General features: G+C 60.0%; 54 protein-coding genes and 1 tRNA gene (1 of these 55 running past the window's edge). 19 read left to right on the top strand and 36 right to left on the bottom strand.

The annotated features are described in order from the left end of the window. Positions 1 to 209 precede the first annotated feature (209 nt). Positions 210 to 1,880, top strand: coding sequence for a 2-isopropylmalate synthase (gene leuA / locus AACX99_RS06550; RefSeq protein ID WP_339410390.1), 1,671 nt, complete (start codon positions 210 to 212; stop codon positions 1,878 to 1,880). A gap of 84 nt (positions 1,881 to 1,964) precedes the next feature. Here leuA and AACX99_RS06555 read toward each other — a convergent pair whose 3' ends face one another. Continuing rightward, a complete protein-coding gene (locus tag AACX99_RS06555; protein WP_339410391.1) occupies positions 1,965 to 3,032 on the bottom strand; it encodes an SDR family oxidoreductase in 1,068 nt (355 codons plus the stop codon). 76 nt (positions 3,033 to 3,108) lie between these two features. Between AACX99_RS06555 and AACX99_RS06560 the strand changes: the two genes are divergently transcribed. Then, positions 3,109 to 3,495 carry a MerR family transcriptional regulator gene (locus AACX99_RS06560; RefSeq protein ID WP_339410392.1) on the top strand — a complete coding sequence of 129 codons (387 nt, stop codon included), beginning with the start codon at positions 3,109 to 3,111 and terminating at the stop codon, positions 3,493 to 3,495. 85 nt (positions 3,496 to 3,580) lie between these two features. Further along, complete coding sequence (locus AACX99_RS06565) at positions 3,581 to 4,336, top strand: substrate-binding periplasmic protein (RefSeq protein ID WP_339410393.1); 756 nt, start codon at positions 3,581 to 3,583, stop codon at positions 4,334 to 4,336. Between the two features lie 10 nt (positions 4,337 to 4,346). On the opposite strand, the gene AACX99_RS06570 is transcribed toward AACX99_RS06565, so the two are convergent. From AACX99_RS06570 to trmJ, 21 genes are all read right to left on the bottom strand, one after another. Next, positions 4,347 to 5,141, bottom strand: a complete 795-nt coding sequence (locus AACX99_RS06570) for an amidohydrolase (protein WP_339410395.1) — start codon at positions 5,139 to 5,141, stop codon at positions 4,347 to 4,349. Next, positions 5,129 to 6,277, bottom strand: a complete 1,149-nt coding sequence (locus AACX99_RS06575) for a pyridoxal phosphate-dependent aminotransferase (RefSeq protein ID WP_339410397.1) — start codon at positions 6,275 to 6,277, stop codon at positions 5,129 to 5,131. The genes AACX99_RS06570 and AACX99_RS06575 overlap by 13 nt, the downstream gene beginning before the upstream one ends. 117 nt (positions 6,278 to 6,394) lie before the next feature. Further along, complete coding sequence (gene der / locus AACX99_RS06580) at positions 6,395 to 7,867, bottom strand: ribosome biogenesis GTPase Der (RefSeq protein ID WP_339410398.1); 1,473 nt, start codon at positions 7,865 to 7,867, stop codon at positions 6,395 to 6,397. Positions 7,868 to 7,996: 129 nt separating this feature from the next. Continuing rightward, positions 7,997 to 9,148, bottom strand: coding sequence for an outer membrane protein assembly factor BamB (gene bamB, locus AACX99_RS06585; protein ID WP_339410585.1), 1,152 nt, complete (start codon positions 9,146 to 9,148; stop codon positions 7,997 to 7,999). Continuing rightward, positions 9,141 to 9,722, bottom strand: a complete 582-nt coding sequence (locus AACX99_RS06590) for a tetratricopeptide repeat protein (RefSeq protein ID WP_339410586.1) — start codon at positions 9,720 to 9,722, stop codon at positions 9,141 to 9,143. The genes bamB and AACX99_RS06590 overlap by 8 nt, the downstream gene beginning before the upstream one ends. 100 nt (positions 9,723 to 9,822) lie before the next feature. Then, positions 9,823 to 11,112: a histidine--tRNA ligase gene (gene hisS / locus AACX99_RS06595; RefSeq protein ID WP_339410400.1), complete on the bottom strand. Its 1,290-nt coding sequence runs from the start codon at positions 11,110 to 11,112 to the stop codon at positions 9,823 to 9,825. Between the two features lie 18 nt (positions 11,113 to 11,130). After that, entirely contained in the window at positions 11,131 to 12,240 is a 1,110-nt protein-coding gene (gene ispG / locus AACX99_RS06600) for a flavodoxin-dependent (E)-4-hydroxy-3-methylbut-2-enyl-diphosphate synthase (RefSeq protein WP_339410402.1), read from the bottom strand. A 1-nt stretch (position 12,241) separates the two neighbouring features. After that, positions 12,242 to 13,252: a RodZ family helix-turn-helix domain-containing protein gene (locus AACX99_RS06605; RefSeq protein ID WP_339410404.1), complete on the bottom strand. Its 1,011-nt coding sequence runs from the start codon at positions 13,250 to 13,252 to the stop codon at positions 12,242 to 12,244. After that, a complete protein-coding gene (gene pilW, locus AACX99_RS06610) occupies positions 13,252 to 14,010 on the bottom strand; it encodes a type IV pilus biogenesis/stability protein PilW (protein WP_339410406.1) in 759 nt (252 codons plus the stop codon). Before pilW ends, AACX99_RS06605 begins: the two co-directional genes overlap by 1 nt. Before the next feature lie 13 nt (positions 14,011 to 14,023). Then, positions 14,024 to 15,172: a 23S rRNA (adenine(2503)-C(2))-methyltransferase RlmN gene (gene rlmN, locus AACX99_RS06615; RefSeq protein ID WP_339410407.1), complete on the bottom strand. Its 1,149-nt coding sequence runs from the start codon at positions 15,170 to 15,172 to the stop codon at positions 14,024 to 14,026. 23 nt (positions 15,173 to 15,195) lie between these two features. Beyond that, positions 15,196 to 15,627 (bottom strand): nucleoside-diphosphate kinase, encoded by a 432-nt coding sequence (gene ndk, locus AACX99_RS06620; RefSeq protein WP_296130150.1) that lies wholly within the window; start codon positions 15,625 to 15,627, stop codon positions 15,196 to 15,198. A gap of 94 nt (positions 15,628 to 15,721) precedes the next feature. Next, positions 15,722 to 15,922, bottom strand: a complete 201-nt coding sequence (gene iscX, locus AACX99_RS06625; protein WP_160015854.1) for a Fe-S cluster assembly protein IscX — start codon at positions 15,920 to 15,922, stop codon at positions 15,722 to 15,724. A 14-nt stretch (positions 15,923 to 15,936) separates the two neighbouring features. Further along, positions 15,937 to 16,278 (bottom strand): ISC system 2Fe-2S type ferredoxin, encoded by a 342-nt coding sequence (gene fdx / locus AACX99_RS06630; protein ID WP_160085290.1) that lies wholly within the window; start codon positions 16,276 to 16,278, stop codon positions 15,937 to 15,939. A gap of 2 nt (positions 16,279 to 16,280) precedes the next feature. Beyond that, positions 16,281 to 18,146: a Fe-S protein assembly chaperone HscA gene (gene hscA / locus AACX99_RS06635; protein WP_339410416.1), complete on the bottom strand. Its 1,866-nt coding sequence runs from the start codon at positions 18,144 to 18,146 to the stop codon at positions 16,281 to 16,283. Positions 18,147 to 18,194: 48 nt separating this feature from the next. Continuing rightward, positions 18,195 to 18,716 (bottom strand): co-chaperone HscB, encoded by a 522-nt coding sequence (hscB, locus tag AACX99_RS06640; RefSeq protein ID WP_339410417.1) that lies wholly within the window; start codon positions 18,714 to 18,716, stop codon positions 18,195 to 18,197. A gap of 7 nt (positions 18,717 to 18,723) precedes the next feature. Next, positions 18,724 to 19,047 (bottom strand): iron-sulfur cluster assembly protein IscA, encoded by a 324-nt coding sequence (iscA, locus tag AACX99_RS06645; protein WP_090248639.1) that lies wholly within the window; start codon positions 19,045 to 19,047, stop codon positions 18,724 to 18,726. A gap of 10 nt (positions 19,048 to 19,057) precedes the next feature. Continuing rightward, positions 19,058 to 19,444: a Fe-S cluster assembly scaffold IscU gene (gene iscU / locus AACX99_RS06650; protein ID WP_339410421.1), complete on the bottom strand. Its 387-nt coding sequence runs from the start codon at positions 19,442 to 19,444 to the stop codon at positions 19,058 to 19,060. Between the two features lie 47 nt (positions 19,445 to 19,491). After that, a complete protein-coding gene (locus AACX99_RS06655) occupies positions 19,492 to 20,706 on the bottom strand; it encodes an IscS subfamily cysteine desulfurase (RefSeq protein WP_339410422.1) in 1,215 nt (404 codons plus the stop codon). Positions 20,707 to 20,754: 48 nt separating this feature from the next. Next, the gene (iscR, locus tag AACX99_RS06660; protein WP_090248642.1) at positions 20,755 to 21,246 is read right to left on the bottom strand and encodes a Fe-S cluster assembly transcriptional regulator IscR; all 492 of its coding nucleotides are present in this window, start codon (positions 21,244 to 21,246) and stop codon (positions 20,755 to 20,757) included. Positions 21,247 to 21,385: 139 nt separating this feature from the next. Continuing rightward, positions 21,386 to 22,162, bottom strand: a complete 777-nt coding sequence (cysE, locus tag AACX99_RS06665; RefSeq protein WP_339410424.1) for a serine O-acetyltransferase — start codon at positions 22,160 to 22,162, stop codon at positions 21,386 to 21,388. Next, positions 22,155 to 22,925 carry a tRNA (cytosine(32)/uridine(32)-2'-O)-methyltransferase TrmJ gene (gene trmJ / locus AACX99_RS06670; protein WP_339410426.1) on the bottom strand — a complete coding sequence of 257 codons (771 nt, stop codon included), beginning with the start codon at positions 22,923 to 22,925 and terminating at the stop codon, positions 22,155 to 22,157. Before trmJ ends, cysE begins: the two co-directional genes overlap by 8 nt. Positions 22,926 to 23,069: 144 nt before the next feature. Here trmJ and suhB point away from each other — a divergent pair, with 144 nt between their 5' ends. Beyond that, the gene (gene suhB, locus AACX99_RS06675) at positions 23,070 to 23,885 is read left to right on the top strand and encodes a type III secretion system regulator SuhB (protein WP_090375523.1); all 816 of its coding nucleotides are present in this window, start codon (positions 23,070 to 23,072) and stop codon (positions 23,883 to 23,885) included. 73 nt (positions 23,886 to 23,958) lie between these two features. Here suhB and AACX99_RS06680 read toward each other — a convergent pair whose 3' ends face one another. From AACX99_RS06680 to queA, 6 genes are all read right to left on the bottom strand, one after another. Continuing rightward, positions 23,959 to 24,486 (bottom strand): glycine zipper 2TM domain-containing protein, encoded by a 528-nt coding sequence (locus tag AACX99_RS06680; RefSeq protein ID WP_339410429.1) that lies wholly within the window; start codon positions 24,484 to 24,486, stop codon positions 23,959 to 23,961. 127 nt (positions 24,487 to 24,613) lie between these two features. Next, positions 24,614 to 25,519 (bottom strand): protein translocase subunit SecF, encoded by a 906-nt coding sequence (gene secF / locus AACX99_RS06685; protein ID WP_339410431.1) that lies wholly within the window; start codon positions 25,517 to 25,519, stop codon positions 24,614 to 24,616. 9 nt (positions 25,520 to 25,528) lie between these two features. Next, positions 25,529 to 27,397, bottom strand: coding sequence for a protein translocase subunit SecD (gene secD, locus AACX99_RS06690; RefSeq protein WP_339410432.1), 1,869 nt, complete (start codon positions 27,395 to 27,397; stop codon positions 25,529 to 25,531). A 62-nt stretch (positions 27,398 to 27,459) separates the two neighbouring features. Next, positions 27,460 to 27,795 carry a preprotein translocase subunit YajC gene (yajC, locus tag AACX99_RS06695; RefSeq protein ID WP_339410434.1) on the bottom strand — a complete coding sequence of 112 codons (336 nt, stop codon included), beginning with the start codon at positions 27,793 to 27,795 and terminating at the stop codon, positions 27,460 to 27,462. A gap of 39 nt (positions 27,796 to 27,834) precedes the next feature. Continuing rightward, the gene (gene tgt / locus AACX99_RS06700; protein WP_339410587.1) at positions 27,835 to 28,950 is read right to left on the bottom strand and encodes a tRNA guanosine(34) transglycosylase Tgt; all 1,116 of its coding nucleotides are present in this window, start codon (positions 28,948 to 28,950) and stop codon (positions 27,835 to 27,837) included. Positions 28,951 to 28,964: 14 nt separating this feature from the next. Continuing rightward, a complete protein-coding gene (gene queA, locus AACX99_RS06705; protein WP_339410436.1) occupies positions 28,965 to 30,014 on the bottom strand; it encodes a tRNA preQ1(34) S-adenosylmethionine ribosyltransferase-isomerase QueA in 1,050 nt (349 codons plus the stop codon). A 113-nt stretch (positions 30,015 to 30,127) separates the two neighbouring features. On the opposite strand from queA, the gene AACX99_RS06710 reads away from it, so the two are divergent. The 3 genes from AACX99_RS06710 to AACX99_RS06720 all read left to right on the top strand — a co-directional run bounded on the left by AACX99_RS06710 (position 30,128) and on the right by AACX99_RS06720 (position 31,559). Then, positions 30,128 to 30,212 (top strand) — tRNA-Leu (locus AACX99_RS06710). A gap of 372 nt (positions 30,213 to 30,584) precedes the next feature. After that, entirely contained in the window at positions 30,585 to 30,797 is a 213-nt protein-coding gene (locus tag AACX99_RS06715; protein ID WP_339410437.1) for a cold-shock protein, read from the top strand. Between the two features lie 267 nt (positions 30,798 to 31,064). Continuing rightward, positions 31,065 to 31,559 (top strand): RDD family protein, encoded by a 495-nt coding sequence (locus AACX99_RS06720; protein ID WP_339410439.1) that lies wholly within the window; start codon positions 31,065 to 31,067, stop codon positions 31,557 to 31,559. A gap of 61 nt (positions 31,560 to 31,620) precedes the next feature. Here AACX99_RS06720 and lptG read toward each other — a convergent pair whose 3' ends face one another. Further along, complete coding sequence (gene lptG, locus AACX99_RS06725; RefSeq protein ID WP_339410441.1) at positions 31,621 to 32,682, bottom strand: LPS export ABC transporter permease LptG; 1,062 nt, start codon at positions 32,680 to 32,682, stop codon at positions 31,621 to 31,623. Continuing rightward, entirely contained in the window at positions 32,675 to 33,790 is a 1,116-nt protein-coding gene (gene lptF, locus AACX99_RS06730; RefSeq protein WP_339410443.1) for an LPS export ABC transporter permease LptF, read from the bottom strand. The genes lptG and lptF overlap by 8 nt, the downstream gene beginning before the upstream one ends. Positions 33,791 to 33,933: 143 nt before the next feature. Between lptF and AACX99_RS06735 the strand changes: the two genes are divergently transcribed. The 9 genes from AACX99_RS06735 to rlmF all read left to right on the top strand — a co-directional run bounded on the left by AACX99_RS06735 (position 33,934) and on the right by rlmF (position 44,538). Continuing rightward, a complete protein-coding gene (locus AACX99_RS06735) occupies positions 33,934 to 35,424 on the top strand; it encodes a leucyl aminopeptidase (protein WP_339410444.1) in 1,491 nt (496 codons plus the stop codon). Between the two features lie 154 nt (positions 35,425 to 35,578). After that, on the top strand, positions 35,579 to 35,998 hold the full coding sequence (locus tag AACX99_RS06740) for a DNA polymerase III subunit chi (RefSeq protein WP_339410446.1): 420 nt from the start codon (positions 35,579 to 35,581) through the stop codon (positions 35,996 to 35,998). Positions 35,999 to 36,007: 9 nt separating this feature from the next. Further along, positions 36,008 to 36,406 carry a DNA polymerase III subunit chi gene (locus AACX99_RS06745; protein WP_339410448.1) on the top strand — a complete coding sequence of 133 codons (399 nt, stop codon included), beginning with the start codon at positions 36,008 to 36,010 and terminating at the stop codon, positions 36,404 to 36,406. A gap of 118 nt (positions 36,407 to 36,524) precedes the next feature. Continuing rightward, a complete protein-coding gene (locus AACX99_RS06750) occupies positions 36,525 to 39,371 on the top strand; it encodes a valine--tRNA ligase (RefSeq protein WP_339410449.1) in 2,847 nt (948 codons plus the stop codon). Positions 39,372 to 39,472: 101 nt separating this feature from the next. Beyond that, positions 39,473 to 40,936: a Na+/H+ antiporter NhaC gene (gene nhaC, locus AACX99_RS06755; RefSeq protein WP_339410450.1), complete on the top strand. Its 1,464-nt coding sequence runs from the start codon at positions 39,473 to 39,475 to the stop codon at positions 40,934 to 40,936. 214 nt (positions 40,937 to 41,150) lie between these two features. Then, on the top strand, positions 41,151 to 42,527 hold the full coding sequence (gene nhaD / locus AACX99_RS06760) for a sodium:proton antiporter NhaD (RefSeq protein WP_339410452.1): 1,377 nt from the start codon (positions 41,151 to 41,153) through the stop codon (positions 42,525 to 42,527). A gap of 46 nt (positions 42,528 to 42,573) precedes the next feature. After that, a complete protein-coding gene (locus tag AACX99_RS06765; protein ID WP_339410454.1) occupies positions 42,574 to 42,870 on the top strand; it encodes a winged helix-turn-helix domain-containing protein in 297 nt (98 codons plus the stop codon). A 15-nt stretch (positions 42,871 to 42,885) separates the two neighbouring features. Continuing rightward, the gene (locus AACX99_RS06770) at positions 42,886 to 43,446 is read left to right on the top strand and encodes a VTT domain-containing protein (RefSeq protein WP_339410455.1); all 561 of its coding nucleotides are present in this window, start codon (positions 42,886 to 42,888) and stop codon (positions 43,444 to 43,446) included. 63 nt (positions 43,447 to 43,509) lie between these two features. Next, positions 43,510 to 44,538: a 23S rRNA (adenine(1618)-N(6))-methyltransferase RlmF gene (rlmF, locus tag AACX99_RS06775; RefSeq protein WP_339410456.1), complete on the top strand. Its 1,029-nt coding sequence runs from the start codon at positions 43,510 to 43,512 to the stop codon at positions 44,536 to 44,538. Positions 44,539 to 44,676: 138 nt separating this feature from the next. On the opposite strand, the gene AACX99_RS06780 is transcribed toward rlmF, so the two are convergent. After that, positions 44,677 to 45,915: an SLC13 family permease gene (locus AACX99_RS06780; RefSeq protein ID WP_339410458.1), complete on the bottom strand. Its 1,239-nt coding sequence runs from the start codon at positions 45,913 to 45,915 to the stop codon at positions 44,677 to 44,679. A gap of 328 nt (positions 45,916 to 46,243) precedes the next feature. Here AACX99_RS06780 and AACX99_RS06785 point away from each other — a divergent pair, with 328 nt between their 5' ends. Beyond that, the gene (locus AACX99_RS06785; protein WP_339410460.1) at positions 46,244 to 47,038 is read left to right on the top strand and encodes a substrate-binding periplasmic protein; all 795 of its coding nucleotides are present in this window, start codon (positions 46,244 to 46,246) and stop codon (positions 47,036 to 47,038) included. Between the two features lie 122 nt (positions 47,039 to 47,160). Beyond that, a complete protein-coding gene (locus AACX99_RS06790) occupies positions 47,161 to 48,303 on the top strand; it encodes an ABC transporter substrate-binding protein (protein ID WP_339410462.1) in 1,143 nt (380 codons plus the stop codon). A gap of 20 nt (positions 48,304 to 48,323) precedes the next feature. Here the strand turns inward: AACX99_RS06790 and AACX99_RS06795 are convergent, their stop codons facing one another. From AACX99_RS06795 to AACX99_RS06815, 5 genes are all read right to left on the bottom strand, one after another. Further along, positions 48,324 to 49,610, bottom strand: a complete 1,287-nt coding sequence (locus AACX99_RS06795) for an ABC1 kinase family protein (RefSeq protein WP_339410464.1) — start codon at positions 49,608 to 49,610, stop codon at positions 48,324 to 48,326. Positions 49,611 to 49,679: 69 nt separating this feature from the next. Next, entirely contained in the window at positions 49,680 to 50,471 is a 792-nt protein-coding gene (locus AACX99_RS06800; protein ID WP_339410465.1) for a substrate-binding periplasmic protein, read from the bottom strand. A 110-nt stretch (positions 50,472 to 50,581) separates the two neighbouring features. Continuing rightward, positions 50,582 to 54,016, bottom strand: a complete 3,435-nt coding sequence (locus tag AACX99_RS06805) for an SbcC/MukB-like Walker B domain-containing protein (RefSeq protein ID WP_339410467.1) — start codon at positions 54,014 to 54,016, stop codon at positions 50,582 to 50,584. Further along, the gene (gene sbcD, locus AACX99_RS06810; RefSeq protein ID WP_339410588.1) at positions 54,013 to 55,233 is read right to left on the bottom strand and encodes an exonuclease subunit SbcD; all 1,221 of its coding nucleotides are present in this window, start codon (positions 55,231 to 55,233) and stop codon (positions 54,013 to 54,015) included. The genes AACX99_RS06805 and sbcD overlap by 4 nt, the downstream gene beginning before the upstream one ends. Positions 55,234 to 55,241: 8 nt before the next feature. Further along, a complete protein-coding gene (locus AACX99_RS06815) occupies positions 55,242 to 55,661 on the bottom strand; it encodes an Lrp/AsnC family transcriptional regulator (RefSeq protein WP_339410469.1) in 420 nt (139 codons plus the stop codon). 129 nt (positions 55,662 to 55,790) lie between these two features. Here AACX99_RS06815 and yjeH point away from each other — a divergent pair, with 129 nt between their 5' ends. Continuing rightward, on the top strand, positions 55,791 to 56,643 hold the 5' portion of the coding sequence (yjeH, locus tag AACX99_RS06820) for an L-methionine/branched-chain amino acid transporter (RefSeq protein ID WP_339410471.1). The gene runs 416 nt beyond the window's last position; only the first 853 of its 1,269 coding nucleotides appear in the window; the start codon lies at positions 55,791 to 55,793; its stop codon lies off the right edge, out of view.

Below are 56,643 nucleotides of genomic sequence, written 5' to 3' on the forward strand. Positions count from 1 at the left end.
CAATTTTTTAGCATTGCTTGCCAGCTTTGACCTCAAGGATTAGGGTTGACGCCATGCACACCCATCACACCCTTATCCTGCTGCGCCAACACGCCAACCTCTGCTTGGTCAGCCAGCGACTGCGCGGCTAATTCTTTTCGCCAGCGCCACCCCTATTTCAGATTCAGCCCGGCCCGCCGCTTGCAGCCGCCGCTAACAAGGACACTCCCATGAGCATGCTTAAAGACCCGTCCAGCAAATACCGCCCCTTTACCCAGATTGTCATCCCGGACCGCACCTGGCCGGACCAGATCATCGACAAGGCGCCGATCTGGCTGTCCACCGACCTGCGCGACGGCAACCAGTCGTTGATCGAGCCGATGGATGCCGAGAAGAAGATGCGCTTCTTCAAATGCCTGCTGGCCGTGGGTTTGAAGGAAATCGAAGTGGGCTTTCCATCCGCCTCGCAGACCGACTTCGATTTCGTTCGCGAACTGATCGAAGGCGGCCACATCCCGGACGACGTCACCATCCAGGTACTGACCCAGGCCCGCGACGACCTTATCGAGCGCACCTTCGAGTCGCTCAAGGGCGCGAAGAAAGCCATCGTTCACTACTACAACGCCTGCGCGCCGAGCTTTCGCAAGATCGTCTTCAACCAGGACAAGGCCGGCGTCAAAGCCATCGCCGTGGCCGCCGGCAAGACCATTAAGCGCCTGGCCGATGCCGCTCCCGAAACCCAATGGGGCTTCGAGTATTCGCCGGAAGTGTTCAGCAGCACCGAAATCGATTTCGCTGTCGAGGTGTGCAACGCGGTAATCGGCGTGTTCCAGTCGACCCCGGCGAACAAACTGATCCTCAATCTTCCCGCCACCATCGAGTGCGCCACGCCGAACAACTACGCCGACCAGATCGAGTGGTTCGGCCGTCATATCGACCGTCGCGACAGCGTGCTGCTCAGCGTGCACACCCACAACGACCGTGGCACCGGCGTGGCTGCCTCGGAGCTGGCGGTAATGGCCGGCGCGGATCGTGTCGAAGGCTGCCTATTCGGTAATGGCGAGCGCACCGGCAACGTCTGCCTGGTGACCCTGGCGCTGAACCTCTACACCCAGGGCGTCGACCCGCAGCTGGACTTCTCCGATATCGACACCGTGCGCAAGGTGGTCGAGGACTGCAACCAGATCCCGGTGCATCCGCGCCATCCGTACGTCGGCGACCTGGTGCATACCGCTTTCTCCGGCTCGCACCAGGATGCGATCCGCAAGGGCTTCGCCCAGCGCCAAGACGGCACCCTCTGGGAAGTGCCCTACCTGCCGATCGACCCGGCCGATATCGGCCGCGACTACGAGGCGGTAATCCGCGTCAATAGCCAGTCCGGCAAGGGCGGCATCACCTTCCTGCTCGAGCAGGAGTACGGCATCAACCTGCCGCGGCGCATGCAGATCGAGTTCAGCCAGGTGGTGCAGAAGGAAACCGATCGCCTTGGCCTGGAAATGAGCGCCGTGCAGATCTACCAGCTGCTGGAGCGCGAGTACCTGCAAGCCACCGTGCCCTATGCACTGAAAGGCCATCGCCTACAGGAAGAAAATGGCACCAGCGCGGTCGACGTGGAAGTCGTCAATGCCGGGGAAACCCAGCACTGGCGCGGTATCGGCAAAGGCCCGCTGGAAGCCCTGGTTGCCGGCCTGCCGGTGGCCGTGGAGATCATGGACTACAGCGAGCACGCCATTGGCGCCGGCACCAATGCCAAGGCAGCGGCCTATATCGAGCTGCGCGTTAACGGCGGCCGTGCCCTGCATGGTGTTGGTATCGATGAAAACCTGACTACCGCGAGCTTCCGTGCGCTATTCAGTGCGCTGAACCGGGCCATTGGCCAGGCAGCCGAACAAGCAGCCTAGCAGTGCGTTGAAAGCTACCTGCGTTGGCAAGTAGCCTCGCCTACGCCTTCAACGCACTGCTGATCGCTCCAGCCGCCGTCAGCGCTATACGGCTGACGGCTCGTTCGCCAGATAACCCGCGGTGGCCTGCAAGGCCTGATCGATATCCGGCCACTGCAGTTGATAGCGCTGCGCCAATGCCTGGGTCGCGGCAGTATCGAAACGCGTGGTCTGGATAAAGTCCAGCGACTCGGCATCGGTACGCAGCAAACGCGGCATCCCGGGAATTTTCAACAACACCCGCAGCAAAGGAATCGGGACATGCCGATTTGGCGCTCGCACATTTAGCGTGTTGGCCAATTGCTGAAGCATGCCATGCAGGTTTGGCGTCGCAGCATCCAGGGCGAGAATCTCCTGCCCGGCCTGCTGCTCATCGAACGCGGCGGCCACTATCAATTCAGCGAGAAAATCGACACTGACCAGCGGCAGCCAATGCGCAGTGGAACCCGGTATCGCCCCGAGCCGACCGCTGGCCAGATTGCCGATCAGCCCAGCCAACGGCTGCGCCGGCAGAATATGGCCGCTGCGGCTATGGCCGCACACAGTGGCCGGATGCACCACCGTCAGTGGCGCCTGCATCTCAGCCATACGCGCGCGCACGCGGAAATGCGCCTCCAGCTTACTGCCCTCGTACGCCCCGCTACGTTGATAGACCTTGTCCCAATCAGTGCGCTCGGGCTGCTGCAGATCAATGCCGATACGCTGTAGATGCCCATGATTGGCCAGCATAAAGCCGCCCACCATCAGCAGCCGGCTGCCTTGCTGCGCCGCCAGCTCAGCCACCGCCAATGCACCCTCGACATTGACCTGGCGCGCCTGCTTGGCAGCCAGTCCCCAGGCAAACTGCGCGCCCAGGTGGAACACCACGCCAGCCTGGCGCACCTGCTCACGTGCAGCAGCATCCAGACCCAGGTCAACGCGCCCGAGGTCACCAGCCACCGCCGTCAGCAGCTCGCCGCGGCCACCCAATTGCTCAATCTGTGCACGCAAGGCCGGCAAGACTTGCGGCTGGCGCATCAGCAGCGTCGCCGAGTAGCCCTGACGAGTCAGTAGCGCCAGCAGATGCTGGCCGATAAAGCCGCTACCGCCGGTTACCAAACAGTGTTTGTTCATGATCAATCCACCCGAGCCATTAGTGACCCGAGCAGGCTAAACTGTCGAGCACACTCTACAGTCAAGCGAGATTTTCATGCGCATAGGCGAACTGGAAAAACGCAGCGGCGCCAGCCGCCACACCCTGCGTTATTACGAAAGCCTGGGGCTGATCAGCGCCCTGCGGCGCGACAACAATTACCGCGAATACAGCCAGCAGACGCTAAACGATCTGGAGTTTATCCAGCAGGCGCAGGGCATGGGCTTTTCCCTTGGCGAGATCGGCCAAATCCTCAAGGCGCGGCGCGAGCAACAGCTCGACTGCGCCCAAGGCGCCGCGCTGGTCAGCCGCAAGCTTGTCCAGGTGGAGCAGAAACTTGCCGACCTGCAGCAGCTGCGCGACTTTCTGCGTAGCGAAAAGCTGCGCCTGGAGACTAGCGCTGCCGAACAGGCGGCGATACAAATGGCCATGACCGCTCGTTAAATCAGCCCAGCTATCAGACTAAGCGCACGGCGACCGTGCGGGTGACAACTACACTGCAATCAATAGATCGCAGGAGTACCTGACCATGCGTTCACTGACACACTGGATGTGCACCCTCACCCTGCCGCTGCTGCTCGCCTGCAGCGCAAATAGCCTGGCGGCCACCGTGGCCATGGCCTTCGGTGAAAAGATTCCGCCCTTCTGCTTTCCGGAGAGTGACAGCGGTATCGAGTTGGAAGTGATTGGCGAAGCCCTGGCGTTTCGCGGCCATAGCCTTGAACCGCGCTATTTCCCCCTGGCCCGCGTACCCTTGGCGTTTCGCAAGGGTGAAGTGGATGCGGCCATGACCGACCTGGGTCAGGACCTTGCTGCAGCCGGTGGTCATTACGGCAATCCAGCGGTGATCTACTACAACGTGTTTGTCAGCCTGCAAGGCCGGCGCTTCGATATCCAGAAGCCCGAGGACATCAAGGGCCTTAGCATCGTGGCCTTCCAGGGTGCAGCCCAGCGCTACCCCGAATGGTTGGCCTCCAGCCAGAAGGATGGCCTGTACTTCGAGCAGAACAATCAGGAACTGCAGGTACTTGGTCTGAATAAGGGCCGTTACGATCTGGTACTGAGTGATCGCAGCATCTATCGCTACTTCGAACTGCTGCTCGAACGCACCACCCTGTTCAAGGCCAAAACCATCGCCATGCACCAGTTTGTCGAGGAAGACCCGCAGAACTACCGGCCGGTATTTCGCGACCCGCAGATCCGCGACGACTTCAATGCCGGCCTCGCCCAACTCAAGGCCAGCGGCCGCTACCAGGCGATCTACGATCACTACTTAAAGCAGTAACAATCGTCCATCAGTCAGTCAGGGTAAAAGCATCCGCATCTCGATAAGCCGGGAAACGCTCACGGTAGGCGGCCAACTCCGAGGCCTTGAGAGTTATCCGAAATACGCCGCCCGCCGCCCCAGGCTCTAGCAGCGGCTCACCCTGAAAGTCAAGCACCTGACTGTCGCCACTGTAGGCGTGGCCCTTACCGTCCTCACCGACACGGTTCACCGCCGCGACATAGCAGAGATTCTCAATCGCCCGCGCCGGCAACAGGCGGTTCCAGTGATTGCGCCGCGCGGCTGGCCAGTTAGCGGTGTAAAGCAACAGGTCGGTACTCCGCGGGTCACGGCTCCACACCGGGAAGCGCAGGTCATAGCAGATCAGCGGCCGCACCTGCCAGCCGTTGAGTTCAAACACAACCTGCTCGGAGCCAGCCGCGTAATGCTTATGCTCGCCGGCCATGCGAAACAGATGGCGCTTGTCGTAGTGCGCTACAGAGCCATCCGGCCGCGCCCAGAGCAGGCGGTTGCGGTAGCTGCCATCGGCGGCCTGGATAATCAGACTGCCGGTGATGACAGCTTGCAGTGTTTGGGCTTGCACACGTAGCCACTGACTGGTCGGACCATCCTCGGGCTCGGCCAGGGCGGCGGAGTCCATGGAAAAGCCGGTGCTGAACATCTCCGGCAGCACGAGCAGATCCGCACCATGCGCCTGCGCCAGTAACGACTCAAAGTGCGCGCGATTGGCAGCAGGATCCTGCCAGACCAGGGTGGTCTGAATCAGCGCCAGCTCAAGATTGGGCAACAGGCTTAGATCGCGCATAGTTTCTCCGCCGCCTGGCGCAAGGTTTCTTCACGCTTGGCAAAACAGAAGCGCACCAGACGTAAATCCTCCGGTGGCTTTTGATAGAACACCGATACCGGAATCGCCGCAACGCCATGTTCGCGAGTCAGCCATTCGGCCATGGCCACATCATCCAGATCATTGCGAATGGTCGAGTAATCGACCAGCTGGAAATAGGTGCCAGCAGCGCGGGTGAAGGTAAAGCGCGAGCCAGCCAGCAAGTCGCAGAACAGATCACGTTTGGCCTGGTAAAACGCCGGCAGCTCTTCGACGTGCCCGGGGTGCTCGGCCATATAGTCGGCCAACGCCCACTGCAGCGGCGTCACGCCGCAGAAGCTGACGTACTGATGCACCTTGCGCAGCTCAGCTGAGAGCGCCGGCGGTGCCACTACATAGCCGGTTTTCCAGCCGGTGACGTGGTAGGTCTTGCCGAACGAGCTGACCACAAAGGCGCGCTGATACAACTCCTCATGGGCCAGCACGCTGGCGTGCTGGATGCCATCGAACACCAGATGCTCGTAGACCTCGTCGCTGATCAGGTAGATATCGCGCTCGCGGATCAATGCAGCCAGTTGGTCCAGCTCCGCGCGGGAAATCAGCGCGCCGCTGGGATTGTGTGGGCTGTTGAGGATAATCAGCCGAGTCTTGTCACTCAGTGCATCTTGCAGGCGCTGCCAATCGATAACGAAGTCCGGCAAGGCCAGCGGTACATGCACGCAGCGCCCGCCGGCCAGCTCTACCGAGGGCTCATAGCTGTCGTAGCTGGGATCGAAGACGATGACTTCGTCGCCCGGCTGAATCAAGGCATGGATAGCGCAGAAGATGCCTTGGGTAGCACCGGGAACGATGGTGACCTCGGCATCAGCGCTGACCACACGACCATAACTGCGGGCGATCTTCGCCGCGACCTGCTCACGCAGGGCTGGCAAGCCGGTCATCGGCGCGTACTGATTATGTCCGGCGGCGATATGCCGGCCGACCGCATCGCGCAATGCCTGCGGGCCATCGAAGTCGGGAAAGCCCTGGGACAGATTTAAAGCACCTGCTTCCATAGCCAGTTGCGACATGCGAGTAAAGATGGTGGTGCCGACGTTCGGCAGCTTGCTGATAATCATCGAGGCAATATCCCTGGGCCAGCGCCGGGTGAACGCTATTGATGCGGCAGAATAGCCGATACCCCAGATGCGCAAAAGGCACCCGAAGGTGCCTTTATAGAGCGTTTGAATCCAAGCTTAGCGCTTGTCTTTGCGCTTCTTCTCGGCCTTCTTGTGGTGGCTCATCAGACGACGCTTCTTGTTCACCTGACGATCAGTAAGGGTGTTCTTGTTGCCCTCATACGGGTTTTCGCCACCCTTGAACTCGATACGGATCGGCGTACCGACCAGCTTGAGTACACGGCGATAGGTGTTTTCCAGATAGCGCACATAGGACTTGGGCACCGCCTCGACCTGGTTACCGTGGATCACGATCAACGGCGGGTTGGCACCACCCAAGTGAGCGTAACGCAGTTTGATCCGGCGACCGCTGACCATGGGCGGCGCATGGTCGCTCACCGCGTCTTCGAGAATCTGGGTCAGGCGGTTGGTCGGCCAGCGAGTGATCGCCGACTTAAACGAGGCCTGCACCGACTTGTACAGGTTGCCCACACCGGTGCCGTGCAGCGCCGAGATAAAGTGGATATCGGCAAAGTCGACGAAGAACAGTCGGCGTTGCAGCTCGACCTTCACGTAATCGCGCTCGCTCGGCTCCATGCCGTCCCATTTGTTCAGGGCGATTACCAGCGCGCGGCCACTTTCCAGGACGAAGCCAAGCAGATTGAGGTCGTGGTCGACCACCCCTTCGCGAGCATCCATGACGAATACCACGACGTTGGAGTCCTGGATCGCCTGCAGGGTTTTCACCACCGAGAACTTTTCCACCGCCTCGAAGATCTTGCCGCGGCGACGCACGCCAGCGGTATCGATCAAGGTGTATTTCTCGTCATCCCGTTCGAACGGAATGTAGATGCTGTCGCGCGTGGTGCCGGCTTGGTCATAGACGATAACCCGCTCTTCACCGAGCATGCGGTTGACCAGAGTCGACTTGCCGACGTTGGGCCGGCCGATGATCGCCAGCTTGATACCGTCCTTTTCGCTCGGGCCGGGAATGCGCTTGGCTTCCTGGCCTTCGAGAACGACTTCCTCTTCCTCGCCCTCTTCCGGCTCGCTGGCATCCTTGGGGAAGGAGCCCAGCACGGCTTCGAGCATCTGGGTAATGCCACGACCGTGAGCACCGGCAATCGGCAGAGACTCGCCCATGCCCATGCTGGAAAACTCGGCTCTCGCCAGGTCGGCGTCGATGTTGTCGACCTTGTTGATGATCAGAAAGCTGCGCTTGTTACGGCGACGCAGGTGCTCACCGATCATCTGATCGGAAGCAGACAGGCCGGCGCGTGCATCCACCAGAAACAGCACGGCATCGGCTTCTTCGATGGCTTGCAGCGACTGCTCGGCCATCTTCGCGTCGATACCTTCCTCGTCACCGGAAATACCACCGGTGTCGATGACAATATAGGTTCGCCCCTGCCACTTGGCCTCGCCGTACTGGCGATCACGGGTCAGACCAGACAGGTCGCCGACAATCGCGTCACGGGACTTGGTCAAGCGGTTAAACAGGGTGGACTTGCCGACGTTCGGGCGGCCCACCAGGGCAATTACGGGAACCATTAGGCTCTCCACTTCGTTAATTCAGAAAATACAAAAGCCGCTGCAGAGGCAGCGGCCAGAATTCATAGCGCTGGCCAGTGCTACACAGCCCTAGGTGCTGTGCAGCATAGCCAAAGCGTCAGCGAGCGATCACTTGATGGTCAGAGCCACCAGATTGCCACCGTTGCCGTAGGCATACAGCCAATCACCCACCACCAGCGGGCGAGCACGCAGACCGTCGCTGTCGATACGTGTGCGGCCAACAAAACGTCCGTCCACCTGGCTGACCAGGTGCAGGTAACCTTCCAAGTCACCAAACGCGATATAGCTGGAGAACACTTCCGGCGCCGACAACTGGCGACGAGCCAGGGCATCGTTGCTCCACAAGGCCGATGCCGAACGCTCGTCGATACCCTCAACGGTACCGCTGGCCAGGCTTACGTAAACACTGCCGTAACCCTGGGCAACACCGACCGAACTGGACGCTTCACGCTGCCAGAGGATACGACCGCTTTCCAGATCCAAGGCAGCAACGCGACCTTGATAGCTGACGGCGTAGAGAGTGCCAGCCGAGAGCAGAAGACCGCCATCGATGTCGACCACACGGTCCAGCTCGGAACGACCCTGTGGAATAGCCACGCGCTGTTCCCAGACTGGAATACCGCGCTGTGCATCCAGCGCAATCACCTTACCGGTAGACAGGCCAGCAATTGCCAGACGGTTGGTCAATACCGGGCTGCCAGTGCCGCGCAGAGTCAGTACTGCCGGGGTGTTTTCAAAGATCCAGCGCTGCTCACCCGTATCCATATCAAAGGCAATCAAGCGATCATCTTGAGTCTGTACCAGTACCACATCGCCATTCAGCGCAGGTGGAGCCAGCACTTCACTGGTCACGCGGGCGCGCCACTTCTCTTCACCGTTTGCGGTATCGAGGGCGATGATCTCGCCTTTCAGCGTGCCAACCACCACCAGGCCATAGCCTGCGCCGACTGCGCCGGAGACCGGCAGCTCCAGATCAGCTTTCCAGATGACCTTGCCGGTCATGCGGTCCATGGCTACGACCAGACCTTCGACGTCGGCGGCATAAATCTGCTCGCCATCAATCGCCGGCACCAGCATATTGAAGGACTCGCCCTGGCCATCGCCAATCGAACGACTCCATTCCTTCTGCAGGCGCACTTCTTCCTCGAACTTGGGCAGATCGGCCGGTGGCAGTTCCTTCTTGCTATTGCTGCTGCAACCTACGGCCAGAACGGCCAGGGCCAGCAGTGCGGCATTCTTCCAGCGCATCACGTCACGCATCCCCTTTTGCCAGATCATCCAGCTTCATTTGCAGACCACCGACAGCAGCATCTTCAGACAGCGCTGCCTTGGCTTTTTCGTAGGCGGCGTGCGCATCGTCGGCACGGCCGAGTTGCACCAGCAGGTCACCTTTAAGTTCTTCACGGCTGGCGGCAAAGGCCGGCGCAACCTTGGCATCCAGCAGTTTCAAGGCATCTTCTGCTTTGTCCTGCGCAGCCAGCACGCGCGCCAGGCGCTGGCGGGCCAGCTCAGCCAGGCTGTCATCAGCCGGCTTGTCGACAATCGCCTGCAGCTCGCTGGCAGCGTCATCCAGCTTGCCCGCTTCGACCGCAACCTTGGCCACAAACAGACCGCCATACTGGGCGTAATGGGTGCCAGCAAAATCACTTTTCAGCGTGTTGGCCAGTTCGGCGACCTTGCCTGCGTCAGGCTTGCCACTCGGGTCCAGTGCAGCTTCAAGCAATTGCTGATACACCAGCGAAGCACCTTGGGACTGATTGGCCTGATATTTCTGCCAGCCCTGCCAGCCGAAAACCACCACCAACGCCAGTGCAACGCCGGTCAGTAATGGCATGCCATTGCGCTGCCACCAGTCCTTGATTACCGCCAGCTCTTCATCATCAGTACGCGAAACCACCCCAACACTCCTATTCGCTAAATCACTCAACAGGCGCTCAGGCCTGATCGGCGCAGGTCGCCAGATGATCGGCCAAAGCCGACCACGCAATACTTTGTTGTTCGCCCTGTCCGCGCAGCGGCTTGCAACCTACCACTTGCTGGGCCAACTCGTCTTCACCCAAGATCAAGGCGAACAGCGCCCCACTCTTGTCGGCCTTCTTGAACTGACTCTTGAAGCTACCCGCCCCGGCATTCACCTGCAGACGCAGGTTTGGCAGCTGGTCACGTAGGCGCTCGCTCAAAGCCAGCGCCGCCAGTTCGGCAGGCTCGCCGAAGGCACACAGGTAAATGTCGACCGTGTGGGCGATTTCAGCCGGTACTTTACCTAGAGTTTCGAGCAACAGCACCAAACGTTCGATGCCCATAGCAAAACCTACGCCTGGCGTCGGTTTACCACCCATCTGCTCGACCAGACCGTCGTAACGACCACCGGCGCAGACAGTGCCCTGGGAGCCGAGTTGGTCGGTTACCCACTCGAACACCGTCTTGCTGTAGTAATCCAGGCCACGTACCAGTTTGGGATTGATTACGTAAGGCACACCAGCCGCATCCAGACGGGCCTTGAGCCCTTCGAAATGTAAGCGTGATTCTTCATCCAGGTAATCCGCCAGTTTCGGCGCATTGACCAGCAGGGCCTGAGTTTCCGGCACTTTGCTGTCAAGAACGCGCAGCGGGTTGCTGCTCATGCGGCGACGGCTGTCTTCGTCCAGCTGATCGGCGTGCGCAGTCAAAAACTCAACCAACGCATCGCGATACACCGCACGTGCGGCACTGGTGCCCAGGCTGTTGAGCTCAAGCTTGACAGCATCGCGGATGCCCAGCAGGCCCCACAGGCGCCAGGTCAGCACGATCAACTCGGCATCAATATCCGGACCGTCGATATTGAATGCTTCCACGCCGATCTGGTGGAACTGACGATAGCGGCCTTTCTGTGGACGCTCGTGACGGAACATCGGGCCGATGTACCAGAGCTTCTGCGGCTGCCCACCACCCACCAGGCCATGCTCAAGCACAGCACGCACGCAGGCGGCAGTACCTTCCGGACGCAGGGTCAGCGAGTCGCCATTGCGGTCCTCGAAGGTGTACATCTCTTTTTCAACGATATCGGTGACTTCGCCAATCGAGCGCTTGAACAGCTCGGTAAACTCGACGATCGGCATACGAATCTGCCGATAGCCGTAACCGTCCAACAGACTGGCGACGGTAGTTTCAAAATAACGCCAAAGCGGAGTCTGCTCGGGCAGGATGTCGTTCATGCCACGAATGGCTTGCAGGGACTTGCTCAATTCAATTCCTTAACGGTGTTAGCTGCGCACAATCAGAGCGGCGTCAGCTGCGACCTTGTCGGCCGCTTTCTGGCGGATCAGCTTTTCCAGCTCATCGACCAGGTTGTCATTGCCCAGCTTCAGCGCCGGCTTGCCATCGATATAGATCAGATTGGGCGAACCACCGGTCAGCCCGATATGGGCCTCCTTGGCTTCGCCAGGGCCGTTGACCACGCAGCCGATCACTGCGACATCCAGCGGCACCAGCAGGTCTTCGACGCGCTGTTCCAGCTCGTTCATGGTTTTCACCACATCGAAGTTCTGCCGCGAGCAGCTCGGACAGGCGATGAAGTTGATACCGCGCGAACGCAGGCGCAGCGATTTGAGAATGTCGTAGCCGACCTTGATCTCTTCCACCGGATCGGCGGCCAGGGAAATGCGGATGGTGTCGCCAATGCCCTCGGCCAGCAACATGCCCAGGCCCACCGCCGACTTGACCGTACCGGAGCGCAAACCGCCAGCTTCGGTAATACCCAGGTGCAACGGCTGTTCGATCTGCTTGGCCAGCAGACGATAGGCTTCGACGGCCATAAACACGTCGGAAGCCTTTACGCTGACCTTGAAGTCCGGGAAATTCAGGCGATCCAGGTGCTCAACATGACGTAGCGCGGATTCAACTAGCGCCGCCGGGGTCGGCTCGCCATATTTCTTTTGCAAATCCTTTTCCAGCGAACCGGCATTCACCCCGATGCGGATGGGAATGCCCTTATCGCGCGCCGCTTCAACCACTGCGCGCACACGGTCTTCACGGCCGATATTGCCGGGGTTGATGCGCAGGCAATCGACACCTAGCTCAGCCACACGCAGGGCAATCTGGTAGTCGAAATGGATATCGGCAACCAACGGCACTTTGACCTGCTGCTTGATCAGGCCGAAGGCTTCGGCAGCATCCATATCCGGCACAGAAACGCGCACGATGTCTGCGCCTGCGTCTTCGAGGCGACGAATCTGCGCTACGGTGGCTGCCACATCATTGGTGTCGCTATTAGTCATGCTCTGCACGGCGATGGGTGCATCCCCACCCACCGGCACGGAGCCAACCCAAATTTTGCGTGAAATACGGCGTTTGATCGGTGATTCGCAGTGCATATTACTGCCCACCCAACTTCAGACGTGCGGTCTCACCGGAGATAAAGGGGGCCACATCGACTGGATTGCCATTCAAGCTAACCTGCACCCCACGGGCATAACCCAGACGCAGCTCCAGCGGCGCCTTACCGGCCAACTGCAAGCTATCGCCTTTACGCTTGAGGGCGCTGAACAGCACCTTGCCATTGGCATCGGTCAGTTGCGTCCAGCAATCGGCAATAAAGGTCAGGCTGACAACCGCCTCGCCTGCGGCAGCTTGCAACGGAGCTGTTTCCGGCGGCTCTGCCGGTAAAGCCTCAGAAATAACCGGCGAGGTGTTTTCTGGGCTAGAAGAAGCAGCTGGCGCTACCGGCACACTTGTCGCATCAGTTGGCGCTTGCGGTTGCTCCGCTTGCGGGGCAGTGACTGCAGCGGCGTCTGGCGATGGCAATGCTGGGGCACCCTCTGGAAGTAGTGGCAAGGTGATTTCTGCATCCAGCTGGGCAGCTTCCACTGCCTGATCTTCCGGCTCATCCAACGGATGAATCTGCGTAGTGCCGTCAGCCCCGTCCACTTCGACGTGTTCAAGGCTGGTTGAAGCCAGGTCTTCGGCACGACGCTCGGCTTGTTCCTGCCACCAGAAGAAGCTCAAGCCGGCCAACGCCAACAACAGAACAAAACTGACCATGCGCAGAATACGCTGCGAGTAGCTCACTGGCTCCTCGATGCGCCCTAGGCTGTGCACGCTGCTGCCGGCGGCGTCGCTGCCAGTGAACTGATCGAACTCCAGCACCAAACGGTTCTGATCGACGTCCAACAGTTTGGCATAAGCACGCACATAACCACGGGCAAAGGTATGCCCAGGCAGCTTTTCGAAGGCACCTTGCTCAACCTGACTCAGACGCTGCGGGGTCAAATTCAACTGCGCGGCAACCTCGGCAATAGTCCAACCGCGACTCTCACGAGCCTTGCGCAAAGTTTCACCCGGATTGATGCGGGGAACTGCTAGCACTTCAGGATGCGCCGCTTTCATCATTGCTCCGACAGGTATTGCTGATATTCCGGCGTGGCCGGATAAAGTCGCTTCAACTGCAACCCGAGGCTTGCGGCATCATCGCGCTCCTCGAAAATCTTCGCCAGACGCACACCTAGCAGCAGGCTACGAGCGTCAGGCTGGGCAAGCGCCATATAGTTTTCGTAATAGCCACGTGCGGGAACGTACTGCTTATCCTCATAGGATAGCTGTGCCATTTCCATCAAGGCGCGGGGGCGGCGGCTATTCAACCGCAACGAACGCTCAAAATAGGCCTTAGCCTGCTCACGTTGCTTGAGCTGCAACGAGGTCAAGCCGAGGTTTTCAAAAACCCGCGAACGTTCTGGGTAAAGAGTGTCCTGAGCCGCCTGGGTATAGCGTTCCAGCGCTTCCTGATAACGCTGCTGTTCAAACAGAAAGCTGCCGTAGTTATTCAACAAGCGAGCATCGCCGCTGCGTTGCGACAGCGCTTTACGGTAATGATCGTCAGCCAGTTTGGGCTCCATTTCAATCTGAAACACCAGAGCCAAGGCCGCGTGTGCATCAGCATTTGAGGAGTCGAGTTCCAGCGCTTTTTTCAGCGGTATCTTGGCGCGCTCGGTTTCGCCTTGCTGGAGATAGCCAATACCCAGCTGGACATAAGCATCGCGCGCTTCGTCGCGGCCCTTACCGGTTTTCATCGGATCAACATTACCGGTTGTAACGCAACCGACTAACAGACTGGCGGCCAACAGCAATAACGCGGGACGCAAGGTCATGGGTATCCTCCCCTCAGGTTCGATTGGCGGCGGAACTCGGCGTTTCGGCCTCGCTACTCAATTCACGCACAGCAATATAGCGCTCACTACGGCGGGTACGGTCCATAACCTGGCCGACCAACTGGCCACAAGCTGCGTCAATATCCTCGCCCCGCGTGGTGCGCACGGTGACATTGTGCCCGGCTTTGTGCAGCAGGTCCTGGAAACGGCGAATGGCATTGTTGCTTGGCCGCTCGTACCCGGAGTGGGGGAAGGGATTAAACGGAATCAGGTTGATCTTGCAAGGCACTTCCTTGAGAAGTGCGATCATTTCCTCAGCGTGCTCGGTCTTATCGTTTACATCCTTGAGCAGGGTGTACTCGATTGTAAGCACGCGTTTCTCGCCGAGACGCGAGACATAACGCTTACATGCCGCCAGCAGCATTTCCAACGGGTACTTCTTGTTGATCGGCACCAGCTGATTGCGCAGCGCGTCATTCGGCGCGTGCAGCGACAACGCTAGCGACACGTCGATAACCTCACCCAGTTTGTCGATCATCGGCACCACGCCTGAGGTAGACAACGTCACCTTGCGTTTGGAGATGCCATAACCGAGGTCGTCCATCATGATTTTCATGGCGGCGACAACATTGTCGAAATTCAGCAGCGGCTCACCCATGCCCATCATCACCACGTTGGTGACGGCACGATCAATTTTCGCTGGCTGAGTGCCAAACGACTTATTGGCAATCCAGACCTGGCCGATGATCTCAGCCGCGCTGAGGTCGCTGTTAAAGCCTTGCTTACCGGTCGAGCAGAAACTGCAATCCAGCGCACAGCCGGCCTGCGACGACACACACAAGGTGCCGCGCGTGCCCTGGGGGATATACACAGTTTCTACGCAACTGCCTGACGCCACTCGCACGACCCACTTACGCGTGCCATCAGTAGAAATATCTTCGCTGACCACTTCCGGGCCGCGGATTTCAGCACAGGCCTTGAGCTTTTCGCGCAAGACCTTGCTGACGTTACTCATGGCATCGAAATCATCAATGCCAAAGTGGTGAATCCACTTCATCATCTGACCGGCACGGAAACGCTTTTCCCCGATGCTTTCGAAGAATTGTTCCATTTCTGCCTGGGTCAGACCCAGCAGATTGATTTTACCGGTAGCTTCAGTCATGGCTTCACCCTCACCCGATTCGCTTAGCGAATACGTGCGCAAACTTCGGTGGCGGCGAAGAAGTAAGCGATTTCGCGGGCAGCGGAGGCTTCCGAGTCGGAGCCGTGAACAGCGTTTTCGTCGATGGAAACGGCGAAATCAGCACGGATGGTGCCGGCAGCTGCTTCTTTAGGGTTGGTTGCACCCATCAGATCACGGTTAGCCAGAACAGCGTTTTCGCCTTCCAGAACCTGAACGATAACTGGACCGGAGGTCATGAAAGCAACCAGGTCCTTGAAGAAGCCGCGCTCGCTGTGCTCAGCGTAGAAGCCAGCAGCTTCGCGCTCGGACAGTTGAACCATTTTCGAAGCAACGACGCGCAGGCCGGCTTTTTCGAAACGAGTGGTGATCTCGCCAACAACGTTTTTAGCAACGGCATCAGGCTTGATGATGGAGAAAGTGCGTTGAACAGCCATGTGAAACTCCAGAAACAATGATTAAAGCGAAAAATTAAACCCGCGAATTATACGCGGGTTCCGGTTAAATGCGTAGGCCAGGCCAAAAGGCCGGCTAATCCGCCTCGTCAATCCAGGCTGCCTGAATGGCTTCAAGTACCTTCTCGCCGCCGCGCTGTGGATCGTCACTGAACTCCGGCAGCGCCAGAATCCATTTATGCAGATCGACAAAGTTCACATAGCGAGGGTCTACCTCAGGCTTGGACTCCGCCAACTGAATGGCGATTTCCAGAACATCAACCCACTTCAGACTCATAACAACTCCTGAACTCAATGCGGCGCTTCGGCGGCGTGGTTGAGCGAGTACTTGGGAATTTCCACTGTCAGGTCTTCATCACCCACAATAGCCTGACAGGACAGACGCGATTGCGCTTCCAGCCCCCAGGCTTTGTCGAGCATGTCCTCTTCCAGCTCATCGGCCTCAGCCAGCGAGTCAAAACCTTCACGAATGATGCAGTGACAAGTAGTACAGGCGCAGACACCGCCGCAGGCACTTTCGATCTCGATATGGTGCTCGTGAGCCACCTCAAGCACCGAAGTACCCGGCGCGACCTCGACCACGAGGCCTTCCGGACACAGCACAGCGTGGGGCAGAAAAATGATCTGCGGCATGCTTATTCCTCAATCTCATCAAGACTACGACCGGCCAGCGCGGCCTTGACCGTGGCATCCAAACGACGCGCGGCAAAAGCGTCAGTCACCTGGGTCAAACGTTTGGTTTGCTGCTCAATCGCCAGGCCATCACTGCCAGCCATCAATTCGCGCAACAGCTCTATCTGCGCATCGATTGCCAGACGCTCATCAGCATCCAGCAAGCGCTCGCCATCGGCCAGTAACGCGGCTTCGACCGCTTCCAGCAGGCGCCGAGCATCGACCTGCTGCTCGCGCAACACACGGGCAACCTTGTCGTCGCCGGCGTTCTTGAAGGAATCTTGCAGCATGCGGGCGATTTCGCCATCGGTCAGCCCATAGGACGGCTTGACCTGGATACTCGCCTCGACACCCGAGGCCAGCTCACGCGCAGCAACACTGAGCAGGCCGTCAGCATCGACCTGAAAGGTCACGCGAATCTTCGCCGCACCGGCAACCATCGGTGGAATACCGCGCAATTCGAAGCGCGCCAGGGAGCGGCAATCACTGATCAACTCACGCTCACCTTGCAGCACATGCACCATTATGGCTGTCTGACCATCTTTATAAGTAGTGAAGTCCTGGGCGCGGGCCACGGGGATGGTGGTGTTACGCGGAATCACCTTCTCCATCAGCCCACCCATGGTTTCCAGGCCAAGCGACAGGGGAATCACATCCAACAACAGCAATTCTTCGCCATCACCGCGCTTATTGCCCGCCAGGGCATCGGCCTGAATCGCCGCACCAATGGCGACCACCTGATCGGGGTCGATATCGGTCAATGGCTCACGGGCGAACAACTCGGCGACGGAATGACGCACACGCGGCACGCGAGTGGAACCACCGACCATGACCACGGCTTCAATCTCTTCAAGCTCAATACCGGCGTCACGCACGGCCCGGCGGCAGGCCTTGAGACTGCGCGCCAGCATGGGCTCAATCAAGGTGTCGAACTGCTCACGACTCAGTTGCCCTTCCCAGCCGGCATAGCTGAGGTTCGCCGTTGCGCTGTCGGTCAAGGCTTCTTTGGCGGCGCAGGCGGCCTCCAGCAACAGGCGTTGCTGTGCCGGATCAAGATCAGAGGAAATCCCGGCCTGCTGCACAATCCAGCCCGCAATCGCATGATCGAAGTCATCACCACCCAGCGCGCTGTCACCACCGGTAGCCAGCACTTCAAACACGCCACCGGTCAGGCGCAGCACGGAAATATCGAAGGTGCCGCCGCCCAGGTCATAAATGGCGACCACGCCCTCGGCGTGCTGATCCAGGCCGTAGGCCACGGCAGCAGCAGTCGGCTCATTAAGCAGACGCAGCACATTCAAGCCAGCCAGACGTGCGGCGTCTTTAGTGGCCTGACGCTGCGAGTCGTCGAAATAAGCCGGCACGGTGATTACAGCACCGACCAGCTCACCACCAAGGGCTTCCTCGGCGCGCTGACGCAGCACTTTGAGGATATCGGCAGAGACCTCGACCGGGCTTTTCGGCCCCTGCACGGTCTCAATAAACGGCATATGCGATTCGCCACCGACAAAGCGGTACGGCAGCTGCTCGCCGAGCTGTTTGACGTCAGCCAGCCCGCGCCCCATCAAGCGCTTGACCGAGAGCACGGTATTCAACGGGTCTCCCGACGCGGCCGCCTTGGCGACGTCGCCCACCTCTACACGATCAGCGTGATAGCGCACGGCGGACGGCAGAATAACCTGCCCCGCCGCATCGGCCAGCGGCTCGGAAAGGCCGCTACGCACAGCGGCGACCAGCGAATTGGTGGTGCCCAGATCAATCCCCACGGCCAGTCGACGCTGGTGTGGCTGGGGGCTTTGTCCGGGCTCAGCGATCTGCAGTAAGGCCATGATTAATCAGTGCTTAGGTATCAGGTACGCGGCAAGGGCATACCAGCGTTAATCGTCGAGGCGCTCTTCCAGCTGGCGCACCTCGTGAGAAAGCTTGTCGAGAAACTGCATGCGTCGCATCAGGCGCTCGGCCTCTTCGCGCCGCGAGGCATCATCCCAACAAACGGCAAAACTTTCGTTCAGCTCATCCTGAGCCACTTTCAGCCGCCGCTTGAACTGCGCAACACCCGCCAGGTCTGCACTGTCGTGCAGGTCTTCCAGCTCTTCGCGCAATTGCATCTGCTGCAGCAGGAAATCTGGGTCCTGCACCGTCACCTCAAGTGGCAGCTCAGGGCCGCGCAACGCCAGCAAATAGCGGGCACGCTGCGGCGCACTCTTAAGCGTACTGTAAGCCTCGTTGAGACTGGCGGACTGCTCGAGGGCCAGGCGCTGATCACGCTCCGACGCATCGGCGAAGCGGTCAGGATGGACATTGCGCGCCAGCTCGCGATAACGCGCGGCTAGCTGGTCAAGATCCAGGCGAAAGCTCGGCTGCAGGTCAAATAAAGCAAAGTGACAAGGACTGCCCACACGCGCCTCAGATATTGAAGCTTTCGCCGCAGCCACATTCGCCGCGTACGTTCGGGTTGTTGAACTTGAAGCCTTCGTTCAACCCTTCTTTGACGAAGTCGAGTTCGGTGCCATCGAGATAGACCAGACTTTTAGGATCAATGATCACCTTGACGCCATGGTTCTCGAACACCTGATCTTCGCTGGCGGCCTCATCGACAAACTCCAGCACATAGGCCAAGCCGGAACAGCCCGTGGTGCGCACCCCCAGGCGAATACCTTCGCCCTTTCCGCGCCCTTCAAGCGAGCGGCGCACGTGCTGAGCGGCAGCTTCGGTCATGCTGATAGCCATCGACGCCTCCTTAGAGCAAGCCTTTCTTCTGCTTGTAATCGCGCACAGCTGCCTTGATGGCATCTTCGGCGAGTACCGAGCAGTGAATTTTCACCGGAGGCAGAGCCAATTCCTCGGCCAGCTGGGTGTTCTTGATGGTTTCGGCTTCGTCCAGGGTCTTACCCTTCATCCACTCAGTGGCAAGGGAGCTGGAGGCAATCGCCGAACCGCAGCCATAGGTCTTGAACTTGGCGTCTTCAATCACGCCCGCCTCGTTGACCTTGATCTGCAAGCGCATCACGTCACCACAAGCCGGCGCACCGACCATGCCGGTGCCTACGCTTGGGTCTTCCGCGTCCATCTTGCCGACGTTGCGCGGGTTCTCGTAGTGGTCAATGACCTTTTCACTGTAAGCCATGCTGGTATTCCTTCCTCATCAGAGAGCCGCTCTTGCTTGGCGACTACTTAGTGCGCCGCCCACTCAATCTTGGAGATGTCGACACCGTCTTTGTACATATCCCACAGCGGCGACAATTCGCGCAGCTTGGTGACCGCCTCGCACACTTTCTGCGCGGCGTAATCGACTTCTTCATCAGTAGTGAAGCGGCCGAAGGTAAAGCGGATGGAGCTGTGTGCCAGCTCGTCATTGCGCCCCAGGGCGCGCAGTACGTAGGACGGCTCCAGGGAAGCTGAAGTACAGGCCGAACCGGACGAAACCGCCAGATCCTTGAGCGCCATGATTAGCGACTCACCCTCAACGTAGTTAAAGCTGAGATTGAGGTTGTGCGGTACGCGGGCGGTCATGCTGCCGTTGACATACAGCTCTTCCAGACCATCGACCTGTTTGAAGAAGCGCTCACGCAGGGCCAGGATGCGCTGGTTTTCCTGGGTCATTTCTTCCTTGGCAATGCGGAACGCCTCGCCCATACCGACGCACTGGTGGGTCGCCAGAGTGCCGGAACGCATGCCGCGCTCGTGGCCACCGCCATGGGTCTGGGCTTCCAGACGCACACGCGGCTTACGGCGGACATACAACGCACCAACGCCTTTTGGGCCATAGGTCTTGTGTGCGGAGAAGGACATCAAATCGACCTTGAGCGCGTCGAGATTGATCGCCACCTTGCCGGTGGATTGCGCCGCATCAACATGCAAGAACACGCCGCGCGAGCGGGTCAGCTCACCGATTGCAGCGATATCGTTAACGGTGCCGATTTCATTGTTCACGTGCATGATCGACACCAGAATGGTGTCCTCACGCAGCGCCGCCTCGATCATGACCGGGGTAACTAGGCCGTCTTCGCCAGGCTCGATATAGGTCACTTCGAAGCCTTCGCGTTCAAGCTGGCGCATGGTATCCAGAACCGCTTTGTGCTCGATCTTCGAGGTGATCAGGTGCTTGCCTTTGCTCTTGTAGAAGTCAGCGATGCCCTTGATCGCCAGATTGTTGGATTCGGTAGCACCGGAGGTCCAGACAATCTCACGCGGATCGGCATTGACCAGCTCAGCCACTTGGCGGCGAGCATTTTCCACAGCTTCCTCAGCCTTCCAGCCAAACACGTGGGAACGCGACGCCGGGTTGCCGAAGTTGCCGTCGACCAGCAGGCATTCGCTCATTTTTTGCGCAACACGCGGATCAACCGGCGTGGTGGCGGAATAATCGAGGTAAATCGGCAACTTCATCAACTCTCTCCTAATCAGGTATCAGGCCAGCTAGCCAGCGCTTTGCGCTCAATCGACGGCGGACGTTTCGATCTTATCCAGGTACGGCGTCCTGCCATTGCAGCGGCGCTGATCCTGGCGCTGGGCAACTTCCTGCACTTCACGTCGGGTCACCAAGTCAGCAAGACTGATGCCGCTTAGAAATTCGTGTATCTGCTGGCTGAGGTCGCACCACAGATGATGGGTCAGACAAGTATCACCCGCATGGCAATCGCCCTGACCCTGGCAGCGCGTGGCATCGACCGACTCGTTGACCGCGTCGATCACCTCAGCCACTTGAATGCCTTGCATGTCTCGCGACAATTGATAACCACCACCCGGCCCCCGAACACTGGAGACCAAATTACCGCGGCGCAGCTTGGCAAATAGCTGCTCCAGGTACGAAAGGGAAATACCCTGCCGCTCGGAGATATCAGCCAAAGACACCGGCCCACGCTGAGCGTGCAGCGCCAGATCAAGCATGGCGGTGACGGCGTAACGGCCTTTGGTGGTTAGTCGCATAAGGGATTACCGCGTGGTCGCAATATGCCGCGAGTATGCAATTCCCGAGCATTTAAGTCAACTATAAGACCTACTGCTTTAGTCGGGATTAGCCAAAATGGAGGGCGCGCAGCATAGCAAAATGTGCGCACCCACACCATCAAGCTGCGGGCTTGTCTGCGTCTTTGACCACACCTGCGAAATCCTCGTCACGCAATTGCGGCAAATCCTTGGCGCAGTAGTCACTGCCTAGCGACTTGAGCGCGCCGCACATGCCTTCCAGGCGCCCATCCACCGCATGCAGGTGATCGAGCAGCTGACCAATGGCGCGCGCCACCGGGTCCGGCATGTCCTGGCTCACACCATACGCATCGAAACCGAGCTTTTCGGCAATCGCCTGGCGCTTGGCTTCCTGTTCATCATCAGTTTTAACAATAATCCGCCCAGGAATGCCGACCGCCGTAGCACCCGCCGGCACTTCCTTGGTCACCACAGCATTGGAACCGATCTTGGCACCCGCGCCGACCGTGAACGGTCCCAGCACTTTGGCCCCAGCACCAACCACCACACCATCTTCCAGCGTCGGGTGGCGCTTGCCCTTGTTCCAGCTGGTGCCGCCGAGGGTCACGCCCTGATAAAGGGTGACGTCATTGCCGATCTCGGCGGTTTCACCAATGACAATGCCCATACCATGATCGATAAAGAAACGCCGACCGATCTTCGCCCCCGGATGGATTTCGATGCCGGTCATCCAGCGCCCAAAGTTCGACACCACGCGCGCCAGCCACTTCCAGCCACTGCCCCACAGCGCATGCGCAGCGCGATGCAGCCAGACCGCATGCAAACCGGGATAGCAAGTGACCACCTCAAAAGCATTACGCGCCGCTGGGTCGCGATGAAATACGCTCTGGATATCCTCTTGCATGCGCTCAAACATCTGCCTTCTCCTGCCTAGGGTGCTCACCACGCGCTGCCTTGATGGTTTCCGTCAAGATACCGCGCAAGATATTCATTTCCAGCTTGCTTACCGCACTGCGTCCATACAAGCGGCGCAGGCGACTCATCAAATGCCGCGGCTTGGCCGGATCAAGAAACCTGATCTCAACCAGCGCCTGCTCCAGATGACGATAAAACGACTCCAGCTCATCGGCCGCAACCGGCTCCTCATCCGGATCGACAACCGCTACCTGCTTAACCGGCTGGCCTTCTGTGGCCAGCCAGGCCATGCGCACTTCATACGCCAGCACCTGCACCGCAGCCGCCAGATTCAACGAGCTGAACGCCGGGTCAGAGGGAATGTGCACATGATAATGACAGCGCTGCAGCTCCTCATTGGTCAGGCCGGCATATTCACGACCAAACACCAAGGCGACCTGCGCGCCTTGCTGCGCCTGCTCGCACGCAGCAACACCACACTCGCGCGGCTCCAGCATCGGCCAAGGAATGTGGCGATCCCGCGCACTGGTGCCCAGCACTAGGCGACAACCGACCAGCGCCTCTTCAAGCGTGGCTACCACCTGCACCGCGTCGAGAATATCAGTAGCGCCCGACGCCCTGGCCACGGCCTCGTCACTCGGAAAATCCCGCGGCTCAACCAGCATAAGCTGCGACAACCCCATGTTTTTCATGGCCCGCGCCGCGCCACCGATATTGCCCGGATGACTGGTACCGACCAACACAACGCGAATATTTTCCAGCAACGCAAACGCTCACAGACAAGGCTTAGAAGGGCAAATCTTACAGAAGCCACCCGCCTTGCGCCACGCAAGGTGCAGGTTGCACTTCAACCGCTGGGCTTTTCTGCTAGAATGGCCGGCTTTCTTTAACGACCCAGGTGAACATCCATGCAGCCCATGCTGAATATCGCGCTGCGCGCAGCCCGTAGCGCCGGCGAAATGATCTTCCGCTCGACCGAACGCTTGGACGTCATCTCGGTCGACGAGAAAGAAGCCAAGGATTATGTAACTGAAATTGATCGCTCTGCCGAGCAGCTGATCATTCAAGCCCTGCGCAAAGCTTTCCCGAACCACGGCATCCTCGGCGAGGAAAGCGGCCTGAGCGAAGGCAGCGGCGACGGCGCCGATTACCTGTGGATCATCGACCCACTGGACGGCACAACCAACTTTATCCGCGGCATCCCGCATTACGCCGTCAGCATTGCCTGCAAATACCGCGGCCGCCTTGAGCACGCAGTGATCATCGACCCGGTTCGCCAGGAAGAATTCACCGCCAGCCGCGGCCGTGGCGCTGCCCTCAACGGCCGCCGCCTGCGCGTCGGCAATCGCAAGAGCCTGGAAGGCGCGCTGCTCGGCACCGGCTTCCCGTTCCGCGATAGCCAGATGGAAAACCTGGAAAACTATATCGGTATGTTCCGCAGCTTGGTCGGCCAGACTGCCGGCGTACGTCGCGCGGGCGCAGCGAGCCTGGATCTGGCTTATGTAGCCGCCGGCCGCTTCGATGCGTTCTGGGAATTCGGCCTGTCAGAGTGGGACATGGCAGCCGGCGCACTGCTGATTCAGGAAGCAGGCGGCCTGGTCAGCGATTTCAGCGGCGGCCACGACTTCCTGGAAAAAGGCCAGATCGTTGCAGGCAACACCAAGTGCTTCAAAGCTGTGCTGACGGCTATTCAGCCGCACTTGTCGGCCTCACTGAAGCGCTGATAATGCAGCAATAAAAAAAGCGCCCCGCGGGGCGCTTTTTTTATTGCTGCTGAGACCCTGTCGGCCATGTGAACTAATCCACCAGCACCAACTGACCGTCTTTGACTGGAATCTGCCGACCAGGATCATTAGCCATGCGCACCTGGCTCACTTTGCCATCGAGCTCGTATTTGACGTCATAGCCCACCAGCTTCTCACTGGTGTCAGTCACCGTGCTACAGCGAGTTTCGGTGGTGGTATAAGTGTCACGGCTCTGCAGATGCTCTTGGGTTTTATTGCCGGCATAACCGCCACCCACAGCACCAGCGACTGTCGCCAGCTTCTTGCCGTTACCGCCACCGACCTGATTACCCAGCAAACCACCCACCACCGCACCAATCGCCGTACCGGCTATCTGGTGCTGATCCTTTACCGGCGCCTGACGGGTGACTGCCACATCCTTGCAAACTTCGCGTGGCGTTTTGATGGTTTCATTGACCGGTTTAACTGCAAGCACTTCGGCATATTTCGGCGCGCTGACGATGCTGTAAGTGGCCACTGCGCCACCCGCTGTCACACCCACCGCACCCAGTACAGCGCCCACCAACATAGACTTATTCATACACGCCTCCTTCCAACCGCTGCATAAGCGCTCAATGCACCTTACTTCTAGCCTTGGAGCATAAAAAAGCCGGGCAAGTTCAACACCAGCCCGGCCCGCTCAGCCATATGCGATAAAACGCACAGAATCAGGGACGCTCGTCGACCTCTTCTTCCACCACCGGCGGAATCAGGTCATCGACCGTGAGATCGAGCCAGACCAGCACTACGTTGGCGATATAGACCGACGAGTAAGTGCCCGCTGCCACACCGACAAACAGCGCTACCGAGAAGGCGAACAGATTGTCACCCGCGAACAGCAACAACGCGGCGATAGCCATCAACGTAGAAATGGACGTCGCCAGCGTACGCAGCAGGGTCTGCGTAGTGGAGATATTGATGTTCTCAATCAATGTCGCCTTGCGCAGTACGCGGAAGTTTTCCCGCACCCGGTCAAAGACCACGATGGTGTCGTTCAGCGAGTAACCAATGATCGCCAACAAAGCCGCCAATACAGTCAGGTCGAAGGTGATCTGGAAGAACGACAGGATTCCAAGGGTGACGATCACATCATGGATCAACGAGACAATCGCCCCCGCACCGAACTTCCACTGAAACCGGAAGGCCAAGTACAACATCACCCCGCCCAGCGCCAGTAGCAGGCCAAGCCCACCCTGGTCGCGCAGCTCTTCACCCACCTGCGGGCCGACGAACTCGACCTTTTTCACCTCAAGCTGCTCACCGGCCTGACGCAGTGCTGCGGCTACTTTATTGCCCAAGTCCGGGTCATTGCCCTGCATGCGCACCACCACATCGGTGGTAGCACCAAAGCTCTGCACCACAGCGTCGGCATAACCGGCACCGGCCAGCTGCGCCCGGATATTACTGAGGTCCGCCGGCTGCTCGTAGCTCAGCTCGATCTGCGTACCACCGGTAAAGTCCAACCCCAGGTTCAGACCTTTGGTAAACAGACTTGCCAGCGACAGCAGCGTCAGCACCACGGTGAGGGCGAACGCAATATTGCGAACCCCCATGAAGTTGATCGTACGATTCATCACAGCCCCTTAAATCCACAACTTCTTGAAGTCACGCCCACCGCACGTCAGGTTGACCATGCAACGCGTCACCAGAATCGCGGTAAACATCGACGTGATGATGCCCAGCGACAGCGTCACGGCAAACCCTTTGACCGGCCCAGTACCCATTGCGAACAGGATGCCGCCGACCAACAGCGTGGTCAGGTTGGCGTCAACAATCGCCGAGTAGGCCCGATCGAAGCCTTCATGGATAGCGCGCTGAATCGACATGCCATTGGCGATCTCTTCGCGAATACGCGAGAAGATAAGCACGTTGGCATCCACCGCCATACCCATTGTCAGCACGATACCGGCAATGCCTGGCAGGGTCAGCGTGGCGCTGAGCAACGACATGAGCGCCAGCAACAGCACCATGTTCAGGCCCAGCGCAACAGTCGCCAGCACCCCAAAAGCGCGGTAGATGGCAATGATAAACAGCGAAACAAACAACATCGCCCACAGAGACGCATTCACGCCCTTGGCAATGTTGTCAGCACCCAGGCTTGGGCCAATGGTGCGCTCTTCAGCAAAGTACATCGGCGCGGCCAGACCACCGGCACGCAGCAGCAGCGCCAGCTCGGACGACTCGCCCTGACCATCCAGACCGGTAATACGGAACTGACTACCCAGCGGCGACTGAATAGTGGCCAGACTGATGATCTTCTTCTCTTCGACGAAGGTCTGCAGCTCGACTTCCTTCTCGACGCCATCAACCACCTGACGAACGTAGCGGGTTACCGGCTTCTGCTCGATAAAGATCACCGCCATGCTGCGCCCAACATTGTTGCGGGTGGCGCGGTTCATCAGGTCACCACCGCGACCATCCAGACGGATGTTCACCTGCGGGCTGCCGTTCTCATCGAAACTGGCCTGCGCATCGGTGACCTGATCACCCGTGATGATCAGGTCACGCTCCAGCTGTGCTGGCGGACGACCTTCCTGGCGGAACTCGAAGCTCTCGGTCGCAGCCTTGGCGGCATCCGGCTCGGCAGCCAAACGGAACTCCAGGTTGGCGGTTTTGCCGAGAATTCGCTTGGCTTCGGCGGTGTCCTGCACGCCCGGCAGCTCAACGACGATGCGGTTGGCGCCCTGGCGCTGCACCAGCGGCTCGGCGACGCCCAGCTCGTTGACCCGGTTACGCACGGTGGTCAAGTTCTGCTTGATCGAGTATTCACGAATCTCGACCAGTTTCGCCTGGGTCAGCGCCAGGCGTAGCACTTGTTGCTCACCGCGCTCAACGGTGGTCATATCAAAATCGTTGAAGTCCTTGCGGATCAGCTGCTGAGCTTTTTCCAGCGCTTCTTCATCGACAAAGCCCAGCTGAATAGCACCATCCAGCTCAGGCAGGCTGCGATAACGTACGCGCTCTTTACGCAGCAGGCTCTTCACCTCGCCCTCGTAAACCTTACGACGCGCATCCAGGGCTTTGTCCATATCCACTTCCATCAGGAAGTGCACACCACCGGACAAGTCCAAACCGAGCTTCATTGGGCTACCGCCCAGGTTGCGCAGCCAGTCTGGCGTGGTTTGCGCCAGGTTAAGGGCTACTACGAACTCATCGCTCAAGGCCTTGCGCACCAGCTCTTTGGCCGGCAGCTGGTCTTCAGCGCTGTTCAAACGCAGCAAACCGGCACGGCCCTGATTGGCCAGACTGACGGCTTTTACGCTAATACCAGCTGCTTCCAGGGCGCGGCTGGCGCGGTCCAGGTCAGCCTGCTCAACGCGCATAGCGGAGCTGTTGCCACTGATCTGGATCGCCGGATCATCCGGGTACAGATTGGGCGCGGAATAAAGGAAGCCGATTGCCAGCACAGCTAGAATCAGCAGGTACTTCCAGAGGGGAAATTTGTTGAGCATGACGCCGCCCGTTATGACGCGGGGCGCATTAAGCGCCCCGTCGAATGGTAAAGGTGTGTTGCTTAGATCGCTTTCAGCGTGCCCTTAGGCAGCGAGGCGGCAATTGCCACTTTCTGAATCTTCAGCTCGACGGTGTCGGACACTTCGATTACCACGAAGTCATCGGAAACCTTCGACACCTTGCCAGCGATACCGCCGCTGGTTACCACTTCATCACCTTTCTGCAGACCACCGATCAGACCTTTGTGCTCTTTTGCACGTTTGGCCTGTGGACGCCAGATCATCAGATAGAAGATGACCAGAAAACCGACCAGAAATACCCATTCAAAACCACTACCAGCAGGGCCGGCAGCCGGTGCGGCGCCTTCAGCGAAAGCAGCGGGGATAAAAAAGCTCATGTAACACTCCTGTTGCAAGGGTCTTTAAAAGGTTGGGAATCAATCCAGAGGCGGCGTTGGCAGCCCGCGCTTGGCGTAGAAGGCATCGACAAAGGCGGCCAATGTACCCTGTTGAATAGCCTCGCGCAAACCAGCCATAAGCACCTGATAATGCCGTAAGTTGTGGATTGTATTGAGCATGCTACCCAGCATTTCTCCGCATTTATCCAAGTGGTGCAGATAGCCCCGGGAGAAATGTTTACAGGTGTAACAATCGCAGGTTGGATCCAGCGGCGAATTGTCCTGTTTATGGAAGGCATTGCGGATTTTCAGCACACCGGTATCGACAAACAGGTGACCGTTGCGTGCGTTGCGGGTCGGCATCACGCAGTCGAACATATCCACGCCGCGGCGTACGCCCTCGACCAAATCTTCCGGCTTGCCGACCCCCATCAGGTAGCGCGGCTTATCCGCAGGCAGCTGTGCAGGCAGGTAGTCCAGCACCTTGATCATCTCGTCTTTCGGCTCGCCGACTGACAGACCGCCAATGGCATAACCGTCAAAACCGATCTGCTCCAGACCATCCAGCGACACCTTGCGCAATTCCTCATGCATGCCGCCCTGAACGATGCCAAACAGCGCCGCCGTGCTTTCGCCATGGGCCTCTTTCGAACGCTTGGCCCAGCGCAGCGACAACTCCATCGAGCGCCTGGCTACATCGAACTCCGCTGGGTACGGCGTGCATTCGTCGAAAATCATCACAATGTCAGAGCCCAGATCGCGCTGTACCTGCATCGACTCTTCCGGCCCCATAAACACCTTGGCACCGTCGACCGGCGAGGCGAAGTACACGCCCTCTTCCTTGATCTTGCGCATGGCACCGAGACTGAACACCTGAAAGCCACCGGAGTCGGTGAGGATCGGCCCCTGCCACTGCATAAAGTCATGCAGGTCGCCGTGCTTCTTGATCACTTCAGTACCGGGACGCAACCACAGGTGAAAGGTGTTACCGAGGATAATCTGCGCGCCAATCGCCTCGATATCACGCGGCAGCATGCCCTTGACCGTGCCATAGGTGCCCACCGGCATAAACGCCGGGGTTTCTACCACGCCACGGGGGAAGGTCAGCCGACCACGGCGCGCCTTGCCCTCGGTCGCCAACAATTCGAAAGACATGCGGCACGTGCGCGTCATAGCTGTTCCTCTGGCCCGCACGGTGCGGGGTTGCGGGTGATGAACATGGCATCACCGTAACTGAAAAAACGATATTCACCGGCAATTGCCGCCTGATAGGCCGCCATGGTTTCCGGGTAACCGGCAAATGCCGACACCAGCATCAGCAGGGTCGATTCCGGCAAGTGAAAATTGGTCACCAGCGCATCGACCACATGCAGCGGCCGGCCGGGGTAGATAAAGATATCGGTGTCGCCGCTGAACGCCTTAAGCACGCCATCGCGCGCGGCACTCTCCAGCGAACGCACACTGGTGGTGCCAACCGCAATCACCCGACCGCCACGCGCACGACAGGCCGCCACAGCGTCGACCACATCCTGGCCGACCTCCAGCCACTCGCTGTGCATATGATGGTCTTCAATGCGCTCGACCCGTACCGGCTGAAAGGTGCCCGCACCGACGTGCAGGGTGACGAACGCCCGCTCAACGCCCTTCTCGGCAATCGCCGCAAGCAGCTGCTGATCAAAATGCAGCCCGGCAGTCGGCGCCGCAACAGCGCCGGCACGGTCGGCATACACCGTCTGGTAACGCTCACGATCAGCCTGCTCATCCGGCCGGTCGATATAAGGTGGCAACGGCATATGCCCGACCCGCTCCAGCAGCGGCAGCACTTCCTCACTAAAGCGCAGCTCGAACAATGCATCGTGACGGGCCACCATCTCGGCCTCACCGCCACCATCAACGAGAATGCTCGAACCCGGCTTCGGCGACTTGCTCGAACGCACATGGGCCAGCACGCGATGGCTGTCTAGCACCCGCTCAACAAGGATTTCCAACTTGCCGCCCGAAACCTTTTGACCGAACAGCCGCGCCGGAATCACCCGGGTGTTGTTAAACACCATCAGATCGCCAGGATGCAGGTAATCCAGCAGATCACTGAACTGTTTATGCGCCAGCTCACCCGTCGGCCCATCGAGCACCAGCAAGCGGCTGGCACGGCGTTCGGCAAGAGGGTGGCGGGCAATCAGAGCGTCTGGCAGCTCGAAATTGAAGTCGGCAACACGCATGGTCGGAAGGGGGTCGTCTAGCAGGGCGGCAAAGCTTACCGGAAATAGTGCATGCTGACCACGCAAGTGGATTGACCAACCCCAATACCATCCCTATACTGCGCCGCCATTGTGCCCCGGTGGCGGAACCGGTAGACGCGGCGGATTCAAAATCCGTTTTCGAAAGAAGTGGGAGTTCGAGTCTCCCCCGGGGCACCATTAGATTTACTGAAGGCCTTGATTATCAAGGCCTTTTTTATGCCTGGCGTAATCTTGGCGTAATGACTTTGAAGCACTCCGATACCGCGCCGACTACTAGCCGGACTCCCGCATAGCGCATGTTCTAAGGGCTGCGCAAAACACCTACAGCCCAACAACCGCATGCCCTACAGGGGCTTGGCATTTAGCTGGAAGTTGGCGTAAAGTTTTCCCACTGTGTTTGCATAGGTCGCCGAAAATCGTGACCTGGTGCAGTAGATCATCCAGATCCGCTACATCCCGCTCGACCGTCGCATACCGCCTTGCAACCAGTATTCAGCCCCTCATGTCGAGTAGCGGCTGTTACCAACTCTAGGTTCAAGGAAATACGCCATGTCGAATCGTCAGAACGGTACCGTCAAGTGGTTTAACGACGAGAAAGGTTTTGGTTTTATCACTCCAGAAAGCGGTCCTGATCTGTTCGTGCACTTCCGCGCGATCCAAGGCAACGGTTTCAAGAGCCTGAAAGAAGGCCAGAAAGTCAGCTTTATCGCTGTGCAAGGCCAGAAAGGCATGCAGGCTGACGAAGTACAAGTTCAGGAATAATCCTGCCGCGTTGAGGAACCCCTGATGTCGCCATCAGGGGTTCTTTATGTCCTGCCATCCATGGCGGCCACCCTTCGGGCCGTCGCTACGCAACGTTAAAAATGACTCCCGGTCATTTTTTATGCCCTGCCATCCATGCTGGCCGCCCTTAGAGCCGTTACTGCGCGACGGCTAAAATGACTCCCGATCATTTTTTATGGCCGACCATTCCCATGAATGCCGTATCGTTGCCGCCATTCCGCCAGCCGATTGAGTAAAGAGCCAACCATGCCGAAACACCTGCTGCGCCCGCAAGGTGAGTTCCCCAGCGCCGGACTGATCCGCCGCCTCGCTGCGATGTTTTATGACTTTTTGTTGTGCGTCGCACTGCTGATCGTTGTGACCTTTATCTACAAGCTGATTCTCATGGGTTTCTACGGCGAGGCACAGCTCAAACAGATGTCTGACGCCGGCGCGCTGGATGGCGACCCTCTGCTCTCGACCCTGCTATTTCTCAGTCTGTTTGGCTTCTTCGCCAAGTTCTGGACCCATAACGGTCAGACCCTGGGCATGCAGGTGTGGGGCCTGCGCATCCAGAACGGCGACGGTACGGCAATCAGCCTATGGCAGGCACTGCTGCGCTTCCTGGTCGCCATCGGTTCCTGGCTGCTACTGGGCCTGGGTTTTTTCTGGGTGCTTTGGGATAAAGAAAAGCGCAGCTGGCACGACATCTACTCGGACAGTCAGGTGATTCAGCTGCCAAAGAACACCCATAAGAAATAAATTACATGCGTAAAAAAGCCGGCGTGCACGCAATGCACACGCCGGCTTTTTTATGCACGCATTAACCCGCGCGGCGGAGCAACCAGACGCCCGCCAGCGCGCAGATACCGGCGGGGATCAACACCGCCAGCAGCGGCGAGAAGCCAAAGACCAGGCTCGACGGGCCGAGCAGGTCCTGGCTGATCTTGAACACAAAGCCCACCAACACCCCGGTAAACACCCGCTGCCCGAGGGTCACGGAGCGCAGCGGGCCGAAGATAAAGGAGATCGCCATCAGCACCAGCGCCGCCGTTACCAACGGCTGCAGCACCTTGGTCCAGAACGACAACCAGTACTGGCTGTTATTCAAACCCTGCTCGGCCAGGTAATGGATGTAATTCCACAGACCGGTCATCGACAGCGCGTCCGGCGCCAACACCACGGTGCCAAGCAGCTGCGGCGTCAATTCAACATCCCAACGCTCGCTGCCCTGCTCAATAACCTCACTGTTGCGCTCACGAAAATGCGTGGTCGCGACATCTTCCAACTGCCAGTGATCACCCTGGTACTGGGCACGACGGGCGAAACTGGATGACTGCATGCGTTGCTGTTCATCGAAACGATAGCGGGTAACCCCGAGCAGCACGCCATTGGGCTGCACGGCATTGATATGCACATACTCCTGGCCCTGACGATGCCACAGACCGCGCTTGGCGCTCTGCGCTTCACCACCGCCCTGCGACATGGCACGACTGGCCTGGGCCTGATTCTCGCTATAAGGCGCGAGGTATTCACCGATCAGCACGCCGACCAGCATCAGCACCAGCATCGGTTTCATCACTGCCCAGACAATCCGGCCAATTGAAACCCCGGCCGCGCGCATGATGGTCAGTTCACTGTTACTGGCCAACGAGCCCAACCCGATCAGACAACCAATCAGCGCCGCCATCGGCAGCATTTCATAGATGCGCCGCGGCGCCGTCAGCAACACATAGCCAAGGGCATCGAGCAAGCTGTAGCTGCCCTCGACATCGCCCAGTTCGTCGATAAAGGCAAACAGCAACGCCAGGCCGACAATGATGCCCAGTACAGCCAGGATGGCGACAAATACCTGTGCACCGATATAACGATCCAACTTAACCACGGGCCACCTCCACACGACGGGCCGCCCAGCGCAAGCGCAACGACTCCCAATACAGCAACAGCAGCCCGATCAATACGAACAGCCCATGCACCCACCACAAGCCCAGTGCTGCGGGGATTTTCTCTTTATCCAAGGCACCCCGCGCGCCAATCAACAGCGCCAGATAAGCCATGTACAGCAGGATGGCCGGCAACAGTTTGAGGAAGCGCCCCTGGCGTGGATTGACTCGTGACAAAGGCACCGCCAACAGCGTGATCACAAAAACCAGTACTGGGATCGACAAGCGCCACTGCAACTCAGATTGCAAACGCGGCTTGTCGCTGCCAATCAGCTCACGCGTCGGCATCGCCTCGCGGTCGGATATCTCTACGGCCACTTCCGGCTTGGGCAACAGCACACCGTAGGTGTCGTATTTGATAGCACGGTAATCGGCCTGACCCGGATTGCCGTCGTAGCGGTAGCCATTTTCCAGAATCAGATAGCGGCTACCGTCTTCCTGGATCTCCTGGCGACCGGATTCGGCCACCAACACAGAGATACCACGCTCTTTGTCGCCCTCACGGGACAGCTGCTTCTCGGAGATAAACACTCCTGCCAGCGCGCCGCGATCTTCGGACAACTCCTCGGTGTAGGTCACGCGCGAGCCGTTCTTCATAGACTGAAAACGCCCAGGCACCAAGGTATCCAGCTCGGTCATGGCGCTTTGCTGATTCAGAATTCGCGCTACATGTTCGACACCTTGCGGGGCCAACCCCAGGCTCAGCCAACCGGTGAGCAGCGCCATCAGCGCCGCAGGGGCCAGGCTGTATGCGAACAGGCGTTGCTGACTCATACCAGTGGCCGAGAGCACAGTCATTTCACTGTCGAGGTACATCCGCCCATAGGCCAGGAGAATGCCGAGAAACAGCCCCAACGGCAGAATCAGCTGCAGAAAGCCGGGAATCCGGTACGCCATGATCAGCAGCAGCACCCCAGGGTCGAGCAGGCCCTGCGCGGCCTGGGCCAGATAGCGAATAAAGCGACCACTCATAATTATGACCAACAGCACCGCACTTACGGCACTCAGGGTCAACAGCACTTCACGGGACAGATAACGGAAGACGATCAAACCAGACACTCCAGGGTTGTCAGGCTCAGGCGGCTAAGATCAAACTAACCGCACTGCTTGCCGGCTCGCCCAACTGGCGAACCATCGAAAAATAGCCGGCATTATCCTGCAATACCGCCGCCTTGTCTTGGGGACACCACGTAATGGAATTTATTGTTAAAAGCGCACGCCCAGAAACACTAAAAACCGCCACCCTGGTTATTCCTGTTGCTGAGGGCAAAAAACTCGGCGAAACCGCCAAGGCCCTCGACACCGCCAGCGCTGGCGCAATCAGCGCCCTGCTCAAGCGCGGCGACCTGGCTGGCAAGGTCGGCCAGACCCTGTTGGTACACCATCTGCCGAACCTGAAAGCCGAGCGCGTACTGCTGGTCGGCGCCGGCAAGGACAGCGAACTGTCTGACCGCCAACTTCGCAAATTGGTCACCAGCGTTTACAACAGCCTGAAAACCCTCGGCGGCAGCGACGCTGTGCTGGCCCTCGACGAGCTGCAGGTCAAAGGTCGCGACAGCTATGGCAAAGCCCGCCTGATGGTGGAAACCCTGGCCGACGCCGGTTACTGCTTCGACCGTTTCAAGAGCCAGAAGGCCGAAGCCGGCGCACTGAAGAAGCTCACCTTGCTCACGGAAAAAGCCAACTTGGCTGACGCCGAGCGCGCCTGCACCCACGCCCAGGCGATTGCCGCCGGCATGGCCTTTACCAAAGACCTCGGTAACCTGCCGCCGAATCTCTGCCATCCAAGCTATCTCGCCGAAGAAGCCAAATCCCTGGCCAAGGCCTACAAAAACCTCAAAGTCGAAATTCTCGACGAGAAGAAACTCAAGGAATTGGGAGCCGGCGCCTTCCTCGCTGTGGCCCAGGGCAGCGACCAGCCGCCGCGGATGATCGTACTCAATTACCAGGGCGGCAAGAAAACCGAGAAGCCCTACGCCTTGGTCGGCAAAGGGATCACCTTCGACACCGGCGGCATCAGCATCAAGCCGGCGGCCGGCATGGATGAAATGAAGTACGACATGTGCGGCGCCGCCAGCGTATTCGGCACCCTCAAGGCCGTGCTTGAGCTGCAACTGCCGATCAACCTGGTGTGCCTGCTGGCCTGTGCCGAGAACATGCCGAGCGGTGGAGCAACCCGCCCAGGCGACATCGTCACCACGATGAGCGGGCAGACCGTGGAAATCCTCAATACTGACGCTGAAGGCCGTCTGGTGCTGTGCGACACCCTGACTTATGCCGAGCGCTTCAAGCCGCAAGCGGTGATCGACATCGCCACCCTCACCGGCGCCTGCATCGTTGCCCTGGGCAGCAATGTGTCCGGATTGATGGGCAACAACGACGAACTGGTGCAGCAAATCCTCGGTGCCGGACTGACCGCCGATGACCGCGCCTGGCAGTTGCCGCTGTATGACGAATACCAGGAACAGCTCGATAGTCCATTTGCCGACATCGCCAATATCGGCGGGCCGAAAGCCGGCACCATCACTGCGGGTTGTTTCTTGTCACGCTTCGCTAAGGCATACAACTGGGCGCACCTGGATATCGCCGGCACCGCCTGGGTGAGCGGCGGCAAGGACAAAGGCGCGACCGGTCGTCCGGTGCCGATGCTGACGCAGTACTTGCTGGATCGCAGCAACGCCTAAGAACCTGCATCGGATCTGCTGCGCGTCGGCGGCAAGGTCCGAGACAGGTTGTACGCCCCAGGCGCATTGTAGGAGCGGTGTTGACCGCGATTGACTGGTAAGCTGCGCGCCTATCAGCACACCGCTCCTGCAATTAACACCAAACTGTGCAGCCATGCCCCGAATAGAATTCTACGTACTCTCCACCGCCGTGCCGGCCGAGCGCCTGCGCGCAGCCTGCCAGTTGGCGATGAAAGCCTGGCGCGCCGGCCTGCCGGTGTTTCTGCGCGGCAGCGATGCCCAGCAATGCACCGAAGTGGATGAACTGTTGTGGCGTTTCAAGGCCGAAAGCTTTGTGCCGCACAGCCTCTACCAAGAAGACGCGAAAGCACCGGTGGTGATTGGGTTGGACGAAGAACCCCGCAGCGCTCAGGGCGTATTGATCAACCTTGGCAGCACCCTTTCACCGCAGGTTGAGCGCTTCAGCCGGGTGATTGAAATCGTCAACCAGGAACCCGACCTGCTGACCGCCTGCCGGGAGAATTTCCGTAGCTACCGCCAGCGCGGGTATGATCCCAAACGAGTCGAACTCTAGTTGCACAGTATGGATACCCCAAAGCCTCCGCAAAAACCCGCACAACTGCTGAACGACCTGGAGTCGATCCGCCGACTGCTGGGCGATGAAAACCTTGAGCCACCGCTGCTGATCGACTCGCTCGATCCGGACAGCATCCCCCTGCTCTCGGAAATCGTCACGCCACCGCCCACTGCCGCCGCGCCACCGCCCCCAGCCAAGCCGCCGATTGCGCAGACCCTGCATGAAACAGTTAGCCAGAGTGTCGGCCGCGACAGCGAGGTAAATCGCCTGGACAGCGAATTACGCGCCGCTGCCCAGCTGATCCTGCAGGATGTGATCGATGATTTCGTGCCGCAGATAGAGGCCGAGTTGAAACGCCGCCTGGAAGCCCGCCTGCCCCGCTTACTGCCGCCGCGCCGCCCCTAGCAGTCGGCGTATAACCGCCCACCAGTCAGTCGCACCACGCGCGCCCTTACGCCACATAGGCCATCCCCGCTATACTTGCCGGCTTTTCCGTCTAGCCGTCATAAGGGTCCCGCCGCGCATGGACAAGACCTACCAGCCGCACGCCATTGAAACCGCCCTGTACCAGAACTGGGAGGCGAATAACTACTTCGCTCCGCAAGGTTCCGGTGAGCCTTACACCATCATGATCCCGCCGCCGAACGTCACTGGCAGCCTGCACATGGGACACGGTTTCAACAACTCGATCATGGACTGCCTGATACGTTTGCGCCGCATGCAAGGCCGCAACACCCTGTGGCAGCCGGGCACCGACCATGCCGGTATCGCCACCCAGATGGTGGTAGAGCGCCAGCTTGCTGCTGAAGGTGTCGGCCGTCACGATCTGGGCCGCGAGAAATTCCTGGAGAAAGTCTGGGAGTGGAAGGAACAGTCCGGCGGCACTATCACCCGGCAGATACGTCGCCTGGGCAGCTCGGTGGACTGGTCGCGCGAGCGCTTCACCATGGATGACGGTCTGTCCGAGTCGGTTAAAGAAGCATTTGTCCGTCTGCATAAAGACGGCCTGATCTACCGCGGCAAGCGCCTGGTCAACTGGGACACCAAGTTCCACACCGCCATCTCCGACCTCGAAGTGGAAAACCACGACGAGAAAGGCAGCCTGTGGAACCTGCGCTACCCGCTGGCTGACGGCAACAAGACCGCTGACGGCAAGGATTACCTGATCGTTGCCACCACTCGCCCGGAAACCATGCTCGGCGACAGCGCCGTGGCCGTGCACCCGGAAGACGATCGCTATAAAGCCCTGATCGGCACCTTCGTCGAGCTGCCGCTGGTTGGTCGCCGTATCCCGATCATCGCCGACGATTACTGCGACCCCGAGTTCGGCACCGGCTGCGTGAAAATAACCCCAGCCCACGACTTCAACGACTATGAAGTCGGCAAGCGCCACAACCTGCCGCTGCTGAATATCTTCGACAAGAACGCCGCCGTGCTCGCACAGGTCCAGGCGTTCAATGTCGATGGCAGCGTCAACAGCGAGATCGACTGCAGCCTGCCGGCCGAATACGCCGGCCTAGATCGTTTCGAGGCGCGCAAACAGATCGTTGCCGCCTTCGAGGCCGCCGGCCTGCTGGAAAGCATCGACGCCCACGCCCTGAAAGTGCCGAAAGGCGACCGCTCCGGCACCATCATCGAGCCCTGGCTGACTGACCAGTGGTACGTCTCCACCAAGCCGCTGGCCGAGAAGGCTATCGCCGTGGTCGAGAGCGGTGAAATCCAGTTTGTGCCCAAGCAGTACGAAAACATGTACTTCAGTTGGATGCGTGACATTCAGGACTGGTGCATCAGCCGTCAGCTCTGGTGGGGCCACCGTATCCCGGCCTGGTACGACGATGCCGGTAACGTCTATGTCGGCCGCGACGAAGCGGAGGTGCGCGCCACGCATAACCTCGGCGACGCCAACCTGCGTCAGGATGAGGACGTGCTGGACACCTGGTTCAGCTCCGGCCTGTGGACCTTCTCCACCCTCGGCTGGCCGCAGCAGACCGCCGAACTCAAGACCTTCCACCCCACCGATGTGCTGGTCACCGGCTTCGATATCATCTTCTTCTGGGTCGCGCGGATGATCATGCTGTCCACCCACCTGACCGGGCAGATTCCGTTCAAGACCGTGTACGTGCACGGCCTGGTGCGCGATGGCCAGGGCCAGAAGATGTCCAAGTCCAAGGGCAACGTACTCGACCCGCTGGACATCGTCGACGGCATCGAGCTGGACGCTCTGCTGGAGAAACGCACCAGCGGCATGATGCAGCCCAAGCTGGCCGAGAAGATCGCCAAGCAGACCCGCGCCGAGTTCCCCGAGGGCATCGCCGCCTACGGCACCGACGCCCTGCGCTTTACCAACCTGGCGCTGGCCTCCACCGGCCGCGATATCAAGTTCGACATGGGTCGCGTCGAGGGTTACCGCAACTTCTGCAACAAGATCTGGAACGCCGCCAACTTCGTGTTGGAAAACACCGACGGCCAGGACACCGGCGTCAACGGTGAGCCAGTCGAGCTGTCCTCGGTGGACCGCTGGATCATCTCCGCCCTGCAGCGCACCGAAGCCGAAGTGACCCGCCAACTCGACGCCTTCCGCTTCGACCTGGCCGCGCAGGCTCTGTACGAATTTATCTGGGACGAGTACTGCGCCTGGTACCTTGAGCTAGTCAAGCCGGTGCTGTGGGACGAAAACGCTCCGATCGAGCGTCAGCGCGGCACCCGCCGCACGCTGATCCGCGTGCTGGAAGTGGCGCTGCGTCTGGCCCATCCGTTTATGCCGTTTATCACCGAAGAAATCTGGCAGCGCATCAAGGTGCAGGCTGGCGTCGCTCAAGGTGAAAAGCAGGGCGACACCATCATGCTGCAGGCCTGGCCGGTGGCCAATGAAAGCCGCATCGATGCGAGCGCCGAAGGCGATATCGAGTGGGTCAAACAGCTGATGCTCGGCCTGCGCCAGATCCGCGGCGAAATGAAAATCTCCATGGCCAAACGCATCGACATCATCCTGGCCAACGCCAGTGAAGAAGACCGCCGCCGCCTGGCTGACAACGCGCCGCTGCTGAACAAGCTGGCCAAGCTGGAGTCGGTGCGCGTGCTGGAGGCGGGCGAAGAAGGGCCGATGTCCGCCACCGCTCTGGTTGGCGACATGCAGGTGCTGGTGCCGATGGCCGGGCTGATCGACAAGGACGCCGAACTGGCGCGCCTGGATAAAGAGATCGCTCGCCTCTCCGGCGAAGTGCAGCGCGTCGGCGGCAAGCTGAGCAATGAAGGCTTCGTCGCCAAGGCGCCTGCCGAAGTGCTCGATAAAGAGCGCGCCAAGCTGGCCGAGGCCGAACAAGCCCTGAGCAAGATGGTTGAGCAGCGCGGCAAGATCGCCGCACTCTGATCACCCCGCAACACCCGCAGCCCGCGCCCTTACCAGCGCGGGTTTCGTTTTTTCTGGGCTGGACGTTCCCGCCACAGGTTCATTGATCGACCGGTACACCCATGACTGATGCACGCTCCCCTTCCCTATTCGATGCCCTACTGCCGATTGGCGTGCTGGTGCTGCTGTTGGGCCTTTCCGTTTACCTGTACGGCGACAGCTCCTCCAGCGGGCCGAATCAGATCGCGCTGATGAGTACGGCCCTTATCGCGGGTCTCATAGGGCTGAAGAACGGCCTGAAATGGGCAGACATCGAAGAAGGCATCCTCGCCGGCATCCATATGGCGATGAAGGCCAACCTGATTCTGCTGGCGGTCGGGGCGCTGATCGGCACCTGGATTCTCGCTGGCACCGTGCCGACCATGATCTGGCTCGGCCTCAAGCTGATTTCCGCAGAATACTTCTACGTCACCAGCTGCCTGATTTGCGCCCTCACCGCGCTGTCCATCGGCAGCTCCTGGACCGTAGCCGGCACCCTGGGCATCGGTCTGATGGGCGTTGCCGCTGGCCTGGGGCTGGACCCGGCAATCACCGCTGGAGCGATCATTTCCGGTGCTTATTTCGGCGACAAGCTCTCGCCGCTGTCGGACACCACCAACCTGGCGCCCGCCGCAGCCGGAGCCGATCTGTTCGCGCATATCCGCCTGATGTTGCGCACCACAACACCGGCCTTGCTGATCGCCCTGGTGATTTTCTTTGTACTCGGCCAGCAAGCCAGTAGCAGTCATGACACCGCGCGTATCGCCGAAGTGCTGACAGCCCTGGAAGCCCAATTCAGCCTGGGCTGGCACCTGCTGCTGCCGGTGGCCCTGCTGCTGTTTCTCGCGGTGCGCCAGTGGGCGGCTTTCCCGGCGGTTTTTGTCGCCGCGCTGCTCGGTGGCGTCTTCGCCGTGGTCTTTCAGCCTGAAGTGATGGCGCGCCTGGCCGACCCGGCTGCCGGCAACCTGGCGCCGCTGAAAACCGTGTGGAGCGCGTTGTTCGCCGGTTATGAATCCAGCAGCGGCAACCCGGCGCTGGACGGGCTGCTGTCCAAGGGCGGCATGGCCAGCATGCTCACCACCGTATGGCTGATCATCTGCGCCATGTGCTTTGGCGGCGTACTGGAAAAGCTCGGCCTGCTGCAGCGTCTGCTGCAAAGCACCCTGCACCTGGCCAAAAGCACCAGCAGCCTGATCGCCAGCACCATTGCCACCAGCATCGGCACCAATATCATCACCGCCGACCAGTACATCGCCCTGGTACTGCCGGGCCGCATGTACCGCGCCGAATATGAAAAGCGTGGACTGGCCCCGGTCAACCTGTCGCGCGCCCTGGAAGACGGCGGCACCCTGACCTCGGTGCTGGTGCCGTGGAACACCTGCGGCGCCTATATGGCCGCAACCCTCGGCGTGGCCACCCTGAGTTACCTGCCGTACTGCTTCTTCAATCTGCTAATGCCGTTGTTGGCAATCTGCCTGGCATTTATCTCCCCGCCGCAGCCCGCCACGCCTGCGCACGCCGAACGCGACGACCTGTCGCAGGCCTGAGCAAACGCCCGCCCGTAACTGCGCAGCACCGCGCAGTTCGGGCGCGCCAGAGCTAACCACACGCCCCAAAATAACCGGCGGACAAGCACATAGCCCGTGTCTGGTGATAAATCCGCTGCCAATTTCCACACAAATCAGGCATCTTCGTCGGCGCATCTAGATGCCTCTGGCACCTCCAACTCAATAAAAAAGCCCTGAATCTGGAATTCTGACCATGTACGCGTTGATGGCACTGACCTTCGTCTTCGGCTACCTGTGTATCGCCCTCGAACACCCGCTGAAAATTGATAAAGCCGCGTCGGCAATCCTGACTGCGGTCATCTGCTGGACCCTACTGGTACTGGGCGCAGACAGCATTCTGCCGCTGATCGGCGCCGCCACTGCCGGCGCTAGCGGCAATGACCATCACGTCACCGAAGAGCTACGCCATCACCTTGGCGAAATCTCCGAGATCCTGTTCTTCCTGATGGGCGCCATGACCATCGTCGAGCTGATCGACGCCCATGAAGGTTTCAAGGTCATCACCGACCGTATCCGCACCAACAAGCGCGTGCACCTGCTCTGGCTGGTGGGTGTAATCACCTTCTTCCTCTCTGCCGCGCTGGATAACCTGGCCACCACCATCGTGATGATCTCGCTGCTGCGCAAGCTGATCGACGATCAGAAAGAGCGCTGGTTCTATGCCGGTATCGTGGTGATTGCCGCCAACGCCGGCGGCGCCTGGTCGCCGATTGGCGACGTGACCACCACCATGCTGTGGATCGGCAATCAGGTCACCGCCAGCGGTATCGTGGTCAAGCTGATCATCCCCAGCCTGATCTGCCTGCTGGTGCCGCTGACCATCATGAGCTTCGTGCTAAAAGGCGACATCACCCCGCCCAAACTCAAGGAAAGCCGCGAAAGCCGTCGCGACCCGACCACGCCTTTCGAGCGCAATCTGGTATTTGTTATGGGCCTGGGCGCGTTGATCTTCGTGCCGGTATTCAAGACCATCACCCATCTGCCACCGTATATGGGCATCCTGTTCGGTCTCGGCGTGCTCTGGGTGACCACCGAAATCATCCACCGCAGCAAGAACAGCGAAGACAAGGACCCACTATCAGTGGTCGGCGTATTGCGCCGCATCGACGTCACCAGCGTGCTGTTCTTCCTCGGCATCCTGCTGGCAGTGTCCAGCCTGTCCACCGCCGGGCACCTGATCGACGTGGCCACCTACCTGAAAGACAGCCTGGGCAACATCTACACCATCGCCATGTCCATCGGCCTGCTCTCCGCCATTGTGGATAACGTACCAATGGTCGCTGGCGCGATGAAAATGTATCCGCTGGTCAGCCCTGAAGCCCTAGCGACAGCCACGGCTGCAGAGTTGCCATGGCTGAGCAACTTTGTGGTCAATGGCAACTTCTGGGAAATGCTCGCCTACTGCGCCGGCACCGGCGGTAGCTGCCTGATCATTGGCTCGGCCGCTGGTGTGGCCGCCATGGGCATGGAGAAGATCAACTTTATCTGGTACGTGAAGTACATCAGCGGCCTGGCCTTTGCCGGCTATATTGCCGGGGCCCTGAGCTATATCGCGCTCTTCGCCATGTAAGCCACGTAATGAGGCGGTGGATAAGCCGCCTCTTGCAGGAGCCCTTATGGACATCAGTAAAACCCGTACCAGCTTCTACCGCCGCCTGTATGTGGCCTGGCTGATAGACAGCGGCACCGCCACCAGCGTCCCGGCGCTGATGGCCGCCACCGGTATGCCACGGCGCACCGCACAGGACACCCTCGCCGCCCTGGCCGAGCTGGATATTAATTGCGCCTTTACCCAGCAAAGCGGTGAACGCAATAACGCCGGGCACTATGAGATTGGTGACTGGGGCGCGATCAATCCGCAGTGGATCGCCGCCAATCTGGCGCAGATAAAGGCTGTACTCGGCTACCCCTGAAACCACGAGGCCGCCATGCGCAGCTCATCCCGCCTGCTTTTGGTCATCGTGTTTTTGCTGGGTCTGTACGTGCTGTTCGAAGTTCTGGGCATCCGTGCACAGTTCAACCTCGACGCCTTGCAGGCAATGATCCTGATGCATCCCGTCGCAGGCTTGCTGCTGTTTATCCTGCTGTTCGCCCTCGGCAACCTGATCCAGATTCCCGGCTGGGTGTTTCTCGCCGCCGCCGTGCTTGCCTTGGGCCGGTTTTATGGTGGCATCGCCACGTACGTGGCCGCCTGCGTGTCCTGCATCGTCACCTTCGTGACCATCCGCTACCTGGGTGGCAACGCCCTGCGCGAGCTGAACAATCGCCTGGCGCAGCGCCTGCTCAGCGGCCTGGATCGTCATCCCTTGGTCAGCATTGTCGCCCTGCGCATGTTGTTTCAGACCGTGCCTGCACTGAACTACGCTCTGGCTCTGTCCGGCGTGCGCTTTCGCACCTACCTGCTCGGCACTCTACTGGGGCTGCCGCTACCGATCGCGCTTTACTGCCTGTTCTTCGATTATCTGGCGATGTGGCTGAATATTGTTTAGCGACAAGCAAGCCGCGCCCAGCTGTGGGAAAATCCCGCGCCCCAAGCCTTAGATCCGCCCGCCATGTCCCTGCCACCGAAACGTCCCAGCCGTAAACCCGCCGCGCCGCGCCCTGCGCCCAGCAAGCCTGCTGCGGCCAAGCCCGATGCCAGCAAAGGTCAGTTGCATCCGCGCAACAAGCACCAGGGCCGTTATGACTTTCCCGCGCTGATCAAGGCCAGCCCCGAGCTGGCGGCCTTTGTGATCATCAATCCGTATGGCAATGAGAGCGTCGATTTCGCCAACCCGGCAGCGGTCAAGGTGTTCAATCGGGCGCTGCTCAAGCAGTTCTACGACATCGCGCATTGGGACATTCCGGCAGACTACCTGTGCCCGCCGATTCCAGGCCGCGCCGACTACCTGCATTACCTGGCCGACCTGTTGGCCGCCAGCAATGGCGGCGAGGTCCCGCGCGGAACCAAGGTGCGCGCGCTGGATATTGGCGTGGGGGCCAACTGCATCTACCCGCTGCTGGGTAACCGCGAATACGCCTGGCAGTTTCTCGGCTCGGACATTGCCGCCAGTGCCATCGCCTCGGCCAAGGCCATCGTGCAGGCCAATCCAGGTTTGAGCGAGGCCATTGAACTGCGCCAGCAGCGCGACAGCACGCATATCTTCCAAGGCCTGCTGCACAGCGCAGAGCGCTTCGATCTGACCCTGTGCAACCCGCCCTTCCACGCCAGCGCGGATGAGGCCAGCAGTGGCAGCAAGCGCAAATGGCGCAACCTCGGCAAGCTCGACCCCAAACGCAAGCTACCAGTGCTGAACTTTGGTGGTCAGGCGGCGGAATTGTGGTGCACGGGCGGTGAAGCGGCCTTCGTCGCCCGCCTGGTCGCGGAAAGCGCCGAGGTCGGCCAGCAGGTGCTGTGGTTTAGCAGCCTGATCTCCAAGGCCGGCAACCTGCCGGGCGTTTACAGCGCGCTGAAGAAAGCCGGCGCGCTACAGGTGCAAACCGTGGAAATGGCCCAGGGGCAGAAACAGAGCCGCTTTGTCGCCTGGACCTTTCAGACGCCGGAACAACAACAAAGCTGGCGAAAAGCCCGCTGGTCGTAGGATGGGTCGGGCCGCGTAGGTTGAGCACAGCGATACCCATGCTGCCCAAGACGCCCCGTGATGGGTTACGCCGCAGCAATATAGGCGCACGACTCAGGCTGTGTGCAGCGGCGAACCCATCCTACCCGTGCCCTGACACTACCAGGGCAACCAACCGCCCAACACCAGCCACAACCCAGCCAGGCCCATGCTGATCAGAGTCACCGGTACGCCGCTGCGGGCAAAGTCGACAAAGCTCAGCGGCACACCCTGACGTCGGGCGCTTTCGGCGACAATCAGGTTGACTACGCTGCCGATCAGCAGCAGGTTGCCGGCCAGCGTCGACATGATCGCCAGGCCCACCAGCAGGGCTTCACTGGGATCGGGCAATACGCCCAGCAACAACATCACATACGGCACATTGCCGATCAGGTTGCTGGCTAGCAGCGACAGGCTCGCCAGCGTGCTCACCCCATGCGGCAGCAAGCCTAGCTCAGCCAGATTAGCGGCCACACTGGCGACCTGCGGCAGCCCCATCGCCGCGCCGGTCACAACGAACAGGCCCGCAAACAGCAGCAACAGGTTCCAGTCGACCTTGTGCACATAGTCGCGGCTATCCACCCGCCGCGAAATCATCACCAGCGCGGCAATCAGCAACGCGGAAATCTCTCGCGGCATACAGGTGGAAAACAGCCCAAGCAGCACCAGACTGGCCAGCAGCGGTTTCAGGTAACTGTACGGGCCGTAGATGCGCTCGACCGGCGTTTCCGCCTGCGCCAGCGGCTTGGCCGTGCCCCAGCGTTTGCGCCATTGCAGCCAGATCACCGCGTAGGTGATGGCCAATGCGGCCAGTGCGGGCGGGCCGGCGATCCAGGTATAGGACCAGAAGTCCAGGCCACCGGCCTGGCCGATCAGAATGTTCTGCGGGTTGCCGATCAGGCTGGCGCTGGAGCCGGCATTGCATGACAGCGCCAGGGCCAGAAGAAACGGCCGCGGGTCGAGACCACGGGCCAGCAGGCTATGGCACAGCAGCGGGGTGAGGGCGAAGGCGACAATGTCGTTGACCAGTAGCGCCGACAGCACACCGCCCAGCACGACCACACCCAACAGCAGCAGCGCCGGCTGCTCGGCATAATGGCTGAGTTGCTGGTTAAGCCAGTCATACACGCCAGAGAAGTCGAACTGTGCGCTGATCAGCATCAACGCCAAAAGCAGCAATAGCGCGCCGGCATCCAAATGACTGGCCGCCTCACTGGGTGACTGCGCGCCGCTGACCAGCAGCAATACCGCCGCGCAGCAGGCGATCCAGCTACGATCAACGCGCAGGCCACGAATACCCCCTGCGGCCATGCCCAGGTAGGTCAATACGAATAGAGTTGAAACGACCCAGAAGGTCATGCTGCGGCCATCCCTTGTCACCCGCGCGATTGCGCTGCAGCACTCTAAAGCGCCTAAGGCTGGCGGGGAACTGGCAGTAAAGAAAATGCCGCGCAGCATCGCTCAATCCGCAACGCCGGCAGATAAGAAGTGCACACATTACCGAGGTCACAACACAGCAACTATTCTTAGACGAAGACCTGCGAATAACTAAACCCGCAATAACGCTTAACCTGTGATGGCGTATAAATGAAAGATCATGGCGTTCTATCTGCACCGATGCAGTCAGTAATACTGTGGCCATAAGCACGCGCATGGCACTACAGTCGGTTGTCATTAAGGGGCTTCAATGAAGTGGAAAAACCTGCTCTTCGCCTTCAGTTTGCTGCTGGCTCTGCCCGCACAAGCCAGCGAACAGCCGGAACTGAAAATCAGCGTTGGCGACTGGCCGCCCTATCTGTCCAGCGACCTGCAGCACAACGGAGTAATCGCTCACCTGATCAGTGACCTGCTGGCCGATGAGGGTTATCGCGTCACGTTCCAGTTTCTACCCTGGCCACGGGCCTATGCTGCTGCGGCTGCCGGCCGCTTTGACGGCACCGCGGTGTGGATGCACAAGGCCGAGCGCGAGGCGGATTTTCTGTTCAGTGCACCGCTGCTCGACGAACAGTTTGTGTTCTTTCACCTGAAAAGCCTGCCCTTCGACTGGAGGCGCTTCGACGACCTCACCGGCATGACCCTCGGCGGCGGCCTGGAATACAGCTATGGCGCGCCGTTCGATGCCTTTCTCGCCGAAGGCAAGGTAAAGATTGAGCGCGTTTCCAGTGATCAGCAGAACTTCGAAAAGCTCCTCAAAGAGCGTGTGGTGCTCTACCCGCAGGAGATGAACGTGGGTTACGCCGCCCTGCGCAGCCACTTCAGTGCGGAAAATCAGGCCAAGATCACCCATCATCCCAAACCGCTGCTGGTCAACCTCAGCTATCTGATGTTGCCGAAAAGCCTGGAAGGCAGCCCGGCGCTGCTCGAACGCTTTAATAAACGCTTGCAGCACTACCGCGACAGCGGCCGTTATCAGCGTTATTTCGATGATCTACAGCAAGGCAAGTACCAGCAGGAGCCGTCAGCATCAACGACAAGCGAGTAAGGACCGGTCTTTTTATGCACAACTGACTAGAGTGTTTTAGAGGATCACATGCATACCCAAAATAAGAAGAAATGGATGCGCAGGCCTTGCAGTGGCCTGAAAACATGGCAAGGAGCCTAGCGATGACCTTTCGACAGCTGCTGCACGGCTTGGTAACCAGCTGTTTGCTGCTACCGGGTTTGTCCGAAGCCGTGGAACCCGGCCTGAGCGTGGATGAAGTGCGTGTCGGCATGGTCAATGCGCAAAGCGGCCCGGCTTCCGCTCTGGGTTTAGGTATGCTCAACGGCGCCCAGGCCTACTTCCAGCGCATCAATGCCGAAGGCGGGGTGCACGGCCGGCGTATCCGCCTGCTCAGCCTGGACGATGGCTACGAGCCCAGCCGAACCGCCGCGCATACCCGCAGCCTGCTAAAAACCCAGCAGGTGTTTGCCCTGTTCGGCTTTGTCGGCACGCCCACCTCCCGCGCCGCTTTGCCGCTCGCGAAGCGGGCACAGGTGCCCTACCTGTTCCCCTTTACCGGCGCCGAGTTTTTGCGCACGCCGGTAAAACCTGGGGTGTTCAACATTCGCGCCTCCTATATCGAGGAAACCGAGCAACTGGTCGAACGCGTGACCGAGGATCTCAAGCTGAGCAAGATTGCCATCCTGATGCAGGACGACTCTTTCGGTGAGTCGGTCAAGGGTGGCCTCAAGGGCGCTCTGCTCAAGCGCAACCTGGCGCTGTATGCGCAGGCGCGCATACAGCGCAACTCGCTAAACGTGAAGGAGGCCATTGAGGCACTGCAGCGCACTCAACCAGAAGCGGTGTTCTTTGTCGGCACCTATCGGCAACTGGCGGCCGCAATCAAGCAGGCGAAAGCGCTGGGCTTCAATACGCGTTTTATCAGCGTGTCGTTTATCGGCACTGAGGGTTTTATTCGCGAAGTCGGCAATGACGGCAACGGGGTCTATATCACTCAGGTGGTGCCCTCCCCGCACGACAGCTCGCTGGCTCTCGTGCAGGCCTATCAGGCCGACATGCAGCCCGCAGAATTTGACCATGCCTCGCTGGAGGGTTATATCGGCGCTGCAGTGTTTACTCAAGCGCTGCGCAAGGCCGGCGCGCAGCCGACACGGGAGACGTTTCTTGACGCGCTGGAACACCTCAGAATGGACCTTGGCGGCTTCAAGGTAGCCTTCTCCCGCAGCCAGCATCAGGGCTCTAGCGCGGTATTTCTTACTCGCATTGAGGATGGTCGGGCGGTTCCCGTCGCGACCATGCGCTAGCGCGGCCATGCCATTGCGCCTTAGCGCCCGGCCAGCTGCATCTGCAACAGATCGGCCACCGGCAGCGCCACACCGAGGCGACTGAGATTCCAGTAGTGTCCCTCCAGCGTGCGATTGACCAGCAGGGTGGCCGGTGCCGGTTGCAGGCTGCCCAACGCACCCAGCACATCGGGCAACAGCCGTTGCACCTGTTCATGCAGCGGCGTAGCAGCGAAATCCCAATGCACCCCAGGCTGCAGCAGCGGCCCGAGCAAACCATGCAGCTGGCGGTACAGGCCATAGGGCGTAGTGGATTGCGGCTGGCGCGTGCCGAGCGCCTGAAAGGCCTTTTCCAGCTGCTCGCCATCGCGGGCCTGCAGCGCCTTGTAGGTTTGCACATAGGCCGCCAGCAGTGACTCGGACAATGCCTGCACACAGCCGAAGTCATACACCACCAGCTCACCGGCTGCGGTGTAGGCAAAATTGCCCGGATGCGGATCGGCATGCAGCAGGCCCAACTCGAAGGCCTGGGCACTCAGCCAACGCACCAGGGTCAGGGCCAGGCGCTCACGCACTTCAGCACTGGCCTGACTGACCTCGGCAAACGGCAAGCCGGTCTCCTCGCTGAGCGCCAGTACGCCGGCGCGACACAGGTCTTCCTGCGGCTGTGGCAGACGCAAGCCCGGCCAATCGGCGAAATGCGCGCAAAAGTCCTGCAAGCGGCGCATCTCTGCCGGGTAATCCAGCTCGGCCTCAATCACCATCGCCAGCTCTTGGTACAGACCCTCTAACTGTTCAGCCGGCGCGCGGAACAAGCGCCCCAGCGGCAGCAAGCGGCGCAGCTGACGCAGATCTGCCTGGCAGATTTCGGCAATACCTGGATATTGCACCTTGAGCACCAGCGCTCGGCCATCCGCCGCTATAGCGCGATGCACCTGCCCCAGAGAGGCGGCAGCAAAGGGCTGCTCGTCAATCTGCTGAAAGAACTGCCCGAGGTCCGCGCCATACACCTGCTGCAGGTGTTCGCGCAGCGCGCTGAAGGGCAAGGCTGGCACGCGGTTCTGCAACGAGGCCAACGCCAGTGCCACCGGCTCGGGCAGCACACCCTGCCATTGCGAGGCCATTTGCCCCAGTTTGAGTACCGGGCCTTTCATCTCGCCCAGGACATCCGTGAGCAGATCGCCCACCGGCTGCCAATCAACCCCACTTCGCCCAGGACGCAGGCTCTGCCCCAGCACGCTGCTGCCGATGCGCGTAGCGGTGCCCGCCAAGGTGAGAAAGCGCCCCAGCGCAGAGGCAGACGGTGGAGCGACGGGAGGCTTGGCCATGCGGCAATACTCATCGAGACGAAGCACGATCATGCGCCTGCGTTTGGCAGGCACCAAGCATTAACCGGCTCAGGGCTGCGAGTGTGCCAGAAAGGACCGCACCTGTTGCTGATACGTCACCGACTCACGCTGACGCTCAATTTCATCCCAGATACGTGCAGCCTGCTCCGGGTTGGCCGCCATATAGGCGTTGGACAGCATTAGGTAGTAGGCCTTCTCTTCCAGCGGCAGATTGACCTTTTCCAGCTGCGATGCCAGCTCAGGATGGGCCTGCAGCACGAAATCGCCGCGCAGGCTCTGTAGCGCAGCCGCGTCGATGCGTTTATGCCTAAGCATCTGCAACAGCGCCAGGGGATCACGGCTGGTTTCATCCACCTCGGCACCATGGGCGCGAATAAAATCGACAATCGAAAAGCCGCTCAGAGAACCCACCCGCCCGTGCAACTGGCGAAACTCCTCACCGTTCCAACTTACCGGGCTGTCCTTGCGCCGGTACAGAGCATAGATCGAAGTGTGCAGGCGCTTGCGCTCATCCAGGCGGCCATCGGCATCTTGCGGGTAGCGCCCGAGAAGTAAACGCTCCTCCTTGAAGCTGGAGGCAAAAGCACCGTCATAAACGCCCTGGGCAAGCCCGGACAGACAGCGCTTCCACGGCACGGCAACAAATCTGAACTGCAGCGATAAGGCCTCTTCGACCAAACGCAGCAATTGCAGGTTGAGCCCGCTGCCGTCGGTCATCACCCAAGGGTAGGAGTTCTGGTCCTCATAACAGAGGATCAAGGCCTGAGCCGAGCGCGGGGCCGCACCCACATTGCCGACCAGGCAACAGCAACACAGCAGGCAGATCAACAGCTTGGCCAAGCGCAAAGCTCCAAGGCAGTGGTAACCGCCGCTCCTGGCGGGTTTGGAGGGCGCATCCTGCGCGCTGCCTTTCAGTATAGATAGGCATGGACAAGGCACGCTGGCGCAGATCAATTGTCCCGCGCATTGACCGCAAAACGCTTGTCCAGGCCGCTGTAACCCATGCCGACGCCCTTATGCACTTTCAGCTGCACGGGGATGCGCTCTTTGAGCGCCTCGACGTGACTGATCACACCAATCATCTTGCCGCTGGCGTTGAGGTTATCCAGGGCATCCAGGGCTACCTCCAGGGTTTCCCCATCGAGCGTGCCGAAGCCTTCATCGAGGAACAGCGAGTCGATGCTGGTCTTGTGGCTGACCAGATCAGACAGCGCTAACGCCAGGGCCAGACTGACCAGAAAGCTCTCGCCACCGGACAAGGTCTTGGTATCGCGCGCGGCATCGGCTTGCCAGGTGTCGATTACCTCCAGCTCCAGCTCGCCGCTGCTGCGCCGTGCCAACTGGTAGCGGCCGTGTAAACGCTCGAGCTGTTGGTTGGCCAGGTAGACCAGATGATCCAGGGTCAGGCCCTGGGCAAACTTGCGGTACTTGGCACCATCGGCTGAGCCAATCAGGCTGTTAAGTTGCTGCCATAAATCATATTCACCCTGCTTGGCGCTAATGGCAGCAAACAGGCTTTGCTGACCTTGCCGGCGCGCGTCATCGCCCTGCAACTGAGCGCGCACTTCGCCCTGGCGCTCGCTCAGGGTTTTACGCTGACCGCTAAGGGCGAGCAGTTGTTCATCCAGTTGCGCCAGGCTAAGCGCGGTTGCCGGGTTAGCCTGCAGAGCAGCTAACTGCTGCGCAGCGGCACTGGCCAGTGCCTGGGCATCGCTCAGGGCTTTATCCAAGCGCTGACGCAGTTGCTGCAGTGCGGCGCGCTGAGATTCATCAAGTAAGGCAGCCAGATAAGCGGCCTCATCATTAAAGGGGCTGGCGGCTAGCGCGGAGGTCCACAGCTGTTCGGCCTGTTGCAGCCGTGCCTGATCATCCTGCAGACGGCTGGACAACTCCTGACGGCTACCGGCTAACTGCTGCTGACGGCGCAGCACCTCTTCCAGCTGCATCTGCACCTGCTGCAAGGCTGCCGGCGCATCGGCGGGTTTGCTTAGGGCCGGTTGATCGGCCAGGTGCAATGCGTTCCAACGTTGCTGCCAGAGCTGAGCCAGCTGAGCCGCGCTTTGCAGGCCATGGTCCAACTCGCTTAGCTCGCGCTGTAAATCCAGGTTCCGCTGCTGATTGTCCTGCCAGCGCTGCCACTCGGCCTGTCGCTCGGCTAGCCAGGCGATCGCGTCCTCCGGCAACTGATAGCCGAACTCGGCCAGAGTCTGGCGCAAGCTTTCACTGCGTTCGTGTGCAACATCCCGCACTTGCTGCAAACGTGACTGGCCTTGCTCCACCTGCTCCTGACGTTGCTGCAGTTGCAGGCGATTGAGCGCCAGCTGCTGTTCCAGCTTGCTGCACTGCTGCTGCAGAACCAAGCGCGCCTGCTGGCGTTGTTCAAGGCTGCTGCCCAACTCTTGCAACTGCTCCAGCTGCTGCTGCAGCTGCTGCAGTTCAACGCGCTGTTGCGTCTGCTGCTTAGCCAGGGCAGCGGCATCAACCAGAGGGGTTTCCAGCTGCGCATTAAGCGCCAACCAGCGCTCGGCATGCTCGGCGTGCATCTGCTGGCCACGCTCAAACTGCTGCTGTTGCTGCTCCAGGCGGGCCGCGAGCTTTTCCAGCTCGCCGGCCAGTTGCCGGCCTTGCTCGGTCAGCGTCTCCAGCTCAGTACGCTTGTTAGTGAGCAGCGCCTTGGTCGCCGAAATGTCCAAGGCCTGATAAGCACTGACCGCCGGGTGCGACTCAGAACCACACAGCGGGCAGGCCTCGCCAGGTTGCAGCTGATCGCGATGGGTTTCCAGAGCCTGGATGCGCTGTTCCTGCTCCAGCAGTTTTTCCTGGGCCTGCACCTGTTGCTGCAGGTCCTTGTAGCTCAGGCGCAACTGCGCCACCTCGGCCCCCTTGGCCTGATGCTGCTCGCGCAATAGCGTCAGGGCGCTGGCCAACTGCGTCTGCTCAGTCGTCAGGCGCTGTTGGGCCATGGCCAACTCGCCCAGTTGCGTCAGTACACCGCCCTGGATATGCAGTTGCTGCCAACGCTCGCGCAAGGCCGCCTCGCTGCGCCCGGCCAGCAACGCCTGCTGTTGCTGCTGCACGGCCTCTTCCTGCTCGCGCGCCTGCTGCAAGCGGTTTTGTTCGATGCTGAGGTGTTCGGCCTGCTGAGCGAGTTGCACCTGCAGAGCGGCGATAGTTTCTTGCAATTGTTGCTGACTGAGTTGCAGCTGGGCGATCTCCTCGGCCAGTTGCTGACGCGCCTTAAGCTGCTCGCCCCAGCTACCGAGCTGCTCGCCGAGTAGCTCATGCTGAGGCTGCGCGGTCAGTTGTTGCTGCACCAATTGCAAGCGCTCGGCCAACTGCTGACGCTGCGTCTGGCAATCGGCAAGCTGCAGAGCGCTAAGTTCGCGAGCCTGCCAGGTCTGTTCGGCAATGCTTTGCTCTATCTGGCGCTGCTCGGCGGCATTCTGCTGTAAGCCCTGCTCGGTCTGCGTCAGGCTCTGGCGAGCCTGCTGCCAGTCATGGTGCAGCGGCTGTAAACGCAGTGCCGGCTCGCTGGCAGTCAGTTGCGCCAGTTGCGGCTGGGCTTGCCGTAAATCATCCTGCGCCGCCTGCTCGGCCTGCTGGCTGGTGTGCAACTGAGCCTGGGCCTTGCTCAGCTCCTCACACCAGCGACGCTGACGCTGCAATTCGGTTTGCTCTGCATCGAATTCGGTTTGTTCAATAGCCCACTGCTCGGCCTGCGCCTGCAACTCGGTGCGCTGCTCCTCACTTAACAGCTCGACGCCTTCGGCCTTCGCGCGCAGCTGATCGAGCGCGACCTTAACCTCGCGGCATTGCTCAAATACCCGCTGGGAAATCTGCCCGTAGATATCGGTGCCGGTCAGTTCTTCCAGCAACTCGGCGCGCTGGTTGGCACCCGCTTCAAGAAAGGCGGCAAAGCCGCCCTGGGCCAGCAGCATGGACTTGGTAAAACGCTCGAAATCCAGGCCCGTGAGGCGCTCGGTTTCACGCAGCTTCTCATTGATCTTGTCGGTGATTATCTGGCCATTGGCGTCGGCCAGTTCCACCTTGGGGGCCTGCAACGCGCCATCGGCCTTGTCACGGGCACGGCGCTGGCTCCAAAACGCGCGGTAGCCCACGCCCTTGACCTCGAATTCGACCTCGGCCAGGCAGTCGGCGGTATGCCGGCTCATCAGCTCGTTGGCGCTGGCCGATACCGTGTTCATACGCGGGGTGCGGTGGTACAAGGCCAGACAGATGGCGTCGAGCAGCGTGGTCTTGCCGGCGCCGGTCGGCCCGGTGATGGCAAATAGGCCGTTGTCTTTGAATGGTTCAGCGGTGAAGTCGATCTTCCATTCGCCCTTGAGCGAGTTTAGATTTTTCAGGCGCAGGCTAAGGATCTTCATACCTCACCCTCGCGCAGCTCACTGACCACCTGTTGATACAGCCCCAGCAGGCGCTGCTGCTCGGCGTCGCCCAGGCTTTCGCTGCTTAGGCGTTGGGCGAACACATCCTCGACACTTAGCTCATCCAGGGTTTCTTTGGCCTGGCCCTGCAAGCCGGCCACTGCATTGCCGCGCTCGCGGCGAATCCGCAGCACTTCCACCGGCAGGCCCTCGCACAACGCGGCGATACGCAGTTGCAGATCGCTCAGATAATCGTCGGTGCCGACCAACACTTCCAGCCATACCGGCTGCTCGGGCCGGCCTTGTTTGGCCGCCTCCTGAATGGCGCTTTCCAGTTCCTTTAGCGAGCCGCGCAGCGACAGCAACGGCTGAAAACGTGGCACCAGCAGCGCACTGATCTGGCGCAAACCGCTGCTATCCAGCTCTACCAGCAGCACTTCTTTCTGCTGTTTGGCTTCATCGAAGCTCAGCGCAATCGGCGAGCCGCAGTAGCGGATATGCTCCAGCCCGCCGACCTTCTGCGGCCGATGGATATGCCCCAGGGCGATATAGGCCGCAGGCGGAAAGGCACTGGTGGGAAAAGCCTCCAGGCTGCCGACATAGATCTCGCGCACCGAATCGCTGGCACTGGCACCGACAGTGGTGAGATGCCCGGTGGCAATAATCGGCAGGTCGCCCCCCAGCTCGGCACGCTTGGCCTCGGCCAGGGCGTAGAGGTCCTGATAGTGCTGGGCGATTGCCTGCTGCAGCGACTGCTGTTTGTCCTGCGCGCTCTGCCCGGCCTGGCTAAGCAAAACGTCGCGCGGGCGGATAAAGGGGATGCCGCAGAGAATTGCACCGGGAGAACCGTCACGTCGATGCAGCACCAGCAGCTGTTCATCCAGCTGCTCACAGACACCAGGAATCACTCGGGTACCGAGCTGCGCTAACAGGGTCTTGCTTTCGCCGAGCATGGCCACCGAATCATGGTTGCCGCCCAGCACTACCAGCTCACAGCCGGTCGCGCGCAGTTCAACGATAAAGCGGTTGTACTGCTCGCGGGCGTAGCTCGGCGGCGCGCCGGTGTCGAAGATATCGCCGGCAATCAGCACGGCATCGACGCCCTGCACGCGCACCTGCTCGATCAGCCAGGTGCAGAACGCCTGGTGCTCGGCCTGGCGAGTCTTGCCCATAAAGTGCTGGCCGAGGTGCCAGTCAGAGCTGTGCAGGATCCGTATGGGCTGAGTCAAAACTGCCAATCCTTGACCACCATATGAGTCTTCACTTTCTGCATGCCGGGGAAGTTTTCGATCTCGCCGCGCACCTCACTGAAGCGCTGCATTGACGGGGCTTCGATATACACCAGCATATCGGTCTCGCCGCTGATACCGCTGCAACGGCGCACTTCGGGAAACACCCGCATCAGCTCGACATAATGCTCGCAGCGCCCGCCGCTATAGAACAGCTCCAGATAGACCTTGATCGCCGCATCACCCGGCGAGGCGACCTGAGCGTGATAACCACTGATAATGCCGCCCTGCTCCAACTGACGAATGCGCTCGCTAACGGCCGAACGCGACAAGTTGACCTCGCGGGCAATCTGGCTGACGGGCAAACGCGCATCGGCACGCAACAGGGCGAGTATCTGCTGATCGAACTTGTCCACGGGGCTTTCTCAGAAAAAGGTAATACGACGGCCAATTCCGTCACTTTGTTGGATAACGCCGACGCTTCTACAGCGGCGCTTTGCAGGGCAGCGCCCTACCATAGCCGGCAAAACATCAGAGCATACAACATGAGTCGTCTGAACCAGGAATTGGGCCTGTTGCAAGGGATTGGCCTGCTGAGTACCTCGCTGCTGGGCACCGGGATTTTCGTGATCCCGGCGCTGGCCGCCACTGCGGCCGGCGAGGCCTCGTTGTGGGCCTGGATGCTGCTGATCGCCCTGGTGCTGCCGGTGGCCTTCACCTTTGCCCAACTGGGCCGCCACTTCCCCCATGCCGGCGGCGCGCCGCACCTGATCGGCCGCGCTTTCGGGGCGAGGATGGAGCGCCTGAGCGCGCTGCTGTTTCTCGCGGTGTTGCCTGTGGGTTTACCGGCGGCGCTGAATATCGCCAGCGGCTTCTGGCAGGCGCTGTTCGATCTCAGCCGCGGCCAGGCCCTGGCCATTCAGCTGGGTACGCTCGTCGCCATGCTGTTACTCGGCCAGCGCCCGGCCAAGGCCAGCGGAGTGATTCAGGGCGCTATCGCCGTGGCGATTATCGCCACCATTGCGCTGATCTGGTGGGTCGGGGACCTGCCCGTCAGCAACCAGCCGCTGCTGCCACCCATCAACGGCTCCTGGCACTTGCTGCCGGCGGCGCTGGGCGTGATGTTCTGGTGTTTTGTCGGTATCGAGGCCTTTACCCATATGGGCGAGGAGTTCAAGAACCCCGAACGCGACTTCCCCCTGGCCCTACTGTTCGGCGTGCTGCTGGCCGGCCTGGTGTACTGGGCCTGCTCGGTGGCAGTGCTGAGCCTGCATACCTACGGCGATGTGCAGGCCGATGCGGCCTCCATGCCACGCATGCTCGACCTGCTGCTGGGTGACAAAGCGCGCTGGATCGCCGCCACCGTGGGCTACCTGGCCTGCTTCGCCTCAATGAATG

Source organism: Pseudomonas sp. EA_35y_Pfl2_R5 (assembly GCF_963970805.1).
Classification (GTDB): Bacteria; Pseudomonadota; Gammaproteobacteria; order Pseudomonadales; family Pseudomonadaceae; genus Aquipseudomonas.

What these genes read in the sequence shown, in the direction of transcription:
- leuA (WP_339410390.1), top strand. Translation starts at nt 210, where the DNA reads ATGAGCATGCTTAAAGACCCGTCCAGCAAATACCGCCCCTTTACCCAG.
- AACX99_RS06555 (WP_339410391.1), bottom strand. Translation starts at nt 3,032, where the DNA reads ATGAACAAACACTGTTTGGTAACCGGCGGTAGCGGCTTTATCGGCCAG.
- AACX99_RS06560 (WP_339410392.1), top strand. Translation starts at nt 3,109, where the DNA reads ATGCGCATAGGCGAACTGGAAAAACGCAGCGGCGCCAGCCGCCACACC.
- AACX99_RS06565 (WP_339410393.1), top strand. Translation starts at nt 3,581, where the DNA reads ATGCGTTCACTGACACACTGGATGTGCACCCTCACCCTGCCGCTGCTG.
- AACX99_RS06570 (WP_339410395.1), bottom strand. Translation starts at nt 5,141, where the DNA reads ATGCGCGATCTAAGCCTGTTGCCCAATCTTGAGCTGGCGCTGATTCAG.
- AACX99_RS06575 (WP_339410397.1), bottom strand. Translation starts at nt 6,277, where the DNA reads ATGATTATCAGCAAGCTGCCGAACGTCGGCACCACCATCTTTACTCGC.
- der (WP_339410398.1), bottom strand. Translation starts at nt 7,867, where the DNA reads ATGGTTCCCGTAATTGCCCTGGTGGGCCGCCCGAACGTCGGCAAGTCC.
- bamB (WP_339410585.1), bottom strand. Translation starts at nt 9,148, where the DNA reads ATGCGTGACGTGATGCGCTGGAAGAATGCCGCACTGCTGGCCCTGGCC.
- AACX99_RS06590 (WP_339410586.1), bottom strand. Translation starts at nt 9,722, where the DNA reads ATGCCATTACTGACCGGCGTTGCACTGGCGTTGGTGGTGGTTTTCGGC.
- ispG (WP_339410402.1), bottom strand. Translation starts at nt 12,240, where the DNA reads ATGCACTGCGAATCACCGATCAAACGCCGTATTTCACGCAAAATTTGG.
- AACX99_RS06605 (WP_339410404.1), bottom strand. Translation starts at nt 13,252, where the DNA reads ATGAAAGCGGCGCATCCTGAAGTGCTAGCAGTTCCCCGCATCAATCCG.
- pilW (WP_339410406.1), bottom strand. Translation starts at nt 14,010, where the DNA reads ATGACCTTGCGTCCCGCGTTATTGCTGTTGGCCGCCAGTCTGTTAGTC.
- rlmN (WP_339410407.1), bottom strand. Translation starts at nt 15,172, where the DNA reads ATGACTGAAGCTACCGGTAAAATCAATCTGCTGGGTCTGACCCAGGCA.
- ndk (WP_296130150.1), bottom strand. Translation starts at nt 15,627, where the DNA reads ATGGCTGTTCAACGCACTTTCTCCATCATCAAGCCTGATGCCGTTGCT.
- iscX (WP_160015854.1), bottom strand. Translation starts at nt 15,922, where the DNA reads ATGAGTCTGAAGTGGGTTGATGTTCTGGAAATCGCCATTCAGTTGGCG.
- fdx (WP_160085290.1), bottom strand. Translation starts at nt 16,278, where the DNA reads ATGCCGCAGATCATTTTTCTGCCCCACGCTGTGCTGTGTCCGGAAGGC.
- hscA (WP_339410416.1), bottom strand. Translation starts at nt 18,146, where the DNA reads ATGGCCTTACTGCAGATCGCTGAGCCCGGACAAAGCCCCCAGCCACAC.
- iscA (WP_090248639.1), bottom strand. Translation starts at nt 19,047, where the DNA reads ATGGCTATCAGCATGACCGAAGCTGCCGCTCAGCACGTGCGCCGCTCG.
- iscU (WP_339410421.1), bottom strand. Translation starts at nt 19,444, where the DNA reads ATGGCTTACAGTGAAAAGGTCATTGACCACTACGAGAACCCGCGCAAC.
- AACX99_RS06655 (WP_339410422.1), bottom strand. Translation starts at nt 20,706, where the DNA reads ATGAAGTTGCCGATTTACCTCGATTATTCCGCCACCACGCCGGTTGAT.
- iscR (WP_090248642.1), bottom strand. Translation starts at nt 21,246, where the DNA reads ATGCGACTAACCACCAAAGGCCGTTACGCCGTCACCGCCATGCTTGAT.
- cysE (WP_339410424.1), bottom strand. Translation starts at nt 22,162, where the DNA reads ATGTTTGAGCGCATGCAAGAGGATATCCAGAGCGTATTTCATCGCGAC.
- suhB (WP_090375523.1), top strand. Translation starts at nt 23,070, where the DNA reads ATGCAGCCCATGCTGAATATCGCGCTGCGCGCAGCCCGTAGCGCCGGC.
- AACX99_RS06680 (WP_339410429.1), bottom strand. Translation starts at nt 24,486, where the DNA reads ATGAATAAGTCTATGTTGGTGGGCGCTGTACTGGGTGCGGTGGGTGTG.
- secF (WP_339410431.1), bottom strand. Translation starts at nt 25,519, where the DNA reads ATGAATCGTACGATCAACTTCATGGGGGTTCGCAATATTGCGTTCGCC.
- secD (WP_339410432.1), bottom strand. Translation starts at nt 27,397, where the DNA reads ATGCTCAACAAATTTCCCCTCTGGAAGTACCTGCTGATTCTAGCTGTG.
- yajC (WP_339410434.1), bottom strand. Translation starts at nt 27,795, where the DNA reads ATGAGCTTTTTTATCCCCGCTGCTTTCGCTGAAGGCGCCGCACCGGCT.
- tgt (WP_339410587.1), bottom strand. Translation starts at nt 28,950, where the DNA reads ATGTCTTTCGAATTGTTGGCGACCGAGGGCAAGGCGCGCCGTGGTCGG.
- queA (WP_339410436.1), bottom strand. Translation starts at nt 30,014, where the DNA reads ATGCGTGTTGCCGACTTCAATTTCGAGCTGCCAGACGCTCTGATTGCC.
- AACX99_RS06715 (WP_339410437.1), top strand. Translation starts at nt 30,585, where the DNA reads ATGTCGAATCGTCAGAACGGTACCGTCAAGTGGTTTAACGACGAGAAA.
- AACX99_RS06720 (WP_339410439.1), top strand. Translation starts at nt 31,065, where the DNA reads ATGCCGAAACACCTGCTGCGCCCGCAAGGTGAGTTCCCCAGCGCCGGA.
- AACX99_RS06735 (WP_339410444.1), top strand. Translation starts at nt 33,934, where the DNA reads ATGGAATTTATTGTTAAAAGCGCACGCCCAGAAACACTAAAAACCGCC.
- AACX99_RS06740 (WP_339410446.1), top strand. Translation starts at nt 35,579, where the DNA reads ATGCCCCGAATAGAATTCTACGTACTCTCCACCGCCGTGCCGGCCGAG.
- AACX99_RS06745 (WP_339410448.1), top strand. Translation starts at nt 36,008, where the DNA reads ATGGATACCCCAAAGCCTCCGCAAAAACCCGCACAACTGCTGAACGAC.
- AACX99_RS06750 (WP_339410449.1), top strand. Translation starts at nt 36,525, where the DNA reads ATGGACAAGACCTACCAGCCGCACGCCATTGAAACCGCCCTGTACCAG.
- nhaC (WP_339410450.1), top strand. Translation starts at nt 39,473, where the DNA reads ATGACTGATGCACGCTCCCCTTCCCTATTCGATGCCCTACTGCCGATT.
- nhaD (WP_339410452.1), top strand. Translation starts at nt 41,151, where the DNA reads ATGTACGCGTTGATGGCACTGACCTTCGTCTTCGGCTACCTGTGTATC.
- AACX99_RS06765 (WP_339410454.1), top strand. Translation starts at nt 42,574, where the DNA reads ATGGACATCAGTAAAACCCGTACCAGCTTCTACCGCCGCCTGTATGTG.
- AACX99_RS06770 (WP_339410455.1), top strand. Translation starts at nt 42,886, where the DNA reads ATGCGCAGCTCATCCCGCCTGCTTTTGGTCATCGTGTTTTTGCTGGGT.
- rlmF (WP_339410456.1), top strand. Translation starts at nt 43,510, where the DNA reads ATGTCCCTGCCACCGAAACGTCCCAGCCGTAAACCCGCCGCGCCGCGC.
- AACX99_RS06780 (WP_339410458.1), bottom strand. Translation starts at nt 45,915, where the DNA reads ATGACCTTCTGGGTCGTTTCAACTCTATTCGTATTGACCTACCTGGGC.
- AACX99_RS06785 (WP_339410460.1), top strand. Translation starts at nt 46,244, where the DNA reads ATGAAGTGGAAAAACCTGCTCTTCGCCTTCAGTTTGCTGCTGGCTCTG.
- AACX99_RS06790 (WP_339410462.1), top strand. Translation starts at nt 47,161, where the DNA reads ATGACCTTTCGACAGCTGCTGCACGGCTTGGTAACCAGCTGTTTGCTG.
- AACX99_RS06795 (WP_339410464.1), bottom strand. Translation starts at nt 49,610, where the DNA reads ATGGCCAAGCCTCCCGTCGCTCCACCGTCTGCCTCTGCGCTGGGGCGC.
- AACX99_RS06805 (WP_339410467.1), bottom strand. Translation starts at nt 54,016, where the DNA reads ATGAAGATCCTTAGCCTGCGCCTGAAAAATCTAAACTCGCTCAAGGGC.